Raw genomic sequence first — 57,671 nt, 5'->3', positions numbered from 1 at the left:
GGCGAGGAGTTCGCTGCGGTGTTTCCCGGTTGCGCACCGGACATGGCGCTGCAAGTGGCCGAGCGGCTGCAGCAGGAGATTCAGCGCCTGAGTTTCAACCACGAGGGGCAGACATTCGGCATCACCGTCAGCCAGGGCCTGACCAGCCTCAGGGATGGCGACGACAGTCTCGAGAGACTGTTCGCCAGAGCGGATGCGGCCATGTACGAGGCAAAACGGCAGGGCAAGAACCGGATCATTTCTGCCTGATCCAGAATTTCAGCAACCCAAATATCCAATGTGGGAGCGGGCTTGCTCGCGAAGGCGGTAGGTCATTCAGCCCTTATGTTGGCTGATACACCGCCTTCGCGAGCAAGCCCGCTCCCACAGGGGGTTTGTTAAAACGTCGGTTACTTACGCATCCGCATCAATTCCGGCAGCCCGATCTTCAGCAGCCGCGCCGTACGACTCTTCGCCAGCTCTTCAACGCCCTCATGCTCGGTCAGACGGGCCATCTGCGCCGCCATGTTCATCACCAACGCTTCCCGGGAATAGACCCCGCCACCGAGCTGATAGACCGACGCAATCAACTCGCGCAGCTCCAGCGGCAGGCGCCAGCGTGTACGCAGCGCCGAACCGTAGGCCGCGCCAAACTCCGCCAGCGCGTCACCGACCTCCTCCCACTCATCCAGCTCGCCGCCAGCCTGCTTCCACTCCTGCAAACAACGCAGCAACGCCAGGTCACCGAGACGATGCAGCATGCCCGCGCAGTAGCAACGTTCCTGATCCAGATCGAGCAGGCGCGCCAACGTACGCGCGTATTCCGCCGTGTGCAGCGACAGCCCCCAATAGCGCTCGGCGTAATCCGCCAGGCACGGGTCACTGAGCTTGGCGCTGCGTTTGAGCGCCAGGCCGAGGATCAGGTTCATGCTCTGCCCGGTGCCGAGGCGATGCAGCGCCTGCGCCAGGGTCTGCACCGCCGCGCCATGATGCTGCGCCGCGCTGTTGGCGGCCGCGATCAGCACGGCGGTGATCTGCGGATCGGTACGGATCTCTTCTTCCAGAAGCTTCAGGTCGAGGCCATTGGGGTTGAGGCTGCGTTTGACCGCCACTTGCACATCGGTCATCAATGGCGCGCCGTCGGCCTGCTCGCGACGCCGCTCAAGGAACACCGACAAGGTCATGCCCGGCGCCAGCGTCGGCACTTCGCAGAACACCTCTTCACCCGCATTCAGCAGCAAACCCTGCAGCCGCTCGGTCAGACTTTCCATGTTCAGCGGTTTGGTCAGATAGGCCGTCGGGGCCAACGGGATGGCTTCGCGCACGCTGGCGCTGTCGTTGCGACTGCTCATCAGAATGAACGGCAGCGGCGGATTGCGTTTGCGCTGGCGCACGCTGCGCAGCACGCTCAAACCATCAATGCCCGGCAACTCCCAATCGACAATGGCCAGGTCATAAGGCACTTCGCTGAGTAACGACATGGCTTGCTGGCCATCGGCACACAAGTCCAGCCGCGCATCACAGCGCACGTTGAGCAACACTTGTTTAAGCAGGTCACGAGACCATGGATCAGCCTCGGCAATCAGCACTCGGGGTACGGCGGGTAAATCAACGGCGGTCATGCGCGCTCTCCCTTGCAATGCCTGAACCTTAGCCAATGCTGGCCTATCGATACAGCGCAAAAGGGTTTTCGAGGCATAAAAAAACCCGCCGAAGCGGGTTTTTCTCGATCAGATCACACAGTGCCCGGAATTACAGCTCCGAGAAGCACTCTTCGATGATCGCCAGACCTTTGTCCAGTTGCTCGTCCGGCGAGGTCAGCGGTACGAGAACGCGCAGCACGTTGCCGTAGGTGCCGCAGGACAGCAGGATCAGGCCCTTGTCGCGCGCCTTGGCTACGACAGCCGCAACGGCGGTCGGGTTTGGCTTGTGGCTGTCGCCGTTTTCGAACAGCTCGACCGCGATCATCGCGCCCAGCGCACGCACTTCACCGATCACCGGGTACTTGGCCTGGATGGCCTTCAAACCGGTTACCAGACGCTCGCCGACAGCCTTGCATCGGTCCAGTAGTTGCTCTTCTTCGAACACTTCCATCACGGCCAGCGCCGCAGCGCAAGCGATCGGGCTACCGGCGTAGGTGCCGCCCAGGCCGCCTGGAGCGATGGCGTCCATGTATTCGGCCTTGCCGCAGACACCGGCGAGCGGGAAGCCGCCAGCGATGGATTTGGCGAAAGTGGTCAGGTCGGCAGCAACGCCCATCTGTTCCATGGCGAAGAAGGTCCCGGTACGGCCAGCGCCGGTCTGCACTTCGTCAGCGATCAGCAGGATGCCGTGCTGGTCGCACAGGGCACGCAGACGCTTCATGAATTCTTTCGGCGCGACGTAGAAACCACCTTCACCCTGCACCGGCTCGATAATGATCGCGGCGATGTCTTTCGGCTCGGCGTCGTTCTTGAAGATGCGTTCGATGGAAGCGATCGAGTCGTCGATGCTCACACCGTGCAGTTCGTTCGGGTACAGCGCGCGGAAGATGCCGCCTGGCATCAGGCCCATGCCGGCCGAGTAAGGCACGACCTTACCGGTCAGGCCCAGGGTCATCATGGTGCGACCGTGGTAAGCGCCGGTGAAGGCGATCACGCCGGCACGGCCAGTGGCGGCACGGGCGATTTTCACGGCGTTTTCCACGGCTTCGGAACCGGTGGTCACCAGCAGGGTTTTCTTGGCGAAATCACCTGGCACCTTGGCGTTGATCTTTTCGCACAGCTCAACGTACGGCTCGTAGGCCAGTACCTGGAAGCAGGTGTGGGTCAGCTTGTTCAGCTGTTCGGTTACGGCGGCGATGATTTTCGGGTGCACGTGGCCGGTGTTCAGCACAGCGATACCGCCGGCGAAGTCGATGAATTCACGACCTTCAACGTCAGTCACGGTAGCGTTCTTCGCCGATTCAGCGAAGATCGGGTGAATCTGGCCAACACCACGTGGAACAGCTGCGGTACGACGGGCCATCAGTTCAGCGTTAGTCTTGCTCATTACAGTCCTCATTCACCGCTCATCGGGCGGCGTGGTTCAAGGATTAAGCGGGAGAAATCGGCGGTGGCAGCATGCGATGATCGACTGCCACGGCGTTCCTGGCCGCAGAGAAAATTCCGGTTTGAAACGACGCAAAGGGACAGCGCTCTCGTGCCCTTTGCGTTTGCAGCGATCCCTTTCCCGGCTTAGATGCCCAGGCAGAGGTATTTGATTTCCAGGTAATCCTCGATGCCGTACTTGGAGCCTTCACGGCCCAGGCCCGAGGCCTTGATGCCGCCAAACGGCGCGACTTCGTTGGAGATCAGCCCGGTGTTGACGCCGACCATGCCATATTCCAGCGCTTCCGCCACGCGGAACACACGACCGAGGTCACGAGCGTAGAAGTAGGACGCCAGACCGAACTCGGTGTCGTTCGACATCGCGATCACTTCGGCTTCGTCTTTGAAGCGGAACAGCGGCGCCAGCGGGCCGAAGGTTTCTTCCTTGGCGACAGCCGCGTCTTTCGGCACGTTGGTCAGGATGGTCGGCTCGAAGAAGTTGCCTTCCATCGGCTTGCCACCGGCCAGCACGGTGGCGCCTTTGGCCACGGCGTCAGCGATGTGCTCTTGCACCTTGGCCACGGCTTTTTCGTCGATCAGCGGGCCAGTGGTGGTGCCTTCTTCCAGACCGTTGCCGATCTTCAGCTTGGCCACCGCCACTTTCAGCTTCTCGGCGAACGCGTCGTAGACCGAATCCTGAATGTACAGACGGTTGGCGCAGACGCAGGTCTGGCCATTGTTGCGGTATTTGGAAATGATCGCGCCTTCGACGGCCTTATCCAGGTCCGCGTCGTCGAACACGATGAACGGCGCGTTGCCGCCCAGTTCCAGCGAGACTTTCTTGATGTCCTTGGCGCATTCCGACATCAGCTGACGGCCGATTTCGGTCGAGCCGGTGAAGGACAGCTTGCGCACGATCGGGTTGCTGGTCAGTTCGCTGCCGATGTCGCCGGCGCTGCCGGAGACCACGCTGAACACACCTTTAGGGATGCCGGCGCGCTGCGCCAGTTCAGCCAGAGCGAAGGCGGAGAATGGGGTTTGCGAAGCCGGCTTGAGCACCATGGTGCAACCGGCGGCCAGCGCAGGGCCGGCTTTACGGGTGATCATCGCCGCCGGGAAGTTCCACGGGGTGATCGCTGCGGTCACACCGATTGGCTGCTTGATCACGATCAGACGCTTGTCCGGCTGGTGGCCCGGGATCACGTCACCGTAGATACGCTTGGCTTCTTCGGCGAACCACTCGATGAACGACGCGGCGTAAACGATTTCGCCCTTGGCTTCAGCCAGCGGCTTGCCCTGCTCGAGGGTCATCAGGCGCGCGAGGTCGTCCTGGTTCTCGATCATCAGTTCGAACCAGCGACGCAGCTTGCCTGCACGCTCCTTGGCGGTCAGTGCACGCCAGGCCGGCAGCGCTTTGTCAGCGGCTTCGATGGCGCGGCGGGTTTCGGCGGCGCCCATTTTCGGCACGGTACCGAGAATTTCGCCGGTGGCCGGGTTGTTGACCTTGATCGTCTGACCGTTGTCCGCATCGACCCAAGCGCCATCAATGAAGGCTTGCTGGCGGAACAACTGGGTATCTTTAAGCTGCATGTCGGCTTTCCTTAACAGCACCGCGGCCTGCGCGGAGCAAAATTATGATTGTAGAAAGGCGCCTCGCAAGGCTGCCGTCAGGGAAATCATCTACCGGGTGAGGCGCAGTGATCGTGCGTTATTCACAGCACCTGCGCTTCCACACCCCGTCAAAGAGCGTTTGAAATCTCAAACGGATCGTAGGAGCAAAGGGGGTAAAGGACAATAGGTCGTTCGAAAAAAAGAACAAAATCCCAGCGTTTGCTGGTTTTTTCAGATCAACGAGCAAAAAGCCCCGGCCGCAGCCAAACCATAGATCAGCCAGGAAAAAGCGCCAAGCGAGGGTTTTGCAGGACGTTACAGCTTTAAGGAATGCAGCGTTTCACACCGACACGCGCACTGACAAAACCCGCCAAAACCCGGCATGGACGCCCCGAGCCGACCTAGGTATGATGTCGCCCGCTGCACCAGTAGCTCAGCTGGATAGAGTACTGCCCTCCGAAGGCAGGGGTCGTGGGTTCGAATCCCGCCTGGTGCGCCATGAATTGAAACGAGAAAGCCCCGGACTGTGATGGTCCGGGGCTTTTTTGTGGGCGCGGTGTTTCATGCGACGACGGTCACTCCGTCGTCCAGTCAAACTCATCGTAATCGTCGTCTTCCTCTTCTTCCCCAACCTCCTCAAAAACCTCGTCTTCTTCCACGACGTCTTCTTCCGACTGGTTCAGCAGAAACTCCTTGCGCGCCTCGGTAATCGCGCGCCGCATCTCCTCGCCCTTCTGCGGGCAGTTGAGGAGTTGGGCGATGCGGTCGATTTTTGCTGCCACTTTGTTCTCCAGCGCTTCAGCCATGGCCCGATAGTGCGCGTTTTTGCCGGGCAATGCCAAATGGCTGGGTGAACAAGCGGTCAGTTCTGGCGGATTTTTTCGAGTCGCCGGTCGAGGTCCACGCCGGGGTAGCGTTTGTGCAGGTTGTTGTATAGCGCGTCAGCGGCTTGCGACTGACCGGAGTCGCGCAGGCGCAGGACTTCGCGCAGTTGCGTGTCGAGGCCGTTGGCCGGGGCGGCGGCGCGTTTGCCGAGGCTGGCTTCATCGGCGCTGATCGAGTCGCTTTGCATCGGCGCGGCCATTTCCAGCATCGGTGCCGGTGCGGACATGGCCGCAGCGGGTGGAGCGGGCAGTGATTGCGCTTCCGGGGCTTGTTTACGCGCCAATGGCGCGGCCGGTTTGGCCGCCGGGGCGAAGTCGAATTGCGGTTGTGGTTCCGGCGTGTGTGGCACCAGCGACAGCATCAGTGCCACACCGACCAGGCTGGCAAATGCGACCTGCCAACGCGGCTTCTGACAGGCCCGCAGCCAGCGTTGCCACAGGCCTGGCTTGGGCACCGGTGTTTCGCGGTGAGCAGCCTTGAGGATAAACGCATCAAGGTGCGCCGGCGGTTCAACGTTGTGCTGTTCGCGTACATGTTTGATCACAGATTCTTCGGGTGTCTGGCGGGCGTCAGTCATGTCAGTACCTCCTCGGCCAGCAGCCGACGCAGTTTTTGCTGGGCGTAGCGCAAGCGGCTTTTGACGGTTTCCAGCGGTGTTTCGGTGAGGCTGGCGATTTGTGCCAGGTCGAGGTCGCCGTGGGCACGCAGCAGGAACACTTCGCGCTGATCGGCAGGCAAGGTTTGCAGAGCGCTTTCCAGGCGCTGGCTGTCGCGGCTGAGGTTCAGCAGTTGTTCGGGATCGCTGCTGTCGTCGCCAACCGCGTGAGCCTGTTCGTCGTAACTGTCGTGCAGCGGCTGATGTGCGCCGTGTTTGCGCCAGTGATCAATCAGCCGATTGCGCGCAATCTGGAACAGCCATGTACGAAACGTCGCCCGTCCCTGTGGCTGACTGTTGCTGCGGATCAGGCTCAGCCAGGTGTCCTGAAAGACTTCGTCAGCCAGTTCCGGTTTGCCGCTCAATCCGAGCAGAAACCGATACAAACCCTGACGATGGCGCGCGTACAGAATCTCGAACGCCGCGCCGTCGCCCTCGCGATAACGCGCCAGCAGCGTTTCATCGCTGCTGGCGGCCGGGCTGTCTGGCGTAGCAAACAGCTGACTGATGAAGCCTTGCAAGCGGCTCACTATTCAATCCGTCGCTCAGTGGGCATCGCGATCGATGCGGTTGAGGTGCGCAGGCTTTGCGCCAGTTCCACCAGTTGCACGAACTCGTTGCGCAAGCCGAAGCGGTCGTCGCCGCGAGCGCCACGGGCCAGGGTTTCGGTGTCCTTGAGGCTGAAGTCGCCGGTGTAGCGAGCGTCCTTGAGCTGCTGGGAAAACGCCGCCACTGCCGCCGCGAAACGCAGGTCCTCACTGGCCGGTGCGAGCTGATCGGCAATCGGCCGCTCGATCAGCAGACTTTTCCCACCTTCGGGCTGTTGATAACGCACACGCAGCATCGCCAATTCTCCATCCTTCGCAGCAACCACCTTCTCCGATTTACCGTAGCGCAGCGGTTCCAGCCAGCCCTGCTTACCTGCCGGGACAATTTCATACAGCGCGGTCACCGTGTGTCCTGCGCCGACTTCACCGGCATCGACTTTGTCATTGCTGAAATCCTCACGCTTCAAGGTGCGGTTTTCGTAGCCAAGCAGGCGATATTCACTGACCTGCGCCGGGTTGAATTCCACCTGCAATTTGACGTTTTTTGCCACCACCGCCAGGGTCGAACCGAGTTGATCCACCAGCACTTTGCGCGCCTCGCGCAGGTTGTCGATGTAGGCGTAGTTGCCGTCGCCGGCGTCGGCCAGTTGCTCCATCAAGTGTTCATTGTAGTTATCCACACCGAAACCCAGGGTGGTCAGGGAAATCCCGGTTTTGCGTTTATCCACAGCCATTTGTTTGAGGCTGTCGAAGTCGCTGACGCCGACGTTGAAGTCACCGTCGGTGGCCAACAGGATGCGGTTGATGCCTTTGGGAATGAACGCCTGCTGCGCCATTTGATAGGCCAGTTCGATGCCCGACGCACCAGCGGTTGAACCGCCTGCGGTCAATTGCTCGATGGCCGTGCGAATTTTCGCCTTGTCGCGTCCGGAAGTCGGCTCCAGCACCACGCGGGATTCGCCGGCATACACCACCAGCGACACCCGATCCTGCTCGCGCAACTGATCGACCAGCAGTTTCAATGTGCTTTTCACCAGTGGCAGCCCTTCGCGGCGATCCATCGAGCCGGACACATCCACCAGAAACACCAGATTCGCCGGGGCCAGCTCCGCCACAGCCCGGTCGGAGGCCTTGATGCCGATGCGCAGCAAGCGGGTGTGCGGATTCCACGGGGTGACGGCCAGTTCGGTGGTTACGCCGAAGGGCGAACCATCGCTGGACAGTGCGTAGTCATAGGGAAAGTAATTGACCATCTCTTCCAGTCGCACCGCGCCCTCCGGCGGCAGGCGTCCCTGATTGAGCAAGCGCCGGACGTTGGCGTAGGCACCCGTATCGACGTCAGCGCTGAAGGTCGAGACCGGAGCCTCGTCCACGCTGTGGATCGGGTTGTCGGCCAGCGCCTGATATTGCTCGCGCTGCTCGTCACGATAGCCTTGTGGATAACTTTCCGGGGCCGGCATCGCCGCGAAACTGGCAATCGGCGCCGGACGCGCACTGCGCTTGGCCAGCGCACTGTCGGCAACGAGCGCCTCATGCTCAATCGACGCCTGTGGTTGGGCCGGCGCCGGGACGGCAGCCGATTCGGGATTAGAGGACACGCCGCAACCGGCGACGGTCAACAGCACACCGACCGCAACAGGTCGCAGGAAAGGCAGGGAGCGGGACATGGGGGCTGACCTCGGGATGAAAGTGATCCATTCATCCACTGAGACGGCCAGCCCCTTCAGATCGGGTTAAACGCCGCTGAAAATATTTTCAGCGGTGATAACGCCGCACCACGCTGCTGTTACGCAGTACGTGACCTTTGATTTTGTCCATCAGCTCGGCACGGGTCAGACCGGCGGGCAAGGCGTCCGGGGCCAGATCCAGGGCGTAGATCTGAATGATGTAGTGGTGGGCGCTGTCGCCAACCGGTGGGCACGGCCCGATGTAATGGGTGGTGCCTTTGGTGTTGGTACCGCCCACGCCTTCGAGGTTGGATTTGGCGCCGACGCCGGCCGGGATCTGCCGGGTGGTGGCCTTGATGCCGTAGTGAATCCAGTGATCGACGCCAGCACCTTTCTGGCCGTCCGGGTCGTGCATGACGATCGCGTAGCTCAAAGTACCGGCAGGCCCGGCGTTCCACGCCAGCGCCGGCGACTGGTTCTTGCCACCGCAACCGGTCGCATCGCTCGCGGCGGCCGAGGTGAACAGACGGTTGTCCGAGACACCGGGGATGTCGAGGGTAAAGCGCTCGGCCGCCTGCGCCGGAAACTGCACGCAAAGGGCGACGGCGACGGCCGCCAGCCAAGGGTTGAGAGAGGTCAATCGGGTCATTCCGGGAGTACCTTGTGCAGTTGGGCCTTCGTCGGCCTGCAAACTATAGCTGTACCGTTCGTACCTTGGCAGTGGCAATTGGCTGAACCTCGCACTGCGGCGCAAACTCGTAAGAGAAATGCCTGTCAGGAGCACGAACATGAGCCTGCACCGTGTCGCCCGTGTCGCCGATGTCCCCGAAGACCGTGGCCTGCAAGTCGAAATCGGCGAGCGCAAGATTGTCCTGCTCCACGCCAATGGCCAACTGCGCGCATTTCAAGGCGAATGCCCACATGCCGGGGCGCCACTGGCTGACGGCGCGCTGTGCAACGGACGCCTGATCTGTCCTTGGCATAAAGCCGCATTTCGCGTCGAAGACGGCGCGTTGTGCGAGCCACCGGCCCTCGACAGCCTCAAGCGTTATCCGCTGGAGTTACGAGGCGATGAGGTCTGGGTCGATGATCAACCGCTGCCGGATGCGCACACGCCTCCGGCCGATGATCCGCGCACCTTTGTGATTGTCGGCGCAGGTGCAGCCGGCACGGCGTGCGCGGCCGCATTGCGGGAGAAAGGTTTCGGTGGCCGGATCATCATGCTCGACCGCGAAGCGGAGGCCGGTTACGACCGCACGGTGCTGAGCAAATTCGTCCTCGCCGGCGAGATGTCGGCGCAGGAAACTCCGCCTCTGCGCGATGAAGATTTTTATCAAGAGCAGCGCATCGAACGCCGACAAGGCGCAATCACTGCCCTCGACGCTTCAGCGAAAACCCTGCATCTGAGCGACGGCCAATCCCTGCGCTACGACGCCGCGGTGCTCGCCACCGGCGGCAAGCCCAATCCGCTGCAACTGCCCGGCGCCGACCTGCCGCAGGTGTTCGTCCTGCGCTCGAAAGCCCAGGCCGAACAGATCATGCGCACCGCCAAACCCGAGCAGCGGGCGCTGATCATCGGCGACAGCTTTATCGCCCTCGAATGCGCCTCGGCCCTGCGTCAGTTCGGCCTCGATGTCACGGTCATCGCCCGCCACGCCATCCCGTTTACCGCGCAGTTCGGCGAAGCGGTGGGCAAGGCGATCCGTGCGCTGCATGAACAACACGGGGTGAAATTCATCACCGATCACGAAGCCCGGGAAATCACCGGTGATGGCAAAGTCGAGGCGGTGCTGCTGGATAACGGTTTGCGCGTTTCGGCGGATCTGGTGCTGGCGGGGGTTGGTGTGCATCCGGCCACAGAAGCGTTCGCTTCGCTGCCAAGGGAGAAAGACCAGTCACTGCGCGTCGATGCCGGTCTGCGGGTCTGCGAAGGTCTATGGGCGATTGGCGATATCGCCACGTTCACCCTGAGCGGCCAGCCGCAGCGCATTGAGCATTGGCGCCTGGCCCAGCAGCACGCACGCATCGCTGCCGCCAACATGTTGGGCGCCGATGAGCATTATCTGGATGTGCCGTTTTTCTGGACCTGGCACTTCGGCAGGAACTACGACTACCTGGGCCACGCCAGCCAGTGGGATGAAATCGAGTTCAAGGGCGAACCCGAGCATCCGCCCTTCATCGGCCTGTTTGGCCACAACGGCGTGGTGGTTGCCGCTGTGGCTTGCGAGGAAGAGCGAGCCATGGCGATGCTGGCCGAACGGATAAAGCAGCCGCTCACCATGGAGGAGGCTTGGCGGCTGATTCGCAGCTGAACGCTCGACGATGTGGAAACTCAGGTGGGCCGATTTATCGGATCACGGTTTGCGTCATCCTCGGCGTGCAGAAAGATCACCCGTGGATGTTCCAGCGGCGCCAGCGGTGGCGGCAATTCCGTCGGTGCCAGTGGACGAAAGTTCAGCACCACATGGCTGATATCACCTTCCTGGTCGTTGTGGATGGTCATCACCCCGGGTGTGCGCAGCTTCTCCAGGCGGTCATCGCACAGGCGGAAGCTCTTGCTCAGCCCTTCATCATCGACCACCGGTGCCGGCAAACGACGCTGGGCGAAACTTCTGCTTTTGCGCTGTTGATAACGCGCCCAACCAATCAGGATCACTGCGTTGACCAGCGCCACCCACAGGTAGATCTGCAACGTACCCAGAGCCTCGAATGCCGAATTATCGATGCGCGGCCCACCGGCGTGGGTCTCGATCAACGGCCACAGTCCGCGAATCAGCAGAAACAGCAGGCCGACCCAGGCCAGCACGGTGAGGACCACATCGACTACCACCAGGAAGGGCCGCTGCCGGGTCCGGATGATTTTCATTTGATGACCTCCTCTTCGTCGTCGCCGACCGGTTTGATACCCCGGTCAGGGCTGACCCAACGCGCACGCTTCTGGTGTTGACCAAACAGCACTTTGGGGAAACTGACCAAGGTGGTGAGCAGGCTGACCAGCCAGAACGCGATCGGATACCAGACCACCCAGAACATGGTTCGGCCCAGACCCGGTTCATAGCGCCGGTCGATGATGATGCTGACCGCGAATTGCACCAGGCAGACGAACGCCAGCAACAGGCCGGTGAACGCCGGGGGCATCAGGTGATGCACGGCAATCGATTCCGGCATGACCACGAACTTGCCCACGCCCCAAAAGATCACCGATAGCAGGAAGGTGAAGGCCCACCCGGTCGACAGGCAGTACTCGAACAGCAGTGGCCACAAATAACGATGACGGTACTGCCAGATCCCGCGAATGTTCTTGAACAGCACCTCGGCACCGCCCTGGGCCCAGCGCAGGCGCTGCTTCCACAGACCGCGCAGGGTTTCCGGCATGAGGATCCAGCACAGCGCGCGCGGCTCGTAGAAGATGCTCCAGTGATCGAGTTGCAGCTTCCAGCTGATGTCGATGTCTTCGGTGATCATGTCCGGGCTCCAGTAGCCGACCCGGTTCAACGCGGTACGACGAAACGCGACGATCACCCCGGACACGGTGAAGATCCGCCCGAACACCCGTTGCGTACGCTTGATCAGACCGATGATCGACGAGAACTCACCGACCTGCACCCGCCCGACCAGGGTCGAACGTGTGCGAATCCGTGGGTTGCCGGTCACTGCGCCAAGCCGCGCGTTGTCGAGCATCGGCGCCACCAGATAGGCCGCCGTGTTCGGCGCCAGCAGCGCGTCGCCGTCGATGCACACCAGATATTCGCTGCGCGCAGCAATCGCACCCATGCGCAGGGCCACAGCCTTGCCCTGGTTTTCTGCCAGATGCAGCACCCGCAGGCGTGGGTCTTCCTGGGCGAGCCGGTCGAGCACTTCGGCGGTGTTGTCCTTGGAGCCGTCGTTGATCGCGATGACTTCGATGTTCGGGTAGTGCTGGGCCAGCGCCGCGTGAATCGTGTCGGCAGCGTTTTCGCCTTCGTTGTAGCAAGGGATCAGGATCGAGATCAGCGGCTCGCCTTCCAGTGGCGGCGGCAAAGTGTCGTCCTTCCATGGCCAGTGGCGTTCCCAGTGCAGCCAGAAATACAGGCCGCCGGCAATCCACAGGCCGGACATGAACAACGGGTAGAAGAACACGAAGTCCATCAGGAATTGCCCGGTGACCAGGAAGATCAACCCCAGCGGCACGCCGAGGACGAGCGCCAGAACAAGCAGGGCTAACAGTCTATCCAGCATGTCATGGGTTCCATTTGTTGGAGAGCGCAGGCCTTACGGTTTTCAGGTCCGGCAGGTTGTCGAGGAAGTTGTCCGGGTAGTAACCGAAACTGGTCGCACCCTGACGCTTGAGCCGGCCCATCCAGTCGGCCAATTGGGCGCCGTCGATGTCGGCCTGATCCTTTTTCGTCCAGTCGCGAGCCTGCAGTTCGAAGACTGTGCGATCCAGTGCACCGGGCCGCTGTTTGATCTTCGCCACCAGTTCTTCAAGCCACGGGCCGGATTGCGCCTGTGTCTGTTTTTCCATCAGTGGCATGGCCATCGGCGCCGTCCAGTCGTAGGTCACGAGGAAGTCGTCGAGGTTCTGTGCGAACCAGGCTTCGCTCTCAGGATTGAGCACCGGTTCGGCGAAGATGTTGCGTGCGGTCAGCACCTGCGGGCCACGAATCGCGCGGACCTTGGCGGTCAGCTCATTGGTGAAGTCGATCAGGTATTGGCTCTTGAACCGCGTCCAGCGCTGCATGGCAGCCGGATCATCGCGAAGCGCCGCAATGGACCCCGGCAAGCCATGCGCGGCATAAGCCTTCAGGGCCTCGGGGCTGGCGTCTTCGAAGTCCGAGAGCACCGCGTCGTCGTGATAAAGGATGCCGTCGACCGAGGTCAGACGCGCCACGTCTTCGTAGATTTCACCGATGATCCGCCGTACTTGCGGATCGAATGGCGACAGGCGTTGATACTGGCCCGGATCGACCGAAGTGGTGCCGGTTTTCGGATCCCAGCGCGTAACACGCGGCAGCTTCGCATCGAGGCCGAAACTCAGCACCGGCATCCACGCGAACACTTTCACGTGCGCCCGAGTCCGCAGTTGCCAGGCAACGCGATCGAAAATGTCGGCGCGCACCGGCAGGTGACGGTTGGGGAAGTACAGCGAGTGAACCAGTCCGTCGCCCTTCGGATCAGCGAAGGCCTGCAGGAACACGGTATTGGCGCCCATGTCGGCCATGCGCTGAATCAGCTTGCCGAGGTTGATTTCCTGCTGCGCCGGGTCCGGGTCATAAACGTTGTCGAGATCGACGTGCACCACACGCATGGCGAAATCCGACTGCACGCCAACGATGCTGTTGGCGAAATGCTCGCCGTCAGGATCGGAGGCCACCAGGAAACGCGGGCTGCTCATCAGGTTGTCGAGAGCGTCGAGACCGTCGTCCAGGGTCAGGGCCATTTCGTAGCCCTGCTCGCCGACCACGGTCAGCGAAGTGCCGTCCGCCGTGCCGTACGGCCAGACCCAGATGCGCGGTTTTTTGCCGGTGACCTTGCGGATTTTTTCCGAGATGGCCGCGACGTCATTGCGTATCCGGGCACGGAACTCCTCTTCGGATTCGTAGCGTTTGGTGAGCGGATCGTAGCGACGCGTCGCCGCCGCCGGCTGCAGGTTGCCCTGCGGGTTGGCAAGAACGCCTTTGTGGTTGGCGTCGGTGTGCGCGGCGATTTCCACCAGCCCCGATCGCGAAATCTCGCGCACCTGATCCCAGGTCAGGAAGTCGGAGCGTGCGCGGGGTGCGCCGGCAAAATCCACCGGTTGATTGAGCGGCGTGTCGATCCACACGCCGACCGGCGCCAGCAGAGCGTGCCAGTTGTAGGCTCGCAGCACTGGCAGCACGCGGGTATAGAAGCTCGAATAACCGTCGTCGAAGCTGAGCAGGATCGCTTTGGCCGGCAGTTCCGGGCCGCCCTTGCGCGCCGCCATGATCTGGTCGACGGTGACCGGTTGGTAGCCATTCTCGCGCAGCCAGGCCAGTTGCTCGATCATACGCTCGGTGCGCACGGCCACCACGGCCTGATCGGGGTCGCGATCTTCGACGTCGTGATAGGCGATGCCCAGCACATGGTTTTTCGGCCAGGGTTTTTCACTGGCCGCCAGCGGACGTTGCGACGGCGGCGCGAAAGCCGGGGCTTGCTGGGCGCAGGCGCTGATCAGCAGCACTCCCAGCAGAAGGATGAAACGCGTCATCAAAGGCATCTTCAAACTCTTCTAGAAGCGGAAAGTGAGGTCGACAAGCAGACGCAGATCGGTCTCCCGATCACCGTCGTAGGGCCGGTTGATCACACTGAACAAGCCGCCCACCTCGAACACATCGTTCCAGGCATAACGCTGACCGTAGCCGAGCATCGCCATGCCGCCGGTGCCGTGATCACGTTGGCTGTAGGTGCCCGCACCCGCCTGGAATTGCTGGCTCCAGGATGTTTCGTAGCGGTGGTAAAGCACATGGTTGACGTTGACCGTCGGCATCACGCTGAAGTCCGACTTCGGGTTGAAGTACGGCACGTCATCGGATTTCGAGTTGTGGCTGGTGCCGACTTCCAGACCGGCATCGACCTGCACGTTCGGCGCGCTGTAGACACCCTCGCGCCCGGTGAGCAAGGCCTCGAGGCGGTTGTTGCCATCACTGAAGTGCGACGGGCTGACCGACAGCCGCCACTCGCGGCTCTCGTTGGCGCGCCAGCGGATGAACGCGTTGCCGCCGTTGGCCTTGATGTCGCTGTTGAGCGCACGCAACGGCGTCTCGGCCGACAGATAGGCGAAGCTGCCGCCGTACTGCCAGTTATCGTTGATGTCGCGGGCAATCGCGATGCGCGCGCCCTGCTTGGCGCCATAACCGTAATTGTGGTTGGAGACCTCGGCTTCCAGGCTCATGTCGCGGGTACGACGTTCCAGGCCCACGCGCTGGAAACGGTCGGTACCGGTGCCTTCGGCGAAGTCGCCGGTGGCATAACCGGCGCCAACGAACACCCGCCAGTCTTCATCGATCGGCGGGCTGTACAGGGTGCTCTGGATGCCGAAATCGCGGCTGCCACTGACCGCGCCCGCACCGCCGCTGCCGCCGCCCCCATTGGCCTTGCCACCGTAGGCTTCGACGCGCAATTCGGACATGTCGTGCACTTCGCGCTCGCGGGCCGCGCGTTGCACCTGGCGGTTGTCGGGAAAACGCGCGACCACGTCATCGGTCAGCGCATCCATTTGCCGCCATTCCTGCAGGGTCATCGCGGTGCGCGCCTGAGCCAGTTCCAGGCCCATGTCGCGCGGGGCCATGCTTTCGGTTTCCTTGAGCTGGTTTTCAGCGCGGCGTGGCCACTGTCGGGCCAGGTACAGATCGGCCTGGGCCAGACGCAAACCGAGGTTGCCCGGGGCCTGATCGACCAATGTCTGCAGGCGCTCCTCGCCGTGCGGCAGGTCAGAGCCGTAGGTACCGGCCTGCGCCGCGAGCTGCTGGGCGTCCATCCATTCGTCGTTGGGGTTGCCGATCGGCAAGCCCTTGAGTTCGACGCGCGGCTTCTGGGTCTTGGCCAGATCCTCGGCGACTTTGCGCGCTTCATCGGCGCGGTCACTTTCCAGCAGCGAGTAGTACAACGCGGTGGTGTCTTCGAGACGATCACCGACATCAGCGTCGGGGGCCGACAGCACCTGGCGATACAGGTCAGTGGAGACTTCCGGCTGGCGCTGATCCAGATACGACGCCGCCACCCAGCGCAAGGCGTAGGTCGGAATCTTCACGCCTTCGCCTTGCAGCTTCTGATATTCATTGATCACGTCGGCGGTGCGCGCCCGGGCCTTCAGTGCGCCCATGCGGTCGATGCGCCAGCGAATCACGTCATCGTGGGCGCTGGCGTCCGGAGTCCAGGTGGCGAGCAGCTTGTCGTAATCGGCCAAGGCGCGGTCGGCGATCACATAGCGTTCTTTTTCGCTGCGGGTGGCGAGTTCGGCCAGACGCACGCGTTCGGCAGCCAGATCACCTTCGAGGCGGCGCAAGGTGACCGGGTCGATCAGCCCCGGACGTTGGTTGGCCAGGCGCAGCGCCGGTTCCGGCAGCCGCGCCTTTTGCAGAGCGACCACGTATTCACGGGCGACTTCCGGCTTGCTGCCGGCACGCATGAACGCCTGATCGTATTCAAACAGTGCGTCGTACTGCTTGCCGGCGCGGGTCAGGGCATAGCCCAGTGCGAGACGGCGTGAGGGATCGTCGGGTTTGGCGGCAACCAGAGCCTTGGCGCGGGTCACGGCTTCGTCGGGTTTACCCGAGTCAGCCTGAGTCAGCGCCAGCCCCAGTTGCAGGTCAGCGTTGTCCGGCTCCAGCGCCAGCGCCTTGTTGTAAACCTGGGTCGCCTGCTCCCAACGCTTGAGGTTGCGATAGGCGCGTGCGGTGGCGGTCAGTGCCTGCACCGGCAGCACCCGGTCACGGCCCTGGGTCTCATAGACCTGCACCACCTCGGCATCGAGGCCGGCCCAACTGGCGATTTGCAGGTGATCGCTGATCTGGCCGGTGGTCGATTGCCCCGGTGGCACCTGGCGCAGCACGTTCAGCGCAGGCGTGGTCTGCCCGGCACGGGCATCACGCACCATCTGATCATAGGGCGTATCGGCAAACGCCAGTGCCGGCCAGAGCAACTGGCTGCACAGCGCAACGCGAAACAACGGGCGTAAACCACGATGTAAAACAGGAACATCAATACGCGGCATTCGTCAGCATCCTTACATGGCCAGCCGGGTCGCAATGCCCCCCTTGCCCATTCGTAACGGAGACCGAGTCAAAAGAGACCCAGCCAAGCTTAGTCAGGCAGTCTTGCATGCAAGCGTAGTCGAATATCCAGAACGCAATAATTGTTCAGAATCGCGGTGCCGGCTGAGACGAAAACCCGAACACCAGACAGCAAAACGCCCGGCGTCTGGGGATCAGAGGCCGGGCGTTGCTATTAAGAGCGCAGGATTACTGCACTTGCGTGACGCCAGCGAACTTGCTCATCAGGAAGCCGACGAACTGCTCGACGGTCATCTTCTGGCCGTTGAACTCCACCTGATTGGCGGCGTAATGCAGCTTGGTCACGACGTTGGTGCCCTCGACGGTCGCCAACTGCGAACCGACGGCCATGCCGGAGAACATGTCAGCACCGGCGCTGGCCTGGTCGACGATGGCTTTGGCGTCAGTCTGACCGTCGAGCTGGGCTTGCACGCTGAGCAGATCGATCAGCATCGGCTTGGACACCTGAATGTTCAGATCCAGCAGCGCGACCAACTGTTTACCCAGTTGATCCGGCGGCAGATCCATCGACTGTGGCTTGGTCAGATCAATCACCAGGCTGGCGCGGCTTTCACCGTTGGCGGTTTTCAGCGACAGGTTTTCCAGCGCGATCTGTGGACTGGCGGCCAGCAGTTTCTGCAGGTCAGCCTTGACCTGTGCCGACTCGGCTTCGGTCAGGTTCAGCTCCGGTGCCGGCAGGCCGGCTTCGGCAGCGGCCGCCGCTTCCTTCTCGTACGGCTGCAATTTGGTCTGGTAGATCTGCATCAGCGACATCGTCGACGGGATGTCGAGGTTCTTCAGGCTCATGGCCATGTTGGCCGAACCGATTTTCTTGTCGTTGAGGGTGACTTCACCCACCTTGTAGTCAGCGCGGCCCGAGGCATTGCTGCCGCTCTCTTCAGTGAGGTTCTTCATTTCGAAGTTCTTCACGCCGAGTACCGACTGCTTGGCACCGAAGGTGGTTTTGCTGTTGGTCAGCTCCAGGGTGTTTTCCCCGGTGTAGTAGCCGTAGCTGCTCTTGGTAAGGTTGCTGGCCAGGGTCAGACCGTTGAGTTCGACCTGCACCGGCGCCTGATCCTGCGACACGGTGACCAGTTTCAGGTTGTCCATGTAGCCGTCAGCCTTGACCTTCTGCGCCTGGGCACTGGCGGAGATGTTCATGGTCAGGCCGGAGAATTTCAGGCTCGACTGCTCGTCCAGCGCGGTTTCCAGCGGCAGCAACTCCAGGCTGCTGGTGGTGGATTCGTCGTAGCCGATGTTGGTCACACCTTTAAGCGGCGCGGCGCCCTTGGTGGCGGCAAACCATTTTTCGGTGGCCGGGCTCTTTTCCAGCTCGTAATTGCTGGTGGCCATGACCGGCAGCCACTTCAGCGACACCAGGCGCGAGAACGGCAGCGGGCCGTGCTCGATGTGGTCGACGAACAGCAACTCGACCGGCTGGTCGCCGAACATCTCGCCCTCGCCCTTGAGGCGGTAGTGCGCGGTGCTGGTGAAGGTGTGACGCTCCAGCGACACCAGCTCCAGCGACGCGGTGCCATTGGAGCCGGCCATCGCGGTCTGCAGCTCTTTGTTGGCGTTGCTGACGGCGTTGTTCAGTACGCCTTCAATCTTGGTCCCGGTGTACCAGGCCCCGCCGGCGCTGATCGCACCGATGGCAACAACAATCCCGAGAAGCACGCCTGCTGATTTATTCATGAATGACCTGATCAATGTCCGTGGCTGTAAGTGTGGTCGTCTTCCCTGAACCCGTGACCGGGTCGCGGCTCGACTCCGCTGAAATTAGCGGTGGAGATTAGCACTGGCAACGCGAGGCAGCCCAATGTTTAAAGGTTAAAGAGTGTCTATGGGGAGTGTGGACAGCTGACAGGCGGGGAGAGTTGCAGTGTTTTTGAGGACGCTATCGCGAGCAGGCTCACTCCTACAATTGAAATGCGTTCCCCTGTAGGAGTGAGCCTGCTCGCGATAGGGCCACTGAATTCCCAGAAGATCAGGAATACTGAACCTCGATCTCATCGAGTTGATGATCAAAGCTCTTCAACCGCGCCGTCCAGGTATACACCAGCACTTCAAAATCCCGATCGATCACCGCCCCGCCCGGCCCGTCAGCGCGCGGGTCGCAGAAATCCAGCTGATAGCGCTCACGGGCCATGGCTGTGGCGACATCCGACAGTTCGCGGGCATTGTTGAGCCAGTGCCAGCCTTCGTCGGCAATCTGCTTGTCGAGTTCCAGACACTGTTTTTTCAAGGCTTCGAGGCTTTTTTCCAGCGGCGTGCCGGTGAGTTCGCCCATGACTTCGGCGAAGGTGCGTCCCGGTTGCCAATAGCTGCCCCAGAAGTAGCGGTCGAACACGGTTTCGACCCGGCGCAGGGCGACTTTGGTGTCCCAGATCAGCACCAGGGTCTTGCCTTGTTCAAGCTGTCTTTTTTTGACTCGCTGCACCTGGATCGACGCCCAGGCCACCACGACAATTGCCATCACCGCGATCAACGCCGTGGCGCTGTCGAGGAAGACCATGGCCTTGTCGATCTGGTGGGCCAGCATGATGCCGTAGAAATAGGTGGCCGATAGCAGCACCAGCGCTACCAGGGCGCACCAGAAGCCGAGAGCGTAAGGGTTTTTCATTATTGGTTTCCCCTAGACCAGCGCTAGCAATGTGCGCTGAAAGGGTGCGTTGCACGTGGCACCCCTTCAACACTTCAAAGCATAGCAACGGGTTCAGGGTTTGCTGGCGCTTGAGGCTTGCGTTCGTCCGCTTTCCCAACCGCCACCCAGGGCGAGGAACAAATCGATCTGGCTCATGGCGACCTGGGTGTTGGCGGCGGCCAGTTGCGCGGTGACGTCGGTGTAGGTGCGGGTCGCCTGCAGGTCGGCGAGGAACGACTCGCGCCCGGCCTGGAAGAAGCGGTGGGTCTGGTCCGCCGCCAGTTTCGCCGACTGCTCGGCATCGGCCAGAGCGTCGCGGCGTTGCAGCAGCGCGCTGTACTGGGCCAGACCGGTCTGGGTTTCGCGGATGGCGTTGAGCACCACGCCGTCGAAATGCGCCAGTGCGGCCTGGGTGTTGGCCTCGGCTTCACGGATCCGCGCACGGGCGCCGTTGGTCGGCACCTTCCAGCTCAACGACGGTCCGAAGCCCCAGCGGTTGGTCGACGGATCGCCCAAGTCGTCAATAAGACCGACGGTGCCGATGGTCGCGCCGATGCTGATGTCCGGGTACAGCTCGCCCGTGGCGACGCCGATGCCCGCTGTCGAGGCCGCCAAGCGACGTTCCGCCTGACGGATATCGGGACGACGCTTGAGCAGCGCAGCGCCATCACCCACCGGCACCAATTGGGCGATTTTCGGCAGTTCAGCACAAGTGGCGGTACCGGCCGGCAATTGCTCGACCGGTTTGGCCAGCAGCATCGACAGGCGGAACAACCCGGCCTGACGCGCCGCCTCATAGCGCGGCAGGTCGGCGCGCAACGACTTGAATTGGGTTTGCGAACGAGTGACCTGGGTCTCATCGCCACGCCCGGCATCGCGCAGGCGCTGGATCAGCGTGGTGCTCTGCGATTGCAGATCGAGTGAATGCTGGGCAATTTCCCGCTCTTCGTTGGCCGCGCACACCTGGGTGTAGGCGCGAACCACATCGGCCACCAAAGTGATGCGTGCGGTGTCAGCCGCCGCTTGAGTCGCATCGGCGTTAGCCTTCGCGCCTTCGATACCACGTTGCAGGGTGCCCCACAGATCGAACTGATAAGACGCGCTGATGCCAATATCGCCGACGTTGTCGACCGGGACTTTTTCCGGCAGCAAGAACGCCTGACCGGATTCCTGCAGACGCTGCGCGCCCATCTTCACGCCTGCGCTCCAGCCACCCGCCGCTTCGGCCTCATCGACTTGCGCGCGAGCCCGTTGAAGGTTCGCCGCCGCCACGCGCAAATCAGTGTTGGACGCCATGGCCTGCTGCACCAGTTGATCCAGACGCGGGTCCTTATACAGTCGCCACCAGTCAGCCGGTACCGGCGCTGACACCACCGGTTTGCCCTCCACCGCCAGTTCGCCCTGAAAGTCCTTGCGCTGCACCGCCGCGTCAGCGGGCAGCTGATAGACCGGCCCGACCATCTGACAGGCCGAGAGCATCAAGCCCAACCCGGCGATCATCAGGGCCTTGTTCATTGCGCGGGCTCCTGCGTTTTGTCGTCGATGATCGACACGGTCGCGGTACGCCCGGCGATCATGCGGAAGTCTTCCGGCACCTCGTCAAAGGCGATGCGCACCGGAATCCGTTGTGCCAGGCGCACCCAGCTGAACGCCGGGTTGACGTTCGGCAGCAGGTTGTTGCCGCTGGTGCGGTCACGGTCTTCGATACCGGCGACGATGCTTTCGACATGCCCACGCAGCCTGGCCTTGTCGCCGATCACGCGGATATCCACCGACTGCCCGACATGAATGCCGTCGAGTTTGGTTTCTTCGAAATAGCCGTCGATGTGGAACGAGTTGCTGTCCACCACCGACAGCACCGGCCGCCCGGCGGTGACGAATTCCTGCACCCGGGGCGCACGGTCGTTGACGTAGCCGTCCACCGGGCTGCGGATCACCGAGCGATCCAGGTTGAGCTGCGCGCTGTCCACCGTCACCAGCGCTTCGGCCAGCGCCGATTGCGCGCGGGCGACTTTCGACTGGCTTTCTTCCAGTTGCTCGGCCGGCACCAGGTTGCCCAGGCCACGGTTACGCTTGGCTTCGCGCTGCGCCTGGGCCAGGGTTTCCTCGCGATCGGCGACCGCCGCTTTAGCCTGATGCAGAGCCAGTTTGAAGCGGTCCTGATCGATGCTGAACAACACCTGACCACGTTTGATCAACTGGTTGTCCTTGACCTCGACCTGCTGGATCAGCCCGGACACGTCCGGAGCGATCTGGATGATGTCGGCGCGGATGTGGCCGTCGCGGGTCCACGGCGCAAACATGTAATACATCACCATGCGCCAGACGAGGACGACGGCAAAAGTCACGATCAGCAGGGTCAGGACCACGCGACCGATAGTCAGAAACGGTTTTTTCATGTCATCAGGTATCGACTGAGTGAGTCCACGCCGTACAGCAGCACGGCGTAGAGGGCCACGTTGAACAATGCCCGGTGCCAGACCAGACGGTAAAAGTGCAGGCGCGTGAGCACGCCATGCACCAGCAAAAACAACACATAGGTGATGCCCATCAGCACCAGCAGGGTGGGCAGGAAAATCCCGCTGATATCCAGATCACCGATCATAGGGGCGCTCCATCGGGCAGCGGTTCTTCGGCATCGCTGGTGCTGACGAATTCCACGCCGGGCAGCAGCGCCAGGCGCAAACCGCTCAAGGCATGCAACAGGTTTAGCCGGGTTTCTTCGTCGCCGTGGCCTTTGAGCGCGCGGCGCGCGCGGTCCATCGTCATCAGCAACGGACTCGGCGCCGGCAAGCGTTCGCCGGCCTTCAGACACGCGCGAAAATACTCGCCGACCTCAGCCACCACTTGCTGCAGCAGGGCCTTCGGCGCGCCGCTGACCCGCGGCGTGTAAGCCAGCAGATCGAGCAGGTTCAGGCCGACGCGCACTTCACGCATGGCAATCCCGGTGTCTTGGCCGGTCATGGCCAGACGCGGCAAGTGCTGCATCAAACGGTCGAGCAACTGCACGCCCAGATGCCGATGTTCGGCCAGATTGGCCGGCTCGGTCATGCGCACGATGTCTTTCCAGCTGAAGCGGGTCAGACGTTTGGCGGCCAGTTCGACGCCGAACGGGCGGGCGATCAGGGTCCAGATGAACGCGAACAGCAGGCCCAGAGGGCCGGCCAGGTTGGAGTTCACGAAGGCGAAGAAGTCCGCGTCGTAGGCGCCCTGAATGCTGATGAACGACGAGGTGTTGACCAGCGTCAGGAGCATGCCGAGGAAGAACCGTGGCTGCACCGTCAGGGTGCCGACACAGATGAACGGAACCGCAAACGCCAGTACCAGCATCGGAAAATCGTGCAGGTTCGGCAGAATCAGAAACAGATAGAGACTGGCGAACAGCACCGACATCCCGGTCCAGAAAAAGAACCGGTAGATCTGCGGTGCCGGGTCGTCCATCGAGGCGAAGAAACTGCACGCTACCGCCGCCAGAATCACCGCGCTGCCACCGTCCGGCCAGCCGAGCAGAATCCACAGCACCGAAGCGACGATGATCGCCAGAACGGTCGAGGCCACCGAATACAGCATCATCCCGCGGTCGAGAAATGGCGTCAGCCGCCCGAGGCGCCAGTGCCGGTAAACCGCGCGCCAGCTGTCCTGGCGCTCGCAGAGAATCGCGTCCTGCAAACTGCGGCAGTCCTGCCACAGATCGATGAATTCGCCGAGGCGATAAATCGCGTTGGAGAACAGCAATTGCTTGCGATCTTCCAGCGCCTCGCAGCTTGGCTGCAGGGCCTGGAGCTGATCCTTGAGCGCCTGCCAACGCGCCAGATCAGCGTCGTTATGACCGAGCCATTGCTGGGTCGCGGTCAACAGCGGGGCAAACTTTTCCACCAGTTCCGGTGTGCGCCGTTCAAGCGCGTAGAGCGAATCTTCCAAAGCGTCGATCACCGGCAGCAGGTGGATCATCCGCCCGCGCAGTTCCTTGGTGTTGCGCACGGTTTGCGGCCGGGCGCCTTCGTGGGGCAACTGGCCGATCATCAATTCGAGGCTGTTGAAATTGGCGACCATGGCCATGCGCAGCGTGGCGATCTGTTCAGGCTGCACGTCGCGGCTGAGAAACTTCAGGCTGTAGGTGGTGGCGTCGGCGAACCACTTGCCCACTGCGTCGTTGAACACCGGCGCCAAGCGACGCGGCCAGAACATCGCGCCGACCACTGCCGCCACGGCGATACCGAGAAAAATCTCTTCGGTACGCGCTTCCGCCACGTCCCACACCGCCAGCGGATTATCTACGGTCGGCAGGGCGATCAGCGGCAAGGTATAACCGGCCAGCATCAGTGCGTAGTTATTGGCGGTACGCAGGTGCAGCGACAGGAACAACAGGATCCCCGTCCACAAGGCAATCACCACCACCAGCACATACGGACTCTGCACGAACATCGGCACGAACAGCACCGCCGCCGCCGCCCCGAGAAAGGTACCGATGGCGCGGTACAGCGCCTTGGAACTGGTCGGGCCGAGAAACGGGCTGGAAACGATGTACACCGTGGCCATCGCCCAGTACGGACGCGGCATTTGCATGAGCAAGGCGATGTACAGCGCGATCATCGACGCTGCAAAGGTACGGACCCCGTAGAACCAGTCCCGGGCCGGAGGAATGCCGGAGAAAAAACCGTTCAAGAATTGATCACCACAGGCGGATTGGCCGCCTCAAAAGCTCGCAGTACCCGAAGCGTAGCTTCCAGATCACTCTGATCGATGCCTTCGAGCACTTCATGACGCAGACGTACCAGCTCGCTTTCCACCGCTTGCACCAGTTCACGGCCGGTGTCGGTCAGGCTCAGGCACTTGGCCCGACGATCCTGCGCATCTTCGGTGCGGCAGACGTAGCCGGCGTGGCACAACTGATCGAGCAGACGCACCAGCGACGGACTCTCCATCCCGGCTGCCTGCGCCACTTGCACCTGACGCACACCCTCGCCCAACCGCCCGATCATCAACAACGGCACGGCGCAGGCTTCGGAGATTCCATAGTTGACCAGCGTGGTCTGGCAGATCTTCCGCCAATGCCTGGCGGCCACCACCATGGCACTGCTGATGTTCATCTGGAGAGCGTCGAGGGAATTCGCCACGGGAAAATGCACACTGTTAGTTTGCTAACTATCAATATCGCATTGGCGGGGAATTTCAGTCAAGTTTTGAAACAAATCTCTAGGCTGCCGGATGTCAGCATCAAGACACCGATTACGACTGGTCAACACTGCAACAGATGTAGACACTCTGATGGCTTTTCGATAGCTTTTTGGCACACGTCACACCCATCTGTGATCGCAAGGAACGCTAAAAACATGATATTAATGATCACTAGTACTTACGACTTGACTTGCGACTATCTAATAAAAAAATATATCCACTCTGAATTCTATCGATTGAATCTAGATAAGTTTTCTAGCTACCAAATTCAAATCGACAACAATGGATTCACAATAGAAAATATTTTTGGAAAAATAACTACAAAAACGTGCAAAGCAATATATTTTAGAAAGCCAATTCTAGAAAAACTAGACGGTATCTTTGAAGACTGCTATCACAATTTCTCGCACAAAGAAACATATTCACTTATCGAAGGACTGGCAGAAAGTTTTGAAGGTATCTGCTTATCACGCCCGAGCGTAATGCGAAGAGCCAACAACAAAATTCTTCAGCTTTTTTTGGCAAAAAAAATAGGTTTCATCACTCCTAAATCAAATATTTGTAACAGCATTACAGCTTGGCACAAAACCAGAAACACAATAATTATAAAGCCGCTAGCTAGCGGAATAATTGAGCATTCTCAACACAAAGAATTCATTCAAACAAATATCTATGACAAAAATATAGACAACAAATTATTAAAGCATACACCTTCATATTTTCAGGAATATGTAGAAAAAAATTATGAAGTAAGAGCAACATTTACTGGCACGAAGGCTTTCAGCGTAAAAATAATCTCTGAAAATAAAATAGACTGGAGAAAAAACAACAATAAACTAACCTATGAGGAACACACACTCCCTTCAGAAATTTATGAAAAATGCATTCAATTCATGAAAGAACTCCAAATCAATTTTGGCTGCTTCGACTTCATAATCAAAGATGACGTGTATTATTTTTTAGAAATGAACGCAAATGGCCAATGGGCTTGGTTAGAGTTTGAAACTGGGCTTTGTATATCTTGCGGAATTATGGAGTTATTAAATGGTCACTCTTGAGAGAGTTTTCTGTACTCTTCTAAACCACACTCCACTCTTCCACATTTCTTGTGATCAACGCTTTGGCCAGTATCATGCGACCACGCCTAGGCGGCTCTCACTTCTAGTTATATCTTTCTGGAAATGGAAACTGTACATAATATCAATTAACAGCCAGCGGAAATTTGAGCTATTAAAATTAATCAACTTTGATTTAATTTGCCCAATGCCCAGCCAAGCGGAGGTTGATAACAAAACAGACTCTTTCAGAAAACATTTGACAAGTACCTCAGCATCTACGGAAGCGGCAAATATACAGTACGAATCACTCAAAGAACGTTTCAATCAAAACACAAGCATTAAATCTTCTTTTGATAACAAAGTTTCAGCCTACGCCTCATCATACGTCGTACTACTTGGCTTTTACGCCTACCTATTCAACGAAATGTGGAAACTCACCAATAATAATTTATTCTACACCTCCTGCGTGGTCATTTTTATTTGTGCATTATTTACTGCGACAGCTGGCCTGTACATCTGGGGCTTTCTCAAGTTAAAAAATACTATCCGATCTAGATTTTTTGATCTAAAAACTGAGCCTACCGCCCAGAATCAAGCTGTGCTGACTTACACCAATTGGTATTCATCAGAAAAAGAAGGGACCGTCCACGCTTCTTATATTCGCAATATAGAAACCAATATGGCAACATCACTACTTCTTGGGCTTGGGCTTTGGATATTTGTTTTTCTCAGCAGCAATTATCTATCGAGCCAAACCCATCCTCCCCTGTCCACAGCGCAAGAGACCGAAATAATAAATGAGTCTGGAGACTTAAAAAAACAAAACTTGTCAACATTACTTTCAATCATTCAAAATGCCGACTCCAGCCAAAACTACACCCTTTACGTAATAAGCAACGCAGAGGTGCAATCCTCCATTAAAGAGCAAGTTATAAAAACTTTAAAGCTGCTCCTTACTCCTGAAAAAATTAAAGAAGTAAATCTAAGCACCAGTGTCATAAAAAAATCCATGACAATCAAGTTGGAGTTATCAAAATGAAGCCATACATACTAAATTATAGCGAATCTACTCCCCTTACCCCTGGAGCAATGACCTACATGGACACATTGCAAATAAATGTATCAACGGGCGGCCATCTAAATACTGATTCAACGATCCAAACACGGACACTCGAAAGTGATGACAGCGATGAATTTTATTTAAATCCGACGGACACTTTGAAAAACACCTCAACTATTGTTACCAAAACACTTGAGGCGACTGATGATGACAGCATTTTCTCTGAAAGCACTCTATCCACAGCTACAACAGAACCATCAGATCCAGATGAATTGGATACACTTGCACTATACAAATATAAAAAAGACCACCTAAGCTGTATGTCAACGGTCAGCACAGAGTCTATTGAACCTTCTGACCCAGACGAAATCACACTAAATTAGTGCCGTGAGTTGAAAAGGCAAACAACATACTTGCCTTTAAACTTTCAGCCAGCTCAATCGCTCCCCCCGAGTTCAAGGCTTATTTTTTCAATATAATCGAGCACGTTCTCGGGGATGCTGTATTGAAACTGCTTACGCCGATTCTTCGAAACCTTACCGTTATTTTCTAGGCACATCATTACTAGTTTTGACAGGTCGCTACCACGCACATCAAATCGCTCATTTACCGCTTTTATTACATAGTCGTACTTTTGAAGAAATTCAGTCTCTTCGCGAAGCTCAATCTCCAGAGCTCGACGAGCCATTTGCAGTGTGAATTCGACGCATTGGGTGGCATCCCAGAAGCGATAGATTGACGAGTGCCCCACAAACTCGAATGCCATCAGATCGGCGTCCAGCCAAGTGACATTCCAGAATTCGCGTGCAGGTTTTGAAAAGCCTTTCAGGGCCTCCAGATAACCTGACTCTTCGTGTTTCATCGCCACGGAAACAGGCAACAGCAAACCATTTTGCAGGACACCTGAATGACAGAGTGTCTGATGTATAAGGAAACGTGAAAGGCGGCCGTTGCCATCCATGAACGGATGTAGAAAGACAAAACCGAAAGCCACGACGGCAGCCGAAACAAGTGGGTCGACTTGCCGGGCAGACTGATTGGCGAAATGCATGAGTTCTTCCATCAACTCACGGCACAAATCCGGCGCCGGCGGGACATAGCTGACCCCCGCGGCCCCTCTCAAACCGTTATGCAGATGATTTTGCTCATGACGGAACAACACCGCCTTGTCAAACGGGTTCGAAACAGTGCTGTTTTGCAACTCGACCAGATAATCTTCGCTCAATTCGGTTCGCTCATGAGCCTGGCGCAGCAAATGAACAAACCGGCGTGATTTCTCTTCGCTAGGCTCTTCTTTCTCGATGGCAAAGGAGTCGCGGGTTTCGTGGAGGTAAGCCCAATTGATGGCGCGATCCATCATCTCAGGCGGGAGTGTCGCCATGAAGGCCTGCGCTCGACCAATAATGTCTAGATCAAGCAAGGCTTGCAGCTCTGCAGTTCTTTCGACGGTTGCGCAGTAACGCAACGAACCCAAACCATTGAAATCGACACGCCAACGACTGTTTCGAATCGCCGGCCCGGTGACGTAGAGCTTTGGGTCGAAAAGTGCAACGACACTACCCCGAACCGGTGTCTTATACTCCAGTTGCTGACCCGTAAAACTTTCCCACAGAAAACACGCTTTTCGAATAAAAACGCCGTTTGGTGATTTGGTCAATTCTGCGAGCAATTGCTCAGCCGCTATAGTTTCAAGCGCCTGAGCCAGAATGCCCAAATTGATGCCCTCGTGTTTAAGGGCGAAGAGGATGTGCTCCAGTGTAGAGCCTTGGGCCGGAGCGACAGTCTGTGGAACAGCCAGGCAATCTCCGATCAAGGTGATTCGGGTGACGGGCTTCACCATTGCAGTTCGCTTTGGAACAAGCGCCCGGATGTTCAGCGCCTCATGCAGGTGCGCATATCCAACAGTTGGCATGGGAAACATCCTCAGAAAAAATTCACTGAAGCGATTAAAGCTCAGTTTTTTTTACTGAACGCATGTTTTTTTTACATTTCAGCTATTTCCCACAGATTTTTTTACACATTCCTACTTTTTCTCAACAGCACATTCAGCTGATCCACCACCTCCGCCCAGTCCGCATCATCAAGAATCTCATCCCGCAAAAAATCCGCCTGGCTCTTGCTCCAGAAAAACGCGTCTGCCAGGTGCAGTTCGGGTTTGAGCGGGGAATGGGTGGCGATGAATTGGTCGATGCTGACCGGGTCGCTGCTCAGGCCGAGCTGCTCGAACAGGGATGGCAGGCTGTGGGTTGGCTGCTCCATGGAAGACTCCTTCAAAAATGCGGTGGGAGATTATTCGCGAGCAGGCTCGCTCCCACAGGGGAACGCGCTCAACCTGTGGGAGCGAGCCTGCTCGCGAAGGCGTTGGCAAAAACGCTACAAATCCTACTGACTCAACTCCCGCACCTCGGCATGCGGCACCATTTTCAGAAACTCGGGCATGCTCATGTGCAGCAGGTAATTGTGGTTGCCGGCTTCCAGGTAGATGTCTTTCTGCCGGGTCAACAGCGGGTCGATGACCATGTCCAGGCCGTAGGAATCACCGAGCGGCGGCACCGCGCCGCGTTCGCAGTCATCGAAGATATGCGCCAGGTTGCTCTCCCGGGTGATCTGCCATTCGCCGCGAATGCGCACTTTACTCAAGTCCAGATGCCGACTGGCCGGCAGCACGGCCATCAGGTAATGCCCGTGGTGGTCGTCGAGAATGACTGACTTGGCCACGCGTTCGGCGGGCACCCCGGAAACCCGCGCGGTTTCCAGGCTGCTGGCCGAGTGGCGGTGGGCCACGATGTCATATTCGCAATGCGCCCGGTTCAGGCTGCTCTGCACTTTTTTTGCCATACGCATGCTGCACCTCGGTGTCCCGCTGAACGTTGTGCCTGTTCTGCTGAGTCTAGTTCGGCCAGTTGCTGATGAAGGGAAATCCGCTCATTGGACACATCCGCTTATTGATCAAAATTCATCCGACGTCAGGCTCAACTAGACTTAAGGAAACACCCCCATGACTCTCCCGGAGGGTCACGTGAACAGCCGATGTTGCACGTTTTTCCTGATACTGCTGGCCAGCGGCTCAGCCCTCGCGGCTGATGTCCTGCCGACGGCGGTCAATCCGGTCGGCCTGTGGCTGATCACCCTTGGCATTGCCTTTCTGATCGCCGAAGCCGCGCTGCCCAACTACGGGGTGATCGGCCTCGGCGGGATCATCATGTTCGTCATCGGCGCGCTGATTCTGGGCAACGCCGAGTTGCCGGTGCCGATGATCATCGGCCTCGGCCTGCTCAGCGCCCTGCTGCTGATCGCATTGATCGTCCGCGCCTTGAAAACCCGCCCGCGCCACGCCGTCAGCGGCGATGCCGGGCTGGTCGGCAGCGTGACGACAGTGACCACCGTGCAAGCGCAAAACGCCCACAGTGGCTGGGTGCAATTGCAGGGTGAACAGTGGCAAGTGCACAGCGCGACACCGCTGCACGCCGGGCAATCGGTGCGCGTGGTCGGGCGAAATGGCTTATTGCTGAAAGTCGCCGCGACTGACGCGGTGCGACACGGAGAGTGATCATGGGTCTGCAAATCGGTTTCGTTGCACTGCTGCTGTTGGTGATCGCCCTCGCCGGGTCGACCTTCCGCATCCTGCGTGAGTACGAGCGCGGCGTGGTGTTCCAGCTCGGACGCTTCTGGCAGGTCAAGGGCCCGGGGCTGATCCTGCTGATTCCGGTGGTGCAGCAAATGGTCCGGGTCGACCTGCGCACCGTGGTCCTCGACGTGCCGCCACAGGATGTGATCACCCGCGACAACGTCTCGGTGAAGGTCAACGCGGTGCTGTACTTCCGCGTGCTCGACCCGCAGAAGGCGATCATTCAGGTCGAAGACTTTCTCTCGGCCACCAGCCAACTGGCGCAGACCACCCTGCGCGCGGTGCTCGGCAAACATGAGCTGGATGAACTGCTGGCCGAACGCGAGCAGTTGAACATCGATATCCAGCAGGTGCTCGACGCCCAGACCGACGCCTGGGGCATCAAGGTCGCCAACGTCGAGATCAAGCACGTCGATCTCAATGAATCGATGGTGCGTGCGATTGCCAAACAGGCCGAAGCCGAACGCGAACGCCGGGCCAAGGTGATCCACGCCGAAGGCGAACTGCAGGCCTCGGAAAAACTCATGCAAGCCGCCGAAATGCTCGGCCGCCAGCCCGGTGCCATGCAATTGCGTTATATGCAGACCCTGAGTTCGATTGCCGGTGACAAGAGCTCGACGATCGTCTTTCCGTTGCCGATCGAATTGCTCAAGGGGATGGCGGATTTGTCGGGCAAATCCTGAGCCTGCGATCACCCGCCCGGTTTATCGGCGCTCGGCTCCCTCACGTACAAACGTGCAAATGCGCCGCCTGCATGGACATCGCTCTGCCGCTGCCAGCCTTCAGGCAACGCGGCAAACTCATCGGGTTCATCCAGCGTGCCGATCAACCACATCCGCGTGCTGCCCTTGGACACGTCGCCAAGCTGATCGAGGAAAACCTCCTCGCCGACCAAAGTGCCAAATCCGTAGGCATTGGGACGCGTGGAACGCCCATCCGCCGCTGGTGGCGTATACAGACGGATCTGCGCGTCAGTGCGGTTGTAGTAGATGTAGCTGAGGTACCACATCATGTCGCTGGTGACGATCCGGTCACCCTCGGTGAAGTGTCGATTGACGTAGTCGACCAGCACGCTGAACTGATCATTGCTGTCGACCGTGGCGTTGTTCTTCACACCCACCAGTTCGACCCCGACGAACAGCACCAGAATCGCCAGCGCCAGAACGCGAGAGCCTGCGTACAGCCGATCGACCGCCAGCGCCACCAGCATCGGCAACCCCAACGCATAGGCCGTCAAATACCGCTCGATGAACACCGGCGAGATGAACGACACGCCAAACACCAGCAGAATCGGCATCACGCTGTAGCACAGCAACAACAAGCTGCCGCGAAATACGCTGCGATCACGATGCAGGGCAACGGCAATCACGGCTACCAGCGCCAATGGCAAAAGCAAAAACAGCCACCCCGGCAAGGTCATGCCGTCGTCCTGGATCAGCAACGACCAGACCATCGACGGCAATGAGCTGAGGGTCACCGGATCTTCCCAGCCTATGTCATTGCTGGCCTTGAGTTCCGGGATGTGCTGCAGCAGATCAAGCAGGTTGGACACCCACGGCATGTACAGCAACGCGATGCTCACGTTGGCCAGCCACCAGGCCGGACGCTGAATATGCCGCAGCCGATACCCCGGCTGCACGCGCACCGCTGTCAGATACAGCCAGTGGCTGATCACGCACAGAACGGTGAAGTAGTGGGTGTAGAACGCTGCCGTCATCAGCAGCGCATAGGCCACCAGATAGCGATGCCGACGCGGCTGGCGCACCCAGTAGACCAGCGCGATCGTCGCGCCGATCAGCCACATGCCGAGCAGCGAATACATGCGCACTTCCTGGCTGTAGCGCACGGCCGTGGGCAACAACGCCAGCAACAGCCCGGCCAGCAACGCAGCGCGACGGGTGGCGAGCAGATCCACCAGCCACACACCGAGACCGACGGTAATGATCCCCGGCAGCGCACTCATCAAGCGAATGGACAGGATGCCGTCACCGAACAGCCCGATCCAGCCGTGCAGCAGCAGGAAATACAGCGGTGGGTGCACGTCGTGGGCCGCTAGCCCCCAGATCTCGGCCAGTGGAAACTGGCTCAGCAGGACGCTGGAGCCTTCGTCGAACCAGATCGCCGCCGCCGTCAGGTCGAAAAAACGCACCGCCGCCGCGAGCAGCATGATCGGTAACAACCAGTGCTCTCTGGCCCAGCGAAGCAGACGCAAGGCCACCAGCCATGCACCCGGGACCGCGCGCGGATCCTGCGTGTCGCCAACCGGCGTTTCTCTGTGTGCCGCCATTGCATCCTCTTGCTGTGCCGGAATATCGCGAACGGATGGAGCCGAACCTGCCCGTCACTTTAGGTCAGCCACAGGAGAGCCGTCGATGGCGGTGTGCGCTTTCACGACATCCGGCACCCCGGCCAATCCCAAACAGCCCTCGGCATTTCCAGTTCAGGCCATCAGCGCCGCGCCACCTCCCCCGCCGGATACACCGACTCCCAGCCCCCGCCCAACGCTCGGTACAACCCGACCATCGCCAGCGAAACGCCGGTCGAGCTTTCCACCCACTGCTCCTGAGTCGCCAGCAACGCGCCTTGAACGGTGAGGACGTTGACGAAATCAACCACGCCTTCGACGTATTGCTGTTGTGCGGTGCGCAGGGCGATCTGGTTCTGCCGCACGGCTTCGGTGAGGCTGTCGCGGCGGCGTTGGCTGGCGTTGTAAGCCGTCAGTTGGTCGTCGATTTCATGCCAGGCGCTCAGCACGGTTTGCTGATAGGCGATGGCCGCTTCCTGTTGCTGGGCTTCTCGCAGTTGCAGCATGCCGCGCAGGCGTCCGCCGTCGAACAGCGGCAGGCTCAATTGCGGGCCGATACCGAAAGCGCGCGAGCCCCAGGAGCCGAAGTCGCTCAGTTGCATCGCTTGCGAGCCGAGATTGCCGGACAAGGTGATGCGCGGATAAAAATCGCCCTTGGCCACGCCGATGTTGGCGGTGGCGGCATGCAGGCGCGCCTCGGCCTGCCGGATGTCCGGCCGGCGTTCGGCCAGCTGCGACGGCAGGCCGATGGCGACTTGCAGCGGTGACTGCGGCACCGCGCCGTCTGTGGATAACTCCTTGGCCAGGGCCTGCGGCGGTTCGCCCATCAGCAGGCTTATCGCGTTGATCAATTGCGACTGACGCTGCTCAAGGGCCGGCAGGCGCGATTCGATGGCCGCGACCTGCGCGGCCGCTTCGGCGACGTCCAGATCGGTCGCCACACCGTCGTTGAGGCGCAGTTGCGACAGTTTGAGGCTGTGCCGGGCGACGTCGAGGTTCTGCTCGGTGACCGCGCGGGTGTTCTGCACGCCGCGCAACTGGATGTAGTTCTGTGCGGTGTCGGCGAGGACCGCGAGCAGCACACCGCGACGGTCGTTTTCGGCGACTTCGAGGTTGGCATCGGCGGCTTCGGTTTCACGGCGCACGCGGCCCCAGAAATCCAGTTCCCAGGAGGCGGAGAAACCGGCGTCCCACAGGTTGAAGGCGGAATCGCCATTGTGCCCGGACGGGTCATTCAGGCCTTCGCCACTGTTGCGTTTACGCGCGTAGCTGCCGGTAGCGGCGGTGTTCGGGTAGCGATCCGCGGTGATCACCTGGCGCGCGGCACGGCTTTGTTGCAAGCGACTGCTGGCCAGTTGCAGATCGAGGTTGCTCTTGATCGCCCGCTGGGTGAGGGCCGAGAGCTGCGGGTCGTGGAAAACCTCCCACCAGCGTTCGTTCAGCGGTTCGCTGACGGCTTGGCTGGGGGCTGATTTGGCGGGTTTGGCCCAGTCGGCGATCTGTGTGGCTTCGGGCTTGTGGAAGTCGGGGCCGACGGTGCAGGCGCTGAGGCCAAGAGCGAGCAAGGCACCGAGTGCGAGTTGCTGCCACTGGCCTCTTCGCGAGCAAGCCCGCTCCCACATTGGGTAATGCGTTCCCCCGGTGGGAGCGGGCTTGCTCGCGAAGGCGTCAGTTCTATCAACGCTGTTCATCGCTGCGTCACCTCACGTTCCGCCGACGCCGAACGGCGAGTATCGATACTCGCCTCCACCGACATGCCCACACGCAAACGCTCGGCCAACGGCTGACCCGGTTCAAGCACGATCTTCACCGGAATCCGCTGCACGACCTTGGTGAAGTTACCCGTGGCGTTATCCGGTTTCACCGCAGCGAATGTCACGCCGGTGGCCGGGGCGATGCTTTCGACGCGACCGCTCAAGGCCTCACCGCCGAGGCTGTCGACGCGTACCTGCACGTGCTGCCCCGGCTGCACGTCGGTAAGTTGGGTTTCCTGGAAGTTGGCAACCACATACGCCTGACGCAACGGCACCACCGCCAGCAGCTTGCTGCCCGGCGTGACATAAGCGCCGACACGCACCGCGCGCTCGCCGACCATGCCGTCCTGCGGCGCAGTGATGCGCGTATACGACAGCTCGAAACTGGCGATTTCCAGCGCCGCCTGCGCGTGCTTCAGATTGCCTTCGGCAGCATCGCGCTGCGCCGTGAGAATCTCTACCTGCTTACGCTCGGCCTCCAGTTTCGCGCTGGCGGTATCGAGCCGAGCGCTCGCCTGATCGATGCGCGTGCGGGCCTGTTGCGCGTTCTGTACCGTGCCGGCGCCGACGCCAGCGAGGTGGTTGTAGCGATCGAGTTCCTGCTGGGCGAAGGCCATTTCTGCCTTGGCCGAGACCACCGAGGCCTGCGCCTGAGCAATCACCGAGGTCTGCCGCTCCAGCGTGGCCTTGGCGTTTTGCAACTGAGCGCGGGCGACCAGGGTTTGCGCATCGGCCGCTTCAGCGGCGGCGCGCAAATCACGATCATCGATCAACGCCAGCAGTTGCCCCGCCTTGACCCGCTGGTTATCTTCCACCAGCACTTCCTTGATGAACCCCGCCACGCGCGGCACCACCAGAGTGAAGTCGGCGGAAACGAACGCATCGTTGGTATTTTGCTGGGTACGCTTGCCGAACAGTCCCGGCACCGCCAGGTACAGCAACACGCCAACGGCCAGTGCGGCCGCCACGGCCACCGCGAGTTTTTGCTTTGCTTGAGTCGTCATAAAAACCTTCTGTTTCAGTACAGCCATCAGGTCGGCGCGCGCGGTGGAAAGATCCGCGTCGGCAGCCAGAAAATCAGCAGAATCAGCGCCACCGCGACGCCGGCCATGCACACATAGAGATCGGACGAAGTCAGCACCACGGCCTGTTCGTGCAGGCGATGGGCGAGGCCCGGGTCGCTGCGATCGGCCAGCGGTGAGTTGCCGAGGTTGTCGATCAACATGGTCGAGTGGAAATGCAGGCGCGCAGTGGTCAGCGCCTCAATGACTCCGGTGGCGATCACCGCCGCCAGGCCTTTCACCGTGTTGAACCACGCGGAGGCGAACGGCCCGTCCTGCGGCTGGATGCTGCCGGTCGAGAGCATCAACAGCGGCAGCACCGACATTGGCTGACCGAAAATCTGCAGCCATTGCAGGACGTAGAAATTGTCGCGAATCCATGCCGAGGTCAGCAGCGATCCACCCAGGCAGGACAGGGTCAACATGCTCAAACCGATGCCGAGCACCCAGCGGCAATCGACCCAGCGCAAGTTGCACAGCGCCGCCACCAGCGGCAGCGCGATCAACTGCGGCAACGCGGCGATCAGCATGATCGGCGCGGTCTGCACCGGGCGATAACCCTGGATCTGCGCCAGATAGCTCGACGGGATCAGCACCACCGCCTGCAACACCACCAGCACCCCGGCCAGGGTCATCAGTGCAAACGACAGGTTGCGGATGCCGAGCATCTGCAACTTGAAAAACGGAATCGGCTGCGACCATTCATTGATCAGAAACGCCACCAGCAACAGCGAACCGGCGCCGAGCAAACCGCAGATGAGGCTCGACTCGAACCAGTCCAGCCGATTGCCTTGCAGCAAGCCGATCACCAGCATGCAGATCGCCGGGAAGCCCAGCAGCAGGCCCTTCCAGTTGAAGGTCTTGAGGCGCTCCAGGCGCAGCGGATCCTGCGGAATGCCCCAAGCGACCATTGCCATGGCAATCAGGCACGGCACGATGATTTGCCAGAACGTCCATTGCCAGCCGACGTATTCACTCCATAAGCCAGCCAGCGGCGTGCCGAGACCCGGGCCGAACGTCGCCGTCAACGCATAACCGGCCAAACCATAGAGTTTGAAACTGGCCGGTAGAAAACGCAGGGCGACCGTCATCAGCATCGGCGGCAACGCGCCGCCGGCCAGCCCTTGCAGGGTGCGCATCAACAGCAGGCTTTCGTAATTCGGGGCGAACGGGCACAGCACGCCGAGCAGCGTGAACAGGCTGATCGCGCAGAGGGTGAAACGGCGCAGCGAAAAGGTCACCGAGCACCACGGCGCGAACGCCATTGCCGCCACCGAGGTCGCGGCGTAACAGGACACCAGCCAGGTGCCTTCGTCATAACCGATGTTCAGCGCGCCCCGAATATCGGCCAGCGCGACTTTGGTCACCATCTCGTTGAGGCCCGAGACCAGCACTGCCAGCAGCACGCCAACCAGGCCGGTGATGATTCGCGCCCCGAACACCGGTGGCGCAGCCGCCGTCGCCGGACTGGCCGCAGCGATGGGCGCCGGAACCGACAGGGATGTCATGGATACATACTCCGGAAGGAAAAATACCGGAGCATTTTAGTAAGGCTTACTGCTGACGAAAATTGACTTATTGGCAGGTTATAAGTGCGCTCAGTGCAGCAATGAATATCCAATGTGGGAGCGGGCTTGCTCGCGAAAGCGGTGGATCATTCAACCTGTGCGGTGCCTGACACGACGCCTTCGGGAGCAAGCCCCCTCCCACACGGACTCTGCTTGTATCAGGGTTGCGTGGCCAGCCATGTCTCGTCACAACACGCCTTGAGCGTTTCACGCAGCCAGCGGTGCGCCGGATCCTTGTCGAAGCGCGGGTGCCAGGCCTGAGTCAGCATCAGCGTCGGCAACGGAATCGGCAGATTGAACGAACGTAGCTTCAGGCCCAGTCGGCGCACGCTGAGCAACGCTTCCTTGGGCACCGGCAAGATCAGGTCGGAATCGGGCAAGGCAAACATCGCCGCGTGGAAGCTTGGCGCAATCACCGCCACCCGCCGCTCCAGACCCAAGGCGTTCAACGCGGTGTCGATGGGGCCGCGAGCAATGCCACGGCGCGACATGCTGATATGCGAGTAACCGGCATAGCGCTCAGCAGTGATTTCGCCGTCGAGTAGTGGATGATCCTCTCGCACCAGGCCGACGAAATGCGTGGAAAACAGGTTCTGCACTTTGACTTCCGGGGTTACCGGACGGGTGTTGCTGACACTCAGATCAATCCGACCTTCGCGCAGCGCTTCGTCGTCGCCATCGCCCTCGGGGACGAAGCGCAACTCGCAGTGTGGCGCCTGCTGGTCGAGGGTATCGAACAGTTTGCCGCCATACACGCCGATGAAAAAGTCGTTGGCGCGGATGCTGAAGCGCCGGCGCAGGGTGCCCAGATCCACGCTGTCGGCGGAGCGAAACAGCAGCGCCGCTTGCTCGACGACATCGCGCACCTGCTCGCGCAATTCGAGGGCTTTGGGGGTTGGCACCAGGCCGCGACCGGCGCGTACCAGGATCGGATCGCCGATCGCCTCGCGAATGCGCGTCAGGGTGCGGCTCATGGCGGCGGGGCTGAGGTTCATCCGCCGCGCGGCGCCGACCACACTGCCCTCGTCGAGCAGGGCGTCGAGGGCGACCAGAAGATTCATGTCCGGGAGTTGCATGCTGAGCACTCGTGGCTGATCTGGATTGATCCTGGCGCAATGCTAGCAAACATCCTTCAAATTTGGCGGCGGCTGAAAGGACGCCTTCGCGAGCAAGCCCGCTCCCACAGGGGAACGCATTCCAAAATGTGGGAGCGGGCTTGCTCGCGAAGGCGCCGGTCCTGCCAACACAAATCTCAGCGCTGCATGCCCCAACGCTTCACCGTCACCCGCTCCAGCGTATCGAACACCAGGTTCTCCACCAGCAACCCGATCAGGATCACCACCGCCAACCCGGCAAACACCTTGTCGGTGTACAGCTCATTACGGTTCTGGAAGATGTACCAACCTAACCCGCCCTTGCCGCTGGTGGCGCCGAACACCAGCTCGGCGGCGATCAGCGTGCGCCAGGCAAACGCCCAGCCGATTTTCAGCCCGGCGAGGATCGACGGCAGCGCAGCCGGAATCAGGATGAACAGCACAAAACGCATGCCCTTCAGCCCATAGTTGCGCCCGGCCATGCGCAGGGTTTCCGAGACCCCGAGAAAACCGGCGTAGGTGTTCAGCGCCAGCGCCCACAACACCGAATGCACCAGCACGAAAATCAGGCTGTTCTGCCCCAGCCCGAACCAGAGCAAGGCCAGCGGCAGCAAGGCAATCGCCGGCAGCGGATTGAACATCGAGGTCAGGGTACTCAGCAGATCCCGGCCAAACTGGGTCGACACCGCCAGCGTGGTCAGGGCGAACGCCAGCACGATGCCGATCAGGTAACCCTTGATCAGCACCACCAGCGATATCCACACCTTGCCCAGCAACTCACCGCTGAGCAGGCCGTCGTACAGCGCATGACCGGTCTGCAGAAAGCTCGGCAGCAACAGGTCGTTGTTCTGCACCCGGGCGATCACTTCCCAGAGGATCGCCAGCAGAATCAGGATCAGGCTTTTACGCAGCCAGCCCTGTTGCCACAGGCGTTGCGCCAACGGCAATTCGCGCTCAAGCGGCACGCTGGTCAATGGTTCAAGGACGGTTTCAAACTCTTGTCGTACAGACGATGGTTGGCTCATCGGGCAATCCTCCAGAACGCTCAATAAGCGATACGAATGTCGTTGAAGTCATGGTCACGCTCGGTTTCCGGCGACTGGCCCTCATCGAACAGCAAACGGTGAATGCGCCGCGCCGATTCCTGAAACGCCACGCCGCCGAGGCTTTGCAGATCGTATTGATGGCTGTGCACTTCAGCGCGCACCCGCCCCGGATGTGGCGACAGCAGCAGGATGCGATTGCCGACCACCAGCGCCTCTTCAATCGAGTGGGTGACGAACAGCAAGGTGAAGCGCACTTCTTCCCAGAGCAGCAGCAATTCTTCCTGCATCTTGCGCCGGGTCAGCGCATCCAGCGCGGCGAACGGCTCGTCCATCAAAAGGATTTTCGGCTGCATCGCCAACGCCCGGGCAATCGCCACCCGCGCCTTCATGCCGCCGGACAAAGTGTGGGGATAGGCGTCGGCGAATGCTGCCAGACCGACTTTTTCCAGGTAGTGCAGTGCACGTTCTTCGGCGTCTTTTTTGTTCAAGGTTCGTGAGGCCAGCAGCGGAAACATCACGTTCTGTTTCACGGTTTTCCACGGCGGCAGTTGATCGAATTCCTGGAACACCACGATCCGATCCGGACCGGGTCCATCGACCCGCTGACCTTGCAGGCGAATCTCGCCTTCGCTCGGCGCAATGAAACCGGCGGCCGCTTTCAACAAAGTGGACTTGCCACAGCCGGACGGGCCGAGCAGCACAAAGCGGTCCGCCGGATCGATCTCGAAACTGACCTGATGGGTAGCTCGCACCACCCGCTGCGGGGTGCGGTATTCGAGGCTGACGTTATCCACCGCCAGCAGCGCTTGCGTACTGGCGACCGGGTTGCTGGCCGCGTGGCCTTGCAAAGGGGCATTCATCTCGATCAGCTCCCCTGCAGCGGTTTGGCGTCCTGGAAGAAGTAGTCCTTCCACGATTCCGGTTTGTTCTTGATCGCACCGACGCGGTAGAGGAATTCGGCCAGTGGATAGGTATTTTTCGGCGTGACGCTGAATTCGAATTGCGTGTTGTCGATGATTTTCAGCAGCTCGGCGCGGTCGATCTTGGCCTTGGTCACGCGGATGTACGTGTCCGCCGCCGCGCCCTTATCGTTCTGCGCAAATTGCGCGGCTTCGGTCAGCGCTTCGACGAAGGCCTTGTAGGTTTTCGGGTTGTCGTTGCGGAATTTCTCGGTGGCGAACAGCACGGTTGGCGAGTTCGGGCCGAGGATGTCGTAGGAGTTGAGCACCACGTGCACGTTCGGGTTCTGCAGCGCCTGATCCTGGAACGGTGGGTTGGAGAAATGCCCGGTCAGCTCGGTGCCGCCGGCAATCAGCGCAGCGGTCGCATCCGGGTGCGGCACGGCGATGGTGTACTTGTCGAGGCGATTGAATTCCTTGTCACCCCACTGTTTGGCCGCGGCGTATTGGAGGAAGCGCGACTGCACCGACACGCCCACCGCCGGCACCGCAATGCGGTCCTTCTCGGTGAAATCGGCAATGGTTTTGACCTTGGGATTGTTGCTCACCAGGTAGTACGGGAAGTTGCCCAGCGAGGCGACTGCCTTGACGTTCTGCTTGCCGTGGGTGCGATCCCAGATGGTCAACAGCGGGCCGACGCCGGCGCCGGCAATGTCGATGGAACCGGACAACAGCGCATCGTTGACCGCGGCGCCGCCCGAGAGCTGCGTCCAGTCGACCTTGATGTCGAGGCCTTCCTGCTTGCCGTACTTCTCGATCAGGCCCTGATCGCGCACCACGTTGAGCAATAGATAGACAATCCCGAACTGTTCGGCGATGCGGATTTCACCTTCGGCGTGGGCCACGGCCGGCGCCACCAGGCTGCCGGCGATGAGACTGAAACCGAGGCCAATGGCCGCCGCCAGCGGTGCAAATGGAAGACGTTTGGACATGATCGGATCTCCGGCAAATCAGAAAGGCGCGTCGCCCTGAATGGTCGTGCGATACAGCTTGCGGCGCAGGTGCGCTGGGCAGCCGGCGGCGAGGTGGATCAGCGAACGGTTGTCCCAGAACACCATGTCGTGGGGCTGCCACTGGTGGCGGTAAATGTTTTGCGGCAGCACGCTGTGGGCGTAGAGCTCGGCGAGCAGTTGTTTACTCTCGTCCTCCGGCAGACCGACGATGCGGGTGGTGAAGCCTTCGCTGACGAACAACGCCTTGCGGCCGTTTTCCGGGTGGGTACGGACGATCGGGTGCACCACTTCGGCGACCTGCGCCAGTTGCTCCGGGGTCAGGGTCGGACGCCAGTTGCCTTCGAATTTGGTTTCGCTGTAACGCGCGGTGTAGGAATGCGCGGCCGATCGCCCTTCCACGGCTTTGCGCAGCGCGTCGGGCAGGCTGTCCCAGGCTTTGTGCATGTCGGCGAACAGGGTGTCGCCGCCCTCGGACGGCAACTCCTGGGCGTGCAGCATCGAGCCGAGACTCGGCAGCTCTTTATAGGAAAGGTCGGAGTGCCAGAACTTGCCGGCGTCGCCCAGACCGATGTTCTGGCCGTTCTCGACGATGTTGGAAACGATGAGGATTTCCGGGTGATTGGCCAGCAGGAACTGCTTGAGCACGTGAATCTGCAACACGCCGAAGCGGCGGCTGAAATCGATCTGCTGTTGCGGGGTGATGCGCTGGTCGCGGAACACCACCACGTGGTGATCCAGGTGCGCACGATGAATACGCGCGAAGTCCTGATCGTTGACCGGCCGGGTCAGGTCCAGGCCGATGATCTCGGCACCGACGGCACCGCTGAACGGACGAATTTCAAAGGTTTGCGGCGCGGCAGTCGCGGCGCTTGGGGTGGCAGTAGCTGCGGACATCTTTCAATCTCCCACGCACGGCGCGCTCACAGGCGCACACGTCGATCAGACACTCACGCTGGATTGCGTGTCGGTTCAGGTCGTGCGGCGCGCCGATTGGTCGGCAGGTACGCAGGCGGATGACTTTAAAGCTATAAGAACTGGAAATTAAATACCGTTAATGAATAACGATATGGCGGATGGTGAGGAATGGACTGGATGGTGAGTGACGGTTTGTGTCACTTACTGACAGGGATGTGGTGATTTTGCTGGCCCCTTCGCGAGCAAGCCCGCTCCCACAATGGATCCCGGTCGAACACAGAACCTGCGTCCACTGAAGATCAAATGTGGGAGCGGGCTTGCTCGCGAAGAGGCCAGCCGCAGCGCTGAAGATCCTAGCGCTCGTGCAGTGCTTCCGCCCGCGCCCGGATGATCGGTTTGAGCAGATAACTCAACACCGATTTCTTGCCGGTGATGATATCCACCGACGCCACCATCCCCGGAATGATCAGCAGCGGCTTTTCATCAGTGCCCAGGTGGCTGCGCTCGGTGCGCACCTTGATGATGTAGTAGGTGGTTTTCTTGTCTTCGTCGGTGATGGTGTCGGCACCGATCTGCTCCAGTTTGGCTTTCAGCCCGCCATAAATGGTGTAGTCGTACGCGGTGAATTTGACGATCGCTTCCTGCCCCGGATGCAGGAACGCAATGTCCTGCGGACGGATCTTGGCTTCGACCAGCAAGGTGTCATCCAGCGGCACGATTTCCACCATGTCGCTGCCCGGCTGAATAACACCGCCGATGGTGTTGACCAGCAACTTGTTGACGATGCCGCGTACCGGCGAGGTGACCAGCGTCCGGCTGACCCGGTCTTCCAGGGCCTTGCCGGTGGCCTGGGCCTTGTTCAGGTCGGTGCGGGCTTCGTTGAGCTGGGTCAGCGCATCGCTGCGAAATTTGCCGCGAGTCTCGTCGATCTTGCGCTGGACTTCCTTGATGGCCGATTCGGCGCGCGGGATCGCCAACGTGGTGGCGTCGAGCTGACCACGGGTTTCGACTTCGGCACGCTTGAGCCGCAGCACTTCCACCGGCGATACGGCGCCCTGCGCCACCAGCGGCTCGGACATGTTGATTTCCTGGCGCTGCAATCCCAGTTGCTGGCGATACTGCGCCTGCTTGGAGCTGAACTCGCGCAGCTCTTGCTGACGCTGGATCAACTGCTCCTGCAAACCGCCGATCTCGTCGTGCAGTTGCTGACGACGACTGATGTACAACGATTCTTCGCTTTTCGCCTGGCCCGGCACGGCTTTGAGCACGTCTTCAGGGAAATTCAGCGGACGGTCATCGACCTCGGCGCTCAAACGCTCGACGCGCAGCAGCATCGACAGCCGATCAGCCTCGGTTTCGCCGACGTTGGAAGCAAATCGCGTGTCGTCCAGACGAATCAGCGGTGCGCCGGCCTCGACGATCTGACCTTCCTTGACGAACATTTCCGAGACAATCCCGCCCTCAAGGTTCTGGATTTTCTGGATCTTCGACGACGGAATCGCCTTGCCGTCGCCCTTGGTCACTTCGTCGATGACGGCGAAGTTGGCCCACAGCAACAGGAACAGGAAGAAGCCGATGATTGCCCAGATGGTCAGGCGCACGACGCGCGGGGCGTCCTCGATCAGCGCCTTGTTGACCTCCGGCAGCGGCTGGCCCTGCAGCGAGGCAGAGCCCTTGAAGTAGCGACGGATCGACTCTTTGACACCCGACTTAAGCAACACTGATCTGCCCCTTCTTCAACGCTTCCATCACGGCGGCTTTCGGGCCATCGGCGAGAATCTGTCCACGGTCGACCACCAGCAGGCGGTCGACCAGCGACAGCAGCGAGGCCCGGTGCGTCACCAGCACCACGGTCTTGTTTTCAACGACGGCGGCCAGACGCTGCTTGAGGCGTTCTTCGCCGGTGTTGTCCATGGCGCTGGTCGGTTCGTCGAGCAGCAGGATCGGCGGGTTGAGCAGCAGCGCCCGCGCCAGAGCAACGTTCTGCCGTTGGCCACCGGACAGGTTCTGCCCGCGCTCGCCGACTTGCAGCTCGTAACCCTGCGGGTGCAGACGGGCGAATTCGTGCACGCCGGCCAGTTCGGCGGCTTGCAGTACCAGCTCGTCTTCTACATAGCGCGCGCCGGAGACCAGGTTGTCACGCAGGGTGCCGGCCAGCAGCTGGATGTCCTGCGGCACGTAGCCGATGTTGTAGCGCAGCTCGCTGACGTCGATCTGGCGGATGTCCACGCCGTCCACCAGCAATGCGCCGTCGTCCGGTTGGTACAGGCCGACCAGCAGTTTCGCCAACGAACTCTTGCCCGAGCCGCTGCGGCCGATGATGCCGATCTTCTCGCCGGGACGGATCACCAGGTTGATGTTCTTCAGCGCCGGGTTCTGCTGTTCCGGGTAGGTGAAGTTCAACTGACGGCACTCGATCGCGCCCTGCAACACCTTGCGGCTCAGCGGACGTTCTTCGAAATTGCGCTCCTGCGGCAGCTCCATCATCTGATCGACAGAAGTCATGGTTACCCGTGCCTGCTGGTAGCGGGTCAACAGACCGGACAGCGACGCCAGCGGGCTGAGCGCGCGGCCGCTGAGCATGTAGCAGGCAATCAGACCGCCCATGCTCAGGTTGCCGGCGATGATCTGGTACACGCCGAAGACGATCATGATCACCCCGGCCAGTTGCTGGATCAGCAGGGTGATGTTCATCGCCAGACCGGAGAGCATTTTCACTCGCAGCTCGAGGCGGCTGAGGGTGCCGATGGTCTGTTCCCACTGGTATTGGCGTTCGCTTTCGGCGTTGTTGACCTTGACTGCATCGAGGCCGGCGAGGGTTTCGATCAGGCTCGACTGACGCTCGGCGCCGAGCGCCATGGTGCGTTCCATGGTCGCTACCAGCGGCTTTTGCAACGCATAGCCGATCAACAGCGCAATCGGGAACGCCAGCACCGGAATCCACACCAGATGCCCGCCGAGAATCGCGATGACGATGAAGATCAGGATGGTGAACGGCAGGTCGATCAGGCTGGTCAGGGTCAGCGAGGCGAGGAAGTCGCGCAGGCTCTGAAACTCATGGATGTTCTGCGCGAAGCTGCCGACCCGCGCCGGGCGGTACTTCATGGCCATGCCGACGATGCGCTCGAACAGCGTCGCGGAGATGATCAGGTCGGTTTTCTTGCCGGCCAGATCCAGGCACAGGCTGCGCAGGCTTTTGAGGATCAGGTCGAAAATGTAGGCACCGGTAATGCCCAGCGCCAGCACCCACAGAGTCGCCTCGGCCTGGTTCGGCACCACACGGTCGTAGACGTTCATCACGAACAGCGGCGCGGCCATGGCGATGATGTTGATCAGGAAACTCGCGGCGATCGCATCGGCATACAGCCAGCGTGAACGCTTGAGGGTGTCGCGAAACCACGAGCGTGCACGCGGGATCAGCGTGCCGTGGTTGACGTCGAATTTGTGCTGCGGCTGGGCGAAGAACACTTTGCCGGTGTAGTCGTCAGCCAGCAGTTCGCGGCTGACCACCGATTCGCCGCCGTCGCTTTCGCTGAGCAGCACCCGGGCTTCGTTGTCACCTTGCCAGCCGAGCAGGACGGCGCTGCGGCCATCCTTGAGTAGCAACAGCGCCGGCATGGCAATCGCCGGAATCTCTTCCAGCTTGCGTTGCAGCACCCGACCCTGCAGCCCGGCGCGAGCCGCTGCGCGGGGCAGCAACTCGACACTCAGGCGTTGTTTGGGCAGCGGCAGGCCAGTGGTCAGCATCGCCGCACTGGCCGGCTTCTGGTGCAACATGCATAGAGCGAGCAAGCCATCCAGTAACGGATCGTCGTGCATCGCGCGCGGATCATGAATGAGTTGAACTCGACTGACTTCTGATTCCACGCTCGGCACTCTTGGCTAACAATTGAACAATGAAGGTTCTGCTCAATTCATACCGGGCAGTTGGACCTTCGGCTTCACATCGTTCTGCACGACGGATGCCAATGGTGCGACCACTCCCTGGCTCTTGAGCAACTCGCCCATGGTCGCCTTGATTCGATACTGAGTAAATAACTGAATGTTCTTGATCTCGGCCAGACGGCGCGAAGCGGTGAACAACTCGTTTTCGCTGTCGAGCAAATCGAGCAGGGTGCGCTCGCCGAGGCTGAACTGACGCTGGTAGGCGGTACGCACGGCGGTGCTGTGATCAACGTACTGCTGAGCGATCGGCACCTGCGCATTGGCGTTGTTCAGGGCGTTCCAGGCCAGGCCCAGTTCTTCGTTCAACTGACGCAGGGCGTTGTTGCGGATGTCCAGTGCCTGGTTCGACAGGTACGACTTGGATTCCAGATCGGCCTTGTTGCTGCCGCCGGAGTACAGGTTGAAGCGCATGCGCAGCATCGCCTGCCACTCGTTGTTGTGGCCGTTCTGACCGTCGAGATCGTTGTCGGCGGTGCGACCCAGCTCGGCGTCGAAACGTGGGTAGAACGTCGACTTGGCGGTTTCGTACTGCTTCTCGGCCGCAGCGATATCGGACTCGGCCGAGCGCAGGATCGGGCTGTTTTCCAGCATCTGCGTACGGGCTTCATTGAGGTTGGCCGGCATCATCGCCATGAACGGCGCCGGGCGCTCCAGCTGGTCAGGCATCTGGCCGACGGCACTGAGGAAGTTGGTCTCGGAGTCGGCGAGGTTGGTCTGTTCGGTGATCAGGTTGTTGCGGGCCTGAGCCATCCGCGCTTCAGCCTGATCGAGGTCAGCGCCGCTGCCGACGCCGCGCTGGGTGCGTAGCTGGATCTGATCGTAAATGCGTTGGTGGCTCTTGAGGTTCTCTTCGGCCAGACGCACGAATTCGCGGCGGGTCAGCACGTCCAGGTAAACCTGGGCGACTGTCAGCGCGGTGCGCTCGGAAGTGCCGAGCAGCGAGTACGCGCGGGAGTTGACGGTGGCTTGTTGACGCCCAACTTCGCTGGACGTGGCAAAACCGTCAAAAACCATTTGCGAGAGACGTAAACTTGACTCGCTGCGGTTCAAAGTTTCCCAGTGGTTGCCGCCACCGTTGGCGCGCGTGGTCACGCTGTCAGTGCCCTCACGGCCATAACCGCCCAGCAGATCGACCTTGGGCAGGTATCCACCTTTGGCTGCCTTTAACTGATAATCCGCGGCCAAACGACTGTTGACCCCCGCCTGGATTTCCGGATGGACATCCAGTGCCTGTTGCATGGCTTCTGGTAAGGATTGTGCTTGGACGAAAGAGGCGGCGAGGGCGAACGGTAGAGCCTTGAACAAGTGCAAACGCATGGTAAAGATTTCCCAGGACTTCTTGTCTTGAATCACAGCAAAACGTGCTGCTGCGTCGGATGATTGGCAACCGGAATGACCGTATGTCGGAAAGTTCAAAATAGGAACTGGATCACACGCTGAGGGACAGGTCGCCGCGGAAATATCAATGTGACATTAGTGGGGCGATTGTTTAGGATGGCACCCAGAAGGTCAATAGTTTGGCATAAAGTTAATAGCGAAAGAATCTAGCCAAATTATTGACGAAGAACAGCGTCAATCTTGATTCGCAAATTTTAAAAGTACGTCCAGACTGAATCGGCGCCGAAGCCATCAGGCTATGGAAGTCAACTGAACGTGACACCCGGAGAGTCTTCAATGAGCAGTGTTGTTGCCATCGTCAAAAGCATTGTCGGTCAGGTATTCGTGGTCTCCCCCGAGGGTGTACGCCGCGTGCTCGTTGAAGGCGATCGCCTGTATGTCGGCGACCAGATCGACACCGGCCTCTCCGGCGCTGTTTCGCTGGAACTGGCGGATGGCCGCACCCTCGATCTGGGCCGTGAAACCCAGTGGAGCGCCAACGCGCCCGACTCCAGCACTGACCTGGCCGAGGCTACCGCGCAGGCCGCGCCTTCTGTAGCCGAGCTGCAGCAGGCCATCGCCGCCGGTGCCGACCCGACCACCGCCCTCGAAGCCACCGCTGCCGGCGCTACCGCCGCAGGAACTGGCGGAGCGGCGGGCGGCGGCCACAGCTTCGTGATGCTCGATGCCACCGCTGGCCGCGTCGATCCGACCATCGGCTTCCCGACCGCGGGCATCAACTCCGGCGCACAAGTGGCACAGAACATCACCGGTGGCCAGACCACCGACACCACCACCAACGCCCTGCGTGAGTCGACCCTGAGCCTCAGCGCCACGCCGACCATCACCGAAGCCGGCGGCGTGCTGGTGTACACCGCGACCCTGACCCAGGCGCCGCTGACCGACCTGACCATCACTCTGTCCAACGGCTCGGTGATCGTGATTCCGGCCGGCTCCACCACCGGCACCGTCAACGTGCCGCTGGCACCGAACGACACCGTTTATAACGACCCGACCCAGATCAACGTGACCGTCACCGGTACCACCGGCGGCAACGGCATTACCGTAACCCCGCCGACCACCCCGGCGACGACCCAGGTCACCGACACCATCGATACCACCACCGTCACCCTGACGGCGGGCAACAGCGTCACCGAAGGCGGTCAGATCACTTACACCGCGACCCTGACCAACCCGGCGCAGACACCGGTCACCGTCACCCTGTCCAACGGCTCGACCATCACTATCGAAGCCGGCCAGACCACTGGCACCGTCAACGTGCCAACTGCGCCGAACGACGTCTATAACAACGGCAGCACCGTCAGCACCACCATCACCGGTGCCACCGGCGGCAACTTCGAGAACCTGGTGCCGAACACGACGCCAGCCGTGACGAACATCGTCGATTCGCGCGACACCACCGGCCTGACCCTGACCGCCACCGGTACCGTGGTCGAGGGTGGCCAGATCACCTACACCGCGACCCTGACCAACCCGGCACAGACGCCGGTCACCGTCACCCTGTCCAACGGTTCGACCATCACCATCGAAGCCGGCCAGACCACTGGCACGGTCAACGTGCCGACCGCGCCGAACGACGTCTACAACAACGGCGGCACCGTCAGCACCACGATTACCGGTGCGACCGGCGGCAACTTCGAGAATCTGGTGCCGAACACCACGCCGGCGACCACCACCGTCACCGACTCCATCGACACCACCAACCTGTCGCTGAGTGCCACCGGCACCGTCGCTGAAGGCGGCTCGATCGTTTACACCGCGACCCTGACCAACCCGGCCGGCACCCCGGTGACCGTGACGTTGAGCAATGGCTCCGTCATCACCATCGAGGCTGGCAAAACCACCGGCACTGTGACCGTTCCCGCGCCTGCCGATGACGTCTACAAAGACGCCGGCAAAGTGGAAGTCAGCATTACCGGAACAACCGGCGGCAACTTCGAGAATCTGGTGCCGAGCACCGTTCCGACTGTTACCGAAGTTACCGATACCATCGACACCTCGACCGTCAAACTGACCGCCGATACTTCGGTGGCTGAAGGTGGCACCGTCACTTACACCGCCACTGTCGGTGCGCCGGTGACTGGCTCGCCGGTTGTCGTGACTCTGGCCAACGGCCAGACCATCACTATCGAAGTCGGCAAGACCACTGGCACCGTGACCACCACCGCGCCGAACGATGCGTTGACCGGCAACCCACCGCTGACCAACGCCATCACCAATGTCAGTGGCGGTAACTACGAGAACCTCGTCGCCGATAAAACTCCGGTTTCGACCACCGTTACCGACACCGTCGACACCACCAACCTGTCGCTGACGGCGACCGGCAGCGTGGCGGAGGGCGGCTCGATCGAATACACCGCGACGTTGACCAATGCTGCCGGCTCGCCGGTCACCGTGACCCTGAGCAACGGCGCGGTGATCACCATCGAAGCCGGTAAAACCACCGGCACCGTGACGGTTCCGGCGCCTGCGGATGACGTATACAAAGACGCCGGCAAAGTCGAAGTCACCATCAACGGTGCAACCGGCGGCAACTTCGAAAATCTGGTGCCAAGCACTGTCCCTGCGGTCACCGAAGTGACCGATACCATCGACACTTCGACGGTCAAACTATCCGCTGACACCTCGGTCGCCGAGGGTGGCACCGTCACTTACACCGCGACCGTTGGTGCGCCTGTGACTGGCTCGCCGGTTGTCGTGACTCTGGCCAACGGTCAGTCGATCACCATCGAAGTGGGTAAAACCACCGGCACCGTGACCACCACCGCACCGAACGACGTGCTGAACGGCCAGGCGCCGCTGAGCAACTCGATCACCGGCGTGAGCGGTGGCAACTACGAAAATCTGGTCGCCGACAAGACGCCGGTCAGCACCACCGTGACCGACACCGTCGACACCACCAACCTGTCGCTGACTGCGACCGGCACCGTGGCGGAAGGCGGTTCGATCGTCTACACCGCGACCCTGACCAATCCGGCCGGTACGCCGGTGACCGTGACCTTGTCCAACGGCTCGGTGATCACTATCGAAGCCGGTAAAACTACCGGCACCGTGACCGTTCCAGCACCAGCCGATGACGTTTACAAAGACGCTGGCAAGGTTGAAGTCACGATCAAAGACGCCGCAGGCGGCAATTTCGAGAACCTGGTGCCGAGCACCGTTCCGGCTGTTACCGAAGTTACCGATACCATCGATACGTCGACGGTCAAACTCACCGCCGACACTTCGGTAGCTGAAGGCGGGACTGTCACTTACACCGCCACCGTCGGCGCACCGGTAACCGGCTCGCCGGTTGTTGTGACCTTGGCCAATGGTCAGAACATCACCATCGAAGTGGGCAAAACCACCGGCACCGTGACCACCACCGCGCCAAACGATGCGCTGAACGGTCACGAACCGCTGACCAACTCGATTACCGGCGTCACCGGTGGCAACTACGAAAATCTGGTCGCTGACAAAACCCCGGTTTCGACCACCGTTACCGACACCGTCGATACCACCGACCTGACGTTGAGCGCCACTGGCTCCGTTGCCGAAGGTGGTTCGATCGTTTACACCGCGACCTTGACCAATCCGGCCGGTACGCCGGTGACCGTGACCCTGTCGAACGGCTCGGTGATCACCATTGAAGCGGGTAAAACTACCGGCACCGTGACCGTTCCAGCGCCAGCCGATGACGTCTACAAGGACGCTGGCAAGGTTGAAGTTACGATCAAAGACGCCGCAGGCGGCAATTTCGAGAACCTGGTGCCGAGCACGGTTCCAGCCGTCACCGAAGTCACCGACACCATTGACACCTCGACCGTGAAACTCACGGCCGATACTTCGGTCGCTGAAGGTGGCACTGTCACTTACACCGCCACCGTCGGCGCACCTGTCACTGGCTCGCCGGTGACCGTGACCCTGGCGAACGGCCAGACCATCACCATCGAAGTGGGTAAAACCACCGGCACTGTCACCACCACCGCGCCAAACGATGCGCTGAATGGTCACGAACCACTGACCAACTCGATCACCGGCGTCACCGGTGGCAACTACGAGAATCTGGTCGCTGACAATACCCCGGTCAGCACCACCGTCACTGACACCGTAGACACGACGAATCTGTCGCTCAGCGCCACCAACTCGGTCGCCGAGGGCGGTTCGATCACCTACACCGCGACCCTGACCAACGCTGCAGGCTCGCCAGTCACCGTGACCCTGAGCAACGGCTCGGTGATCACTATCGAAGCCGGTAAAACTACCGGCACCGTGACCGTTCCAGCACCAGCCGATGACGTCTACAAAGATGCCGGCAAAGTCGAAGTCACCATCAACGGTGCAACCGGCGGCAACTTCGAGAACCTCGTTCCGAGCACTGTTCCGGCAGTGACTGAAGTCACTGACACCATCGACACCACGTCGGTGAAACTGACCGCAACCGAGTCCGCTGCTGAAGGTGGCACCGTCACCTACACCGCCACTGTCGGTGCTCCGGTAACCGGCTCGCCTGTGGTCGTGACCCTGGCTAACGGTCAGAACATCACCATCGAAGTCGGCAAGACCACCGGCACCGTGACCACCACCGCACCGAACGATGCGTTGAACGGTCATGCGCCGCTGACTAACGCCATCACCGACGTGAGCGGCGGCAACTACGAGAATCTGGTTGCCGACAAAACCCCGGTCAGCACCACCGTGACCGATACCGTCGACACCACCAACCTGTCGCTGGCCGCGACCGGCACCGTCGCTGAAGGCGGTTCGATCGTCTACACCGCAACCTTGACCAACCCGGCCGGTACGCCGGTAACCGTGACTTTGTCCAACGGCGCCGTGATCACCATCGACGCGGGCAAAACCACCGGCACCGTGACCGTTCCAGCGCCAGCCGATGACGTCTACAAAGACGCCGGCAAGGTCGAAGTCACGATTAAGGATGCAACAGGCGGCAACTTCGAGAACCTGGTGCCAAGCACCGTTCCAGCCGTTACCGAAGTCACCGACACCATCGATACCTCGACCGTGAAGCTGAGCGCCGATACTTCGGTGGCTGAAGGCGGCACTGTCACTTACACCGCGACTGTTGGCGCTCCAGTGACTGGCGCGCCTGTTGTTGTGACCCTGGCCAACGGTCAGACCATCACCATCGACATCGGCAAGACCACCGGCACCGTGACGACCACCGCACCGAACGATGCGTTGAACGGTCACGAGCCGCTGAACAACTCGATCACCAATGTCAGCGGCGGCAACTACGAAAACCTCGTCGCCGACAAGACGCCAGTCAGCACCACCGTGACCGACACCGTCGACACCACCAACCTGTCGCTGAGCGCGACTCCGGCGGTGAACGAAGGCGGGCAGATCACCTACACCGCCACCCTGACCAACGCCGCCGGCACTCCGGTGACCGTGACCTTGAGCAATGGCGCGGTGATCACCATCGACGCCGGCAAAACTTCCGGCACCGTGACCGTCGATGCGCCGAAGGATGACGTCTACAAGGACGCCGGCACCGTTGAGGCGACCATCAAGGGCGCGACCGGTGGCGACTTCGAAAACCTGGTGACCAGCAACACGCCGGCGGTGACCACCGTCAACGACACCATCGACACTTCCACCGTGTCGTTGACCGCCACCGCCAACGTCGCCGAAGGCGAAACCGTGGTCTACACCGCGAGCGTCACCGCACCGGTAACCGGCTCGCCAGTTGTGGTCACCCTGTCCAACGGCCAGACCATCACCATCGCCGTCGGTGAGACCACCGGCAGCGTGAACTTCGTCGCGCCGAACAGCCCATTGGCGGGCGGCAGCTCGTTGAGCGTGGCCATCGACAAGGTTGCCGGCGGCAACTATGAAAACCTGGTGGCCGACAAGACACCGGCGAACACCTCGGTGTCGGACACTGTCGACACCACCAACCTGAACCTGACCGCCAGCGACTCGGTGGCCGAGGGTGGTTCGATTGTTTACACCGCGACCCTGACCAATCCGGCCGGGACGCCGGTGACCGTGACCCTGTCCAACGGCGCGGTGATCACCATCGAAGCCGGTAAAACCTCGGGCACCGTGACCGTTCCAGCTCCGGCTGACGACGTGTACAAAGACGCGGGTAAAGTCGAAGCAACCATTTCCAGCGCTACCGGTGGCAACTTCGAGAACCTGGTGCCTAGCATCGTTCCGGCCGTCACCAACGTGACCGACACCATCGATACCACCACGGTCAAACTGACCGCGACCGAATCGGCTGCGGAAGGTGGCACCGTCACTTACACCGCGACTGTCGGTGCGCCAGTGACCGGTTCGCCGGTCGTAGTGACTTTGGCGAACGGTCAGAACATCACCATCGAAGTGGGTAAAACCACTGGCACCGTGACTACCACTGCGCCGAACGATGCGTTGACCGGCCACGCGCCGCTGACCAACGCCATCACCGACGTGAGCGGCGGTAACTACGAAAACCTCGTGGCGGATAAAACGCCGGTTTCGACCAATGTCACCGACACCGTCGACACCACCAATCTGTCGCTCAGTGCGACCGGCACCGTGGCCGAGGGTGGCTCGATCGTCTACACCGCAACCCTGACCAACGCCGCTGGTTCGCCAGTCACCGTGACCCTGTCCAACGGCGCGGTGATCACCATCGAGGCCGGTAAAACCTCTGGCACCGTGACCGTTCCAGCTCCGGCTGACGACGTGTACAAAGACGCGGGTAAAGTCGAAGCGACCATTTCCAGCGCTACCGGTGGCAACTTCGAGAACTTGGTGCCAAGCACCGTTCCGGCCGTCACCAACGTTACCGACACCATCGACACCACCACGGTCAAACTGACCGCGACCGAGTCCGCTGCTGAAGGTGGCACCGTCACCTACACCGCCACCGTCGGTGCTCCGGTAACCGGCTCGCCTGTGGTCGTGACCCTGGCCAACGGTCAGAACATCACCATCGAAGTCGGCAAGACCACCGGTACGGTCACCACCACCGCACCGAACGATGCGTTAACCGGTCATGCTCCTCTGACCAACACGATCACCGGCGTGACTGGCGGAAACTACGAGAATCTGGTGGCCGACAAAACGCCAGTCAGCACCACCGTGACTGACACCGTCGACACCACCAACCTGTCGCTCAGCGCTACCAATTCGGTCGCCGAGGGCGGTTCGATCGTTTACACAGCAACCCTGACCAACGCCGCTGGCTCGCCAGTTACCGTGACGCTGAGCAACGGCGCTGTCATCACCATCGAGGCCGGCAAAACCACCGGCACCGTGACTGTTCCAGCTCCGGCGGACGACGTTTACAAAGATGCCGGTAAAGTCGAAGCGACCATTTCCACCGCCACCGGTGGCAACTTCGAGAACCTGGTGCCAAGTACCGTGCCGGCTGTCACCGAAGTCACCGACACGATCGACACCTCGACCGTCAAACTGACTGCCGATACCTCGGTAGCCGAAGGCGGCACCGTCACCTATACCGCAACCGTCGGCGCGCCAGTGACCGGTTCGCCTGTGGTCGTGACCTTGGCAAACGGTCAGAACATCACTATTGAGGTGGGTAAAACCACTGGCACCGTGACTACCACTGCGCCTAATGATGCATTGACCGGTCATGCTCCTCTGACCAACGCGATCACCGACGTCACCGGTGGCAATTACGAAAACCTCGTGGCTGACAAAACCCCGGTCAGCACTAACGTCACCGACACCGTCGACACCACTAACCTGTCGCTGTCCGCGACCGGTACCGTGGCCGAAGGCGGCTCGATCGTTTATACCGCAACCCTGACCAACGCCGCTGGTTCGCCAGTCACCGTGACGTTGAGCAACGGCGCCGTGATCACCATCGAGGCTGGCAAAACCACCGGCACTGTGACCGTTCCGGCACCGGCCGACGATGTCTACAAAGACGCGGGTAAAGTCGAAGCAACCATTTCCACCGCTACTGGTGGCAACTTCGAAAACCTGGTGCCGAGTACCGTTCCGGCCGTCACCAACGTCACCGACACCATCGACACCACCACGGTCAAACTGACCGCGACCGAGTCTGCTGCTGAAGGTGGCACCGTCACCTACACCGCAACCGTCGGTGCACCGGTAACCGGTTCGCCAGTGACCGTGACTCTGGCCAACGGCCAGAACATCACCATTGAAGTGGGTAAAACCACCGGTACCGTGACCACCACCGCACCGAACGATGCGCTGACCGGCCATGCGCCGTTGACCAACGCCATCACTAACGTGACCGGTGGCAACTACGAGAATCTGGTCGCCGACAAAACCCCGGTTTCGACCACCGTTACCGATACAGTCGACACCACCAACCTGTCCCTGAGCGCAACCAATTCGGTCGCCGAGGGCGGTGCGATCATCTACACCGCGACCTTGACCAACGCGGCTGGCTCGCCAGTCACCGTGACCCTGTCGAACGGCGCTGTGATCACCATCGAAGCCGGTAAAACCACTGGCACCGTGACCGTTCCGGCACCTGCCGATGACGTCTACAAAGACGCCGGCACCGTTCAGGCAACGATCACCAACGCTACCGGTGGCAACTTCGAAAACCTGGTACCGAGCACCGTGCCAGCTGTGACTCAGGTCACCGACACCATCGACACCACCACGGTCAAACTGACCGCGACCGAGTCTGCTGCCGAAGGTGGCACCGTCACCTACACCGCGACCGTTGGTGCGCCAGTGACTGGCTCGCCAGTCGTGGTAACTCTGGCTAATGGTCAGAACATCACCATCGAAGTCGGCAAAACCACCGGCACCGTCACTACCACTGCACCGAACGATGCGCTGACCGGCCATGCGCCGTTGACCAACGCGATCACCAACGTCAGCGGTGGCAACTACGAAAACCTCGTTGCCGACAAGACCCCGGTCAATACCACGGTCACCGATACCGTCGACACCACCAACCTGTCGCTGTCCGCGACCGGTACCGTGGCCGAAGGCGGCTCGATCGTTTACACCGCGACGCTGACCAACGCTGCCGGTTCGCCAGTTACCGTGACGTTGAGCAACGGCGCCGTGATCACCATCGACGCCGGCAAAACTACCGGCACCGTGACCGTTCCGGCGCCTGCCGATGACGTGTACAAGGACGCTGGCAAAGTCGAAGCGACCATTTCGACTGCTACCGGTGGCAACTTCGAGAACCTGGTGCCGAGCACTGTTCCGGCCGTCACCAACGTCACCGACACCATTGATACCACCACGGTCAAACTGACCGCGACCGAGTCTGCTGCTGAAGGTGGTACCGTCACCTACACCGCGACCGTTGGTGCACCGGTAACCGGTTCGCCAGTGACCGTTACTCTGGCCAATGGTCAGAACATCACCATCGAAGTGGGTAAAACCACGGGTACCGTCACCACCACTGCGCCGAACGACGTGTTGACCGGTCATGCACCGTTGACCAACGCGATCACCAACGTCAGCGGCGGCAACTATGAAAACCTCGTAGCCGACAAGACCCCGGTCAGCACCACCGTGACCGACACTGTCGATACAACCAACCTGTCGCTCAGCGCTACAGGTACCGTGGCCGAAGGTGGCTCGATCGTTTACACCGCGACCCTGACCAACGCTGCTGGCTCGCCAGTCACCGTGACCCTGAGCAACGGCGCAGTCATCACTATCGACGCCGGTAAAACCACTGGCACCGTGACCGTTCCTGCCCCGGCTGATGACGTCTACAAAGACGCCGGCACCGTGCAGGCAACCATCACCAACGCCAGCGGTGGCAACTTCGAAAACCTGGTGCCGAGCACCACGCCAGCCGTGACCAGCGTCACCGACACCATCGACACCACGGGCGTGAAACTCACCGCCACGGGTACTGTGGCCGAGGGTGGCACCGTCACCTACACCGCCACTGTCGGCGCTCCGGTCACCGGTTCGCCAGTGACCGTAAGCCTGTCCAACGGCCAGACG

Annotated in this window: 42 protein-coding genes and 1 tRNA gene (1 of these 43 running past the window's edge); 9 read left to right on the top strand and 34 right to left on the bottom strand. The window is 60.4% G+C overall.

Going from position 1 to position 57,671, the window contains the following annotated elements; all coding sequences use genetic code 11:
• Window positions 1-249, top strand: partial view of a GGDEF domain-containing protein gene (locus V3W27_RS12160; RefSeq protein WP_330206695.1) — the end only. The gene continues 741 nt to the left of window position 1, outside the view; only the last 249 of its 990 coding nucleotides appear in the window; its start codon lies beyond the left edge, outside the window; the stop codon is at window positions 247-249.
• Between the two features lie 140 nt (window positions 250-389).
• On the opposite strand, the gene V3W27_RS12155 is transcribed toward V3W27_RS12160, so the two are convergent.
• From V3W27_RS12155 to gabD, 3 genes are all read right to left on the bottom strand, one after another.
• Complete coding sequence (locus V3W27_RS12155) at window positions 390-1,601, bottom strand: response regulator (protein WP_330206694.1); 1,212 nt, start codon at window positions 1,599-1,601, stop codon at window positions 390-392.
• A 130-nt stretch (window positions 1,602-1,731) separates the two neighbouring features.
• The gene (gene gabT / locus V3W27_RS12150) at window positions 1,732-3,009 is read right to left on the bottom strand and encodes a 4-aminobutyrate--2-oxoglutarate transaminase (protein ID WP_003220503.1); all 1,278 of its coding nucleotides are present in this window, start codon (window positions 3,007-3,009) and stop codon (window positions 1,732-1,734) included.
• A gap of 185 nt (window positions 3,010-3,194) precedes the next feature.
• Window positions 3,195-4,637 carry an NADP-dependent succinate-semialdehyde dehydrogenase gene (gene gabD / locus V3W27_RS12145; RefSeq protein WP_007963502.1) on the bottom strand — a complete coding sequence of 481 codons (1,443 nt, stop codon included), beginning with the start codon at window positions 4,635-4,637 and terminating at the stop codon, window positions 3,195-3,197.
• Window positions 4,638-5,080: 443 nt separating this feature from the next.
• Between gabD and V3W27_RS12140 the strand changes: the two genes are divergently transcribed.
• Window positions 5,081-5,157, top strand: a tRNA-Arg gene (locus V3W27_RS12140).
• Between the two features lie 76 nt (window positions 5,158-5,233).
• On the opposite strand, the gene V3W27_RS12135 is transcribed toward V3W27_RS12140, so the two are convergent.
• The 5 genes from V3W27_RS12135 to V3W27_RS12115 form a co-directional block, all read right to left on the bottom strand.
• Window positions 5,234-5,464 carry a hypothetical protein gene (locus V3W27_RS12135; RefSeq protein ID WP_007963505.1) on the bottom strand — a complete coding sequence of 77 codons (231 nt, stop codon included), beginning with the start codon at window positions 5,462-5,464 and terminating at the stop codon, window positions 5,234-5,236.
• Between the two features lie 56 nt (window positions 5,465-5,520).
• A complete protein-coding gene (locus V3W27_RS12130; protein WP_330206693.1) occupies window positions 5,521-6,120 on the bottom strand; it encodes a hypothetical protein in 600 nt (199 codons plus the stop codon).
• The gene (locus V3W27_RS12125; protein ID WP_330206813.1) at window positions 6,117-6,698 is read right to left on the bottom strand and encodes an RNA polymerase sigma factor; all 582 of its coding nucleotides are present in this window, start codon (window positions 6,696-6,698) and stop codon (window positions 6,117-6,119) included. Before V3W27_RS12125 ends, V3W27_RS12130 begins: the two co-directional genes overlap by 4 nt.
• A gap of 29 nt (window positions 6,699-6,727) precedes the next feature.
• Complete coding sequence (locus tag V3W27_RS12120; RefSeq protein ID WP_330206692.1) at window positions 6,728-8,413, bottom strand: vWA domain-containing protein; 1,686 nt, start codon at window positions 8,411-8,413, stop codon at window positions 6,728-6,730.
• Window positions 8,414-8,501: 88 nt separating this feature from the next.
• A complete protein-coding gene (locus tag V3W27_RS12115; RefSeq protein ID WP_330206691.1) occupies window positions 8,502-9,062 on the bottom strand; it encodes a YbhB/YbcL family Raf kinase inhibitor-like protein in 561 nt (186 codons plus the stop codon).
• Window positions 9,063-9,201: 139 nt separating this feature from the next.
• On the opposite strand from V3W27_RS12115, the gene V3W27_RS12110 reads away from it, so the two are divergent.
• Complete coding sequence (locus V3W27_RS12110) at window positions 9,202-10,725, top strand: FAD-dependent oxidoreductase (protein WP_330206690.1); 1,524 nt, start codon at window positions 9,202-9,204, stop codon at window positions 10,723-10,725.
• A 20-nt stretch (window positions 10,726-10,745) separates the two neighbouring features.
• Here the strand turns inward: V3W27_RS12110 and pgaD are convergent, their stop codons facing one another.
• The 11 genes from pgaD to V3W27_RS12055 all read right to left on the bottom strand — a co-directional run bounded on the left by pgaD (window position 10,746) and on the right by V3W27_RS12055 (window position 24,918).
• Complete coding sequence (gene pgaD / locus V3W27_RS12105; RefSeq protein ID WP_027611135.1) at window positions 10,746-11,279, bottom strand: poly-beta-1,6-N-acetyl-D-glucosamine biosynthesis protein PgaD; 534 nt, start codon at window positions 11,277-11,279, stop codon at window positions 10,746-10,748.
• The gene (pgaC, locus tag V3W27_RS12100; protein WP_007961454.1) at window positions 11,276-12,631 is read right to left on the bottom strand and encodes a poly-beta-1,6-N-acetyl-D-glucosamine synthase; all 1,356 of its coding nucleotides are present in this window, start codon (window positions 12,629-12,631) and stop codon (window positions 11,276-11,278) included. The genes pgaD and pgaC overlap by 4 nt, the downstream gene beginning before the upstream one ends.
• 1 nt (window position 12,632) lies before the next feature.
• A complete protein-coding gene (gene pgaB, locus V3W27_RS12095) occupies window positions 12,633-14,630 on the bottom strand; it encodes a poly-beta-1,6-N-acetyl-D-glucosamine N-deacetylase PgaB (protein WP_330206689.1) in 1,998 nt (665 codons plus the stop codon).
• Window positions 14,631-14,642: 12 nt separating this feature from the next.
• Window positions 14,643-17,126, bottom strand: coding sequence for a poly-beta-1,6 N-acetyl-D-glucosamine export porin PgaA (gene pgaA / locus V3W27_RS12090; RefSeq protein ID WP_330206688.1), 2,484 nt, complete (start codon window positions 17,124-17,126; stop codon window positions 14,643-14,645).
• Between the two features lie 247 nt (window positions 17,127-17,373).
• Window positions 17,374-18,879 carry a YdgA family protein gene (locus tag V3W27_RS12085; protein ID WP_330206687.1) on the bottom strand — a complete coding sequence of 502 codons (1,506 nt, stop codon included), beginning with the start codon at window positions 18,877-18,879 and terminating at the stop codon, window positions 17,374-17,376.
• Between the two features lie 292 nt (window positions 18,880-19,171).
• Window positions 19,172-19,807, bottom strand: a complete 636-nt coding sequence (locus V3W27_RS12080) for a hypothetical protein (protein ID WP_025113416.1) — start codon at window positions 19,805-19,807, stop codon at window positions 19,172-19,174.
• A gap of 93 nt (window positions 19,808-19,900) precedes the next feature.
• Window positions 19,901-21,343, bottom strand: a complete 1,443-nt coding sequence (locus V3W27_RS12075; RefSeq protein WP_330206686.1) for a TolC family protein — start codon at window positions 21,341-21,343, stop codon at window positions 19,901-19,903.
• On the bottom strand, window positions 21,340-22,227 hold the full coding sequence (locus V3W27_RS12070; protein WP_330206685.1) for an HlyD family secretion protein: 888 nt from the start codon (window positions 22,225-22,227) through the stop codon (window positions 21,340-21,342). The genes V3W27_RS12075 and V3W27_RS12070 overlap by 4 nt, the downstream gene beginning before the upstream one ends.
• Window positions 22,224-22,433, bottom strand: coding sequence for a DUF1656 domain-containing protein (locus V3W27_RS12065; RefSeq protein ID WP_027611129.1), 210 nt, complete (start codon window positions 22,431-22,433; stop codon window positions 22,224-22,226). The genes V3W27_RS12070 and V3W27_RS12065 overlap by 4 nt, the downstream gene beginning before the upstream one ends.
• Window positions 22,430-24,493, bottom strand: a complete 2,064-nt coding sequence (locus V3W27_RS12060; protein WP_115988490.1) for an FUSC family protein — start codon at window positions 24,491-24,493, stop codon at window positions 22,430-22,432. The genes V3W27_RS12065 and V3W27_RS12060 overlap by 4 nt, the downstream gene beginning before the upstream one ends.
• Complete coding sequence (locus tag V3W27_RS12055; protein ID WP_047290742.1) at window positions 24,490-24,918, bottom strand: MarR family winged helix-turn-helix transcriptional regulator; 429 nt, start codon at window positions 24,916-24,918, stop codon at window positions 24,490-24,492. The genes V3W27_RS12060 and V3W27_RS12055 overlap by 4 nt, the downstream gene beginning before the upstream one ends.
• Window positions 24,919-25,161: 243 nt before the next feature.
• On the opposite strand from V3W27_RS12055, the gene V3W27_RS12050 reads away from it, so the two are divergent.
• From V3W27_RS12050 to V3W27_RS12040, 3 genes are read left to right on the top strand one after another with little or no spacing between them, the layout of a single operon-like run.
• A complete protein-coding gene (locus tag V3W27_RS12050; RefSeq protein ID WP_330206684.1) occupies window positions 25,162-26,064 on the top strand; it encodes a hypothetical protein in 903 nt (300 codons plus the stop codon).
• Entirely contained in the window at window positions 26,051-27,103 is a 1,053-nt protein-coding gene (locus V3W27_RS12045; protein WP_330206683.1) for a hypothetical protein, read from the top strand. Before V3W27_RS12050 ends, V3W27_RS12045 begins: the two co-directional genes overlap by 14 nt.
• 59 nt (window positions 27,104-27,162) lie before the next feature.
• Window positions 27,163-27,507: a hypothetical protein gene (locus V3W27_RS12040; RefSeq protein WP_143503047.1), complete on the top strand. Its 345-nt coding sequence runs from the start codon at window positions 27,163-27,165 to the stop codon at window positions 27,505-27,507.
• 53 nt (window positions 27,508-27,560) lie between these two features.
• On the opposite strand, the gene V3W27_RS12035 is transcribed toward V3W27_RS12040, so the two are convergent.
• The 3 genes from V3W27_RS12035 to V3W27_RS12025 form a co-directional block, all read right to left on the bottom strand.
• Window positions 27,561-29,036: a Fic family protein gene (locus V3W27_RS12035; RefSeq protein ID WP_097086788.1), complete on the bottom strand. Its 1,476-nt coding sequence runs from the start codon at window positions 29,034-29,036 to the stop codon at window positions 27,561-27,563.
• A 101-nt stretch (window positions 29,037-29,137) separates the two neighbouring features.
• Window positions 29,138-29,383 (bottom strand): DUF2789 domain-containing protein, encoded by a 246-nt coding sequence (locus V3W27_RS12030; protein ID WP_097086787.1) that lies wholly within the window; start codon window positions 29,381-29,383, stop codon window positions 29,138-29,140.
• A 123-nt stretch (window positions 29,384-29,506) separates the two neighbouring features.
• Window positions 29,507-29,968, bottom strand: a complete 462-nt coding sequence (locus tag V3W27_RS12025) for an aminoacyl-tRNA deacylase (protein ID WP_330206682.1) — start codon at window positions 29,966-29,968, stop codon at window positions 29,507-29,509.
• Between the two features lie 175 nt (window positions 29,969-30,143).
• Between V3W27_RS12025 and V3W27_RS12020 the strand changes: the two genes are divergently transcribed.
• A complete protein-coding gene (locus tag V3W27_RS12020; protein ID WP_330206681.1) occupies window positions 30,144-30,674 on the top strand; it encodes an NfeD family protein in 531 nt (176 codons plus the stop codon).
• A gap of 2 nt (window positions 30,675-30,676) precedes the next feature.
• Window positions 30,677-31,435, top strand: coding sequence for a slipin family protein (locus V3W27_RS12015; RefSeq protein WP_003220464.1), 759 nt, complete (start codon window positions 30,677-30,679; stop codon window positions 31,433-31,435).
• A gap of 8 nt (window positions 31,436-31,443) precedes the next feature.
• Here the strand turns inward: V3W27_RS12015 and V3W27_RS12010 are convergent, their stop codons facing one another.
• The 12 genes from V3W27_RS12010 to V3W27_RS11955 all read right to left on the bottom strand — a co-directional run bounded on the left by V3W27_RS12010 (window position 31,444) and on the right by V3W27_RS11955 (window position 47,669).
• On the bottom strand, window positions 31,444-33,039 hold the full coding sequence (locus V3W27_RS12010) for a glycosyltransferase family 39 protein (RefSeq protein ID WP_330206680.1): 1,596 nt from the start codon (window positions 33,037-33,039) through the stop codon (window positions 31,444-31,446).
• A 161-nt stretch (window positions 33,040-33,200) separates the two neighbouring features.
• Window positions 33,201-34,748 carry an efflux transporter outer membrane subunit gene (locus V3W27_RS12005; RefSeq protein WP_330206679.1) on the bottom strand — a complete coding sequence of 516 codons (1,548 nt, stop codon included), beginning with the start codon at window positions 34,746-34,748 and terminating at the stop codon, window positions 33,201-33,203.
• Complete coding sequence (locus V3W27_RS12000; protein ID WP_330206678.1) at window positions 34,745-35,815, bottom strand: HlyD family secretion protein; 1,071 nt, start codon at window positions 35,813-35,815, stop codon at window positions 34,745-34,747. Before V3W27_RS12000 ends, V3W27_RS12005 begins: the two co-directional genes overlap by 4 nt.
• Window positions 35,816-35,841: 26 nt before the next feature.
• Entirely contained in the window at window positions 35,842-37,380 is a 1,539-nt protein-coding gene (locus V3W27_RS11995) for an MFS transporter (protein WP_330206677.1), read from the bottom strand.
• Window positions 37,381-37,598: 218 nt separating this feature from the next.
• Window positions 37,599-38,516: a LysR family transcriptional regulator gene (locus V3W27_RS11990; RefSeq protein WP_027611120.1), complete on the bottom strand. Its 918-nt coding sequence runs from the start codon at window positions 38,514-38,516 to the stop codon at window positions 37,599-37,601.
• 176 nt (window positions 38,517-38,692) lie between these two features.
• Entirely contained in the window at window positions 38,693-39,559 is an 867-nt protein-coding gene (locus tag V3W27_RS11985; RefSeq protein WP_041070932.1) for an ABC transporter permease, read from the bottom strand.
• A 20-nt stretch (window positions 39,560-39,579) separates the two neighbouring features.
• The gene (locus tag V3W27_RS11980; protein WP_027611118.1) at window positions 39,580-40,440 is read right to left on the bottom strand and encodes an ABC transporter ATP-binding protein; all 861 of its coding nucleotides are present in this window, start codon (window positions 40,438-40,440) and stop codon (window positions 39,580-39,582) included.
• Window positions 40,441-40,445: 5 nt separating this feature from the next.
• Window positions 40,446-41,471, bottom strand: coding sequence for an ABC transporter substrate-binding protein (locus V3W27_RS11975; protein ID WP_330206676.1), 1,026 nt, complete (start codon window positions 41,469-41,471; stop codon window positions 40,446-40,448).
• 18 nt (window positions 41,472-41,489) lie between these two features.
• Window positions 41,490-42,386 carry a TauD/TfdA dioxygenase family protein gene (locus V3W27_RS11970; protein ID WP_027611116.1) on the bottom strand — a complete coding sequence of 299 codons (897 nt, stop codon included), beginning with the start codon at window positions 42,384-42,386 and terminating at the stop codon, window positions 41,490-41,492.
• Window positions 42,387-42,760: 374 nt separating this feature from the next.
• A complete protein-coding gene (locus V3W27_RS11965) occupies window positions 42,761-44,128 on the bottom strand; it encodes an HlyD family type I secretion periplasmic adaptor subunit (RefSeq protein WP_096796933.1) in 1,368 nt (455 codons plus the stop codon).
• A complete protein-coding gene (locus V3W27_RS11960) occupies window positions 44,118-46,274 on the bottom strand; it encodes a type I secretion system permease/ATPase (RefSeq protein WP_027611114.1) in 2,157 nt (718 codons plus the stop codon). The genes V3W27_RS11965 and V3W27_RS11960 overlap by 11 nt, the downstream gene beginning before the upstream one ends.
• Before the next feature lie 42 nt (window positions 46,275-46,316).
• Window positions 46,317-47,669, bottom strand: coding sequence for a TolC family outer membrane protein (locus tag V3W27_RS11955; RefSeq protein WP_007961502.1), 1,353 nt, complete (start codon window positions 47,667-47,669; stop codon window positions 46,317-46,319).
• Window positions 47,670-48,026: 357 nt separating this feature from the next.
• On the opposite strand from V3W27_RS11955, the gene V3W27_RS11950 reads away from it, so the two are divergent.
• On the top strand, window positions 48,027-57,671 hold a 9,645-nt coding region (locus V3W27_RS11950), incomplete at its 3' end, for a retention module-containing protein (RefSeq protein ID WP_330206675.1).

The organism is Pseudomonas sp. AM14(2022), from assembly GCF_036346455.1.
In the GTDB taxonomy this organism is placed as follows: Bacteria; Pseudomonadota; Gammaproteobacteria; order Pseudomonadales; family Pseudomonadaceae; genus Aquipseudomonas; species Aquipseudomonas putida_A.
This window is presented reverse-complemented; position numbering and strand designations above follow the sequence as displayed.

Bases quoted from the DNA above. Each gene is read 5' to 3' on its own strand.
- V3W27_RS12155 (WP_330206694.1), bottom strand. From the start codon at position 1,601: ATGACCGCCGTTGATTTACCCGCCGTACCCCGAGTGCTGATTGCCGAG.
- gabT (WP_003220503.1), bottom strand. From the start codon at position 3,009: ATGAGCAAGACTAACGCTGAACTGATGGCCCGTCGTACCGCAGCTGTT.
- gabD (WP_007963502.1), bottom strand. From the start codon at position 4,637: ATGCAGCTTAAAGATACCCAGTTGTTCCGCCAGCAAGCCTTCATTGAT.
- V3W27_RS12135 (WP_007963505.1), bottom strand. From the start codon at position 5,464: ATGGCTGAAGCGCTGGAGAACAAAGTGGCAGCAAAAATCGACCGCATC.
- V3W27_RS12130 (WP_330206693.1), bottom strand. From the start codon at position 6,120: ATGACTGACGCCCGCCAGACACCCGAAGAATCTGTGATCAAACATGTA.
- V3W27_RS12120 (WP_330206692.1), bottom strand. From the start codon at position 8,413: ATGTCCCGCTCCCTGCCTTTCCTGCGACCTGTTGCGGTCGGTGTGCTG.
- V3W27_RS12115 (WP_330206691.1), bottom strand. From the start codon at position 9,062: ATGACCCGATTGACCTCTCTCAACCCTTGGCTGGCGGCCGTCGCCGTC.
- V3W27_RS12110 (WP_330206690.1), top strand. From the start codon at position 9,202: ATGAGCCTGCACCGTGTCGCCCGTGTCGCCGATGTCCCCGAAGACCGT.
- pgaD (WP_027611135.1), bottom strand. From the start codon at position 11,279: ATGAAAATCATCCGGACCCGGCAGCGGCCCTTCCTGGTGGTAGTCGAT.
- pgaC (WP_007961454.1), bottom strand. From the start codon at position 12,631: ATGCTGGATAGACTGTTAGCCCTGCTTGTTCTGGCGCTCGTCCTCGGC.
- pgaB (WP_330206689.1), bottom strand. From the start codon at position 14,630: ATGCCTTTGATGACGCGTTTCATCCTTCTGCTGGGAGTGCTGCTGATC.
- pgaA (WP_330206688.1), bottom strand. From the start codon at position 17,126: ATGCCGCGTATTGATGTTCCTGTTTTACATCGTGGTTTACGCCCGTTG.
- V3W27_RS12085 (WP_330206687.1), bottom strand. From the start codon at position 18,879: ATGAATAAATCAGCAGGCGTGCTTCTCGGGATTGTTGTTGCCATCGGT.
- V3W27_RS12080 (WP_025113416.1), bottom strand. From the start codon at position 19,807: ATGAAAAACCCTTACGCTCTCGGCTTCTGGTGCGCCCTGGTAGCGCTG.
- V3W27_RS12075 (WP_330206686.1), bottom strand. From the start codon at position 21,343: ATGAACAAGGCCCTGATGATCGCCGGGTTGGGCTTGATGCTCTCGGCC.
- V3W27_RS12070 (WP_330206685.1), bottom strand. From the start codon at position 22,227: ATGAAAAAACCGTTTCTGACTATCGGTCGCGTGGTCCTGACCCTGCTG.
- V3W27_RS12065 (WP_027611129.1), bottom strand. From the start codon at position 22,433: ATGATCGGTGATCTGGATATCAGCGGGATTTTCCTGCCCACCCTGCTG.
- V3W27_RS12055 (WP_047290742.1), bottom strand. From the start codon at position 24,918: ATGAACATCAGCAGTGCCATGGTGGTGGCCGCCAGGCATTGGCGGAAG.
- V3W27_RS12050 (WP_330206684.1), top strand. From the start codon at position 25,162: ATGATATTAATGATCACTAGTACTTACGACTTGACTTGCGACTATCTA.
- V3W27_RS12045 (WP_330206683.1), top strand. From the start codon at position 26,051: ATGGTCACTCTTGAGAGAGTTTTCTGTACTCTTCTAAACCACACTCCA.
- V3W27_RS12040 (WP_143503047.1), top strand. From the start codon at position 27,163: ATGGACACATTGCAAATAAATGTATCAACGGGCGGCCATCTAAATACT.
- V3W27_RS12035 (WP_097086788.1), bottom strand. From the start codon at position 29,036: ATGCCAACTGTTGGATATGCGCACCTGCATGAGGCGCTGAACATCCGG.
- V3W27_RS12030 (WP_097086787.1), bottom strand. From the start codon at position 29,383: ATGGAGCAGCCAACCCACAGCCTGCCATCCCTGTTCGAGCAGCTCGGC.
- V3W27_RS12025 (WP_330206682.1), bottom strand. From the start codon at position 29,968: ATGCGTATGGCAAAAAAAGTGCAGAGCAGCCTGAACCGGGCGCATTGC.
- V3W27_RS12015 (WP_003220464.1), top strand. From the start codon at position 30,677: ATGGGTCTGCAAATCGGTTTCGTTGCACTGCTGCTGTTGGTGATCGCC.
- V3W27_RS12010 (WP_330206680.1), bottom strand. From the start codon at position 33,039: ATGGCGGCACACAGAGAAACGCCGGTTGGCGACACGCAGGATCCGCGC.
- V3W27_RS12005 (WP_330206679.1), bottom strand. From the start codon at position 34,748: ATGAACAGCGTTGATAGAACTGACGCCTTCGCGAGCAAGCCCGCTCCC.
- V3W27_RS12000 (WP_330206678.1), bottom strand. From the start codon at position 35,815: ATGACGACTCAAGCAAAGCAAAAACTCGCGGTGGCCGTGGCGGCCGCA.
- V3W27_RS11995 (WP_330206677.1), bottom strand. From the start codon at position 37,380: ATGACATCCCTGTCGGTTCCGGCGCCCATCGCTGCGGCCAGTCCGGCG.
- V3W27_RS11990 (WP_027611120.1), bottom strand. From the start codon at position 38,516: ATGCAACTCCCGGACATGAATCTTCTGGTCGCCCTCGACGCCCTGCTC.
- V3W27_RS11985 (WP_041070932.1), bottom strand. From the start codon at position 39,559: ATGAGCCAACCATCGTCTGTACGACAAGAGTTTGAAACCGTCCTTGAA.
- V3W27_RS11980 (WP_027611118.1), bottom strand. From the start codon at position 40,440: ATGAATGCCCCTTTGCAAGGCCACGCGGCCAGCAACCCGGTCGCCAGT.
- V3W27_RS11975 (WP_330206676.1), bottom strand. From the start codon at position 41,471: ATGTCCAAACGTCTTCCATTTGCACCGCTGGCGGCGGCCATTGGCCTC.
- V3W27_RS11970 (WP_027611116.1), bottom strand. From the start codon at position 42,386: ATGTCCGCAGCTACTGCCACCCCAAGCGCCGCGACTGCCGCGCCGCAA.
- V3W27_RS11955 (WP_007961502.1), bottom strand. From the start codon at position 47,669: ATGCGTTTGCACTTGTTCAAGGCTCTACCGTTCGCCCTCGCCGCCTCT.